We start from the raw sequence: 46,238 nt of genomic DNA on the forward strand, positions 1-46,238 counted from the left end.
CGCTCTTGCCTGGTGCAAATGATCTCCACCCGCCCGCCAGGGCCGGGATGAATCACCAGCCGAAATCCGTGCAGCTTGACAATTGCAGCCACGAGATTGAGCCCCAGGCCGACGCCTGGGGTGTTGCGCATCTTGTCGGAGCGAAAGAAGCGCCGCAGCACGGCTTCTGTCTCCTGTCGCGGAATGCCGGGGCCGGTGTCCGTCACGCGCACCACTGTCCCTTGTTCGCTCTGCGCCAGCTCGATGTCGACCTCGCCGCCTTCGGGAGTGAACTTGACGGCGTTGTCGACGAGATTGACGATCGCCTCGAAAAGCAAGTCGCGATCGCCGCGCACTTCAAGCTTGGCGGCGATACCAACGCTCAGTCTGATCTGCTTGTCTTCGGCAATCGGTTCGTAAATATCGCAGACTTCTCGAATCAAATCAGCCAGGGCAACACTGCCGAAGGCAGAAGAGCGTCGGCTGTTCTCGATGTCGGCGAGCCGCAGCAGCGCCGTGACGATCGCCAGCGACTGATCGATGCCGGCAATAGCCTTGTCGGCCGCTTCCTGAAGCTGCTCGAGGGTACCGGCGTGGGATCGGCCCCGCTCCAGTGTCAGCCGCGCGCGCGTAAGCGGCGTCCGCAGGTCATGTGCAATGTCGTTGCCGACGCCGGAAAGCGCACTGATCATGCTTTCCATTTCATCCAGCATGCCATTGACGATGGCCGCAAGCCTCGAAAAGGGTTCATCGACGTTTCGATGAGGAAGGCGCTCGCGCAGATTGCCGGCGATGATCCGCCGAACCCTCTGATTGACTTCCTCGACCCGACTTTGCGCACGAAGGCTGAGCCACGCTCCCGCCAACAGACAAAGGCAAAAGGCCGGCAACAATCCAAGCGCCAGCGCCTCACCGACGGCGTGCGAGATTTCCCAGGTCTCGTCGACGTTTCTGGCGATCATCAGCGTGTCGCCATCTTCAAGATGCCGCGCTGCAGCCCGGACTTTCGGACTGCCGGGCGCATTCCAATTAAGCGGCGCCACCTGCACATTCTGCACGGATCCGTCGATCCGCAATCCATTGGGCAGGCGCCCGACATTGCCGGCAATCCGGCTTCCGTTGGCATCGAACAAGCCGGCAAACTGAACGCTTCGGGGGTCTTCTGCCAGGTGATCCTCGATCGCGCTGACGCGTCGCTCCAGCGGTAGCGCGGAAAAAAAGCTGACCTGCGCCATGATCACGCGGTCTGATCGCGCGATCAGGTAATCATCGATGTTGAAATAGATGAAGGCGAACAGGACGGTGACGAAAGTCGCGAAAAGGCACGCGACGCCGAAAGCCCAGCGAAAAGTATTCGAGCGTATGAATCTGACATCAAGCATCGGATTTTGCCGCTCGGCTCCCTCCGTCGCAACCGGCCGACGCGGACATCTAGGCAAGCGTGCGGAGAATGAATCCCGCTCCGCGAACGTTGTGAATCATCTGGGCTTCGCCAGGCCAGTCGACCTTGTGGCGCAGGCGGCCCATGTGAACGTCGACCAGGTTCGTTGTCGGAACAAACTTGTAGTTCCAGACCTCCTCAAGCAGCATTGCCCGCGTCAGCAACTGATCGCTCCGCCGCATCATGTATTCGAGAAGACGAAATTCGCGCGGCAGCAGATCGATCTTCCGCTCACCGCGCCTCACCGTTCGCTCGATAAGGTCAAGTTCGAGCGATCCCGCCCGCAACGTTGTCTCCCGCGTTTCGACCGGTCGGCGCAGCAACGCCTCAATTCGGGCGATGAGTTCGACGACCGCAAACGGCTTGGTGAGATAGTCGTCGCCCCCCATTCGCAGTCCGCGCACGCGATCGTCTACCGCACCGAGCGCACTCAAGACCAGAACCGGCGTGCGTACCTGATCCCTGCGCAGGGTGTCGATGATGGTGAGGCCATCCATCCCCGGCAAAAGGCGGTCGACGATCATGGCGTCCGGCCGCAGGGAGCGCGCCTTTCCGAGACCGTCGATACCGTCGGAGGACCACTCGACCTCAAAGCCACGATCGGTCAGCTCGGCCGATATTTCTTGTGCCGTCTCACCGTCGTCCTCGATCAAAAGAACTTTCGTCATCAGCATGGTCCGGATCGATCAACATCTACCAACAACGAGCGCGTCGCTTCTGACAAACCGAGTTTGCCCCTGGCCGCAACGCTCATGCCAGGGAAAGTCCGGCGTCATCCAGCGCCAACAAGCGCTGCGGTGACGTACGGTGGCGATCAGCTGCAGCTCGACGCCCAAAGCGCTTTCGGCTCCCAGTCATCGTCGCAGCTTGCGTCATAGTCGCGATTGAACGTGGGATACGCCCTTTCGAAGCGGCGCATCGCGTTCTGGCTGGTCCCGTCGAACTGCACATGTTCATTGCCGATGCGAGCGCCGCCGACAGCACCGCCGCCTCGCGCCTCGGCCGCCACCGTCAGCAGGCTCGAAGCCAGCACCGCGGTTGCAACAAATGTTATCACTTGCCTCATGGCTTTCTCCGTTCAGTTTCGCGATCCGCGCTGGCCTCAAAAAGGCCGCGTGGCCGAAGGTTTCGTTGACTCGGAGATAGAGAGACGAGCTTTGCTTGCCCATTAAAATCACGTTCAGGAACGACGGCTCTCGCTTTCCCCGCAGCTTCGCGCGGAGGGACCCGACAGGAGCCCTCCGCGCGAGCGACACGACAGCATTGGCACTCAAGCTATGGCACCTATCGCCGCTCCCTTAGCCGCAATACGGCACCGAGGTGTCGTAGGGATGCAAAAGGTACCAGTCGTAACAGCTCAGGTCGTAGCCGTAGCCGGGATAGAGCCGATCGAAGCGATGCATCGAGTGACGAACGCCGTCAAAATGCCCACGGTCGCCAAGTCCGGTGCGGCCGCGATCAACGCGGCCGATGACGCCGCCACCGATGCCTCCGGTCCCCATATGCTCACCGGCTCGGATGCCTTCAATGTGCGTGCCGCCGAGCCCGCCGATATGACCGATCCCTGCACCGATGTGAGCGGCGCCAAGACCTCCGACAGGGCCAACGCCGCCGATATGCGCACCGCCGCCAAAGCCACCCATGTGACCGCCGCCAAAGCCACCGCCTATACCGCCGCCGTGGCCGCCACCGCCGAATCCGCCGCCGCCGCCGCCGCGCGCTTCTGCCTGTACCGTAAGCAGGCTCGTCGCCAACAACGCGGTCGCCAAAATGGTCATCACTTGTCTCATCATTGTCTCCATCGGTTATGGAATGGTGCGCGCCGCCCGCAAGCGCTGCGACATCGAAGATTCCGATGAGCCCAAGATAGGTCTGCGGCAGCGGATACCCATTAAAATCGGTTTCATGAAATCCGGTGCCTTGCTCGGATTTTTTGGCGGAAGCCGCATGGCGCTTTCCGGCTTTTGCCAAAAAGAACGATTTGGGGAACCGCGGCCGTTCGATTGCTCGAAGGCCACTCCCTCTTAAAAGCCAATTTAGTGGCACCTCGTCCGGGATCACCTACTTGCCACGGCGAAGGTCCCACCGGCGTCTCGCCTCCCCTCGAGACCAGGCCAGTAGATGCGATCGTCAATCAGCGGCGCGACCCGCCGGCTGACATCGCTGCACCGAACGGAGTATCAAAATGAATCCCCTTCAAACCAATCAAGCCGACATCGAGTTCGTCGAGATTCCCGGCACCTCAATCCGTGCCTCGCGCATCGCATTGGGAACATGGGCCATCGGCGGCTGGATGTGGGGCGGCAGCGACGAACGCGAGGCCATCAACACGATTCACGCGGCTTTGGACCGCGGCATCAATCTGATCGACACGGCTCCCGTCTACGGGTTCGGACGTTCGGAGGAGATTGTTGGAAAGGCCCTGGCAACCGACGGTCGGCGCAAACGAGCCGTCATCGCCACCAAGACCGGCCTCGACTGGAAGGATGGCAAGCCCTTTCGCAACGCGAAAAAAGCTCGCATTGTCGAGGAAGTCGAGAATTCGCTGCGCCGACTGAAGACCGACGTCATCGATCTCTACCAGGTTCATTGGCCCGATCCGAACACGCCGATCGCGGAAGTTGCGGAAGCCATGGATTCCTTGTTCCGAGCCGGAAAAATCCGCGCGATTGGCGTCAGCAACTTCAGCCCCGCCCAAATGGACGAATTTCGGAAGCTGGCGCCGTTGCACGCGGCACAGCCGCCGTACAATCTGTTTGAGCGCGGGATTGAGCAGGACGTGCTGCCCTATTGTCGAGAGCGCGGCATCGCCGTCCTCGCCTACGGCTCGCTATGCCGCGGCCTTTTGTCCGGCCGCATGTCGGAGTCCAGCGCCTTCGCCGGCGACGACCTTCGCAAAAGCGATCCGAAATTTGTGGCCCCGCGCTTCGGGCAATATCTCGCAGCGGTCGAGCGACTTGATCGTCTCGCGAAAGAGCACTTCGGCCGACGCGTGATTCATCTTGCGGTACGATGGGTTCTTGATCGCAACAAGATGAATATCGCGTTGTGGGGCGCGCGCCGCGCCGATCAGCTTTCCCCGATTGCCGGTGCTTTTGGCTGGCAGATCGACAGCGAGGTCATGGCGAAAATCGATACGATCCTGGACGAGACTGTCAAGGACCCGGTCGGGCCGGAATTCATGGCACCCCCGGACCGCGTCGCCGCATAACAGCAAAGCGGATCCATGCCTGCGGTCTGCAATACGCGAAGTTAAGACTCTGAACGCCAATTTAATGGCCTGGCAATCGGCACGCTCTTAACTTCGCAAGCATCCGCTTCAAATGCTCGGAGGTGCCATGACCAAGTTCGAGGCGATCCGCGTCGTCAGCCCAGAGCAGTTCGACCTCGGCACCGCACAGACGCCGGGTTCGGAACGCCGCGCCGCTATTGCGCCGGAACTTTCCGTCAATTCTGCCTTGTGGGGCGGCACTTTCGAAGTCGAGCCCGGTTCCCGCACGGGAATCCACCATCACGGAAGCCAGGAGACGATTGCGTACGTACTCATCGGCAACTGCGACATTCGGTGGGGAGCCAAGGGCGAATTCATCGCGCATGCAAAGCCCGGCGACTTCATTCATGTCCCTGCTTTTCTCCCGCACATGGAGATCAATCCGTCGAAGGTACAAGCATTCCGTTGGGTCGTCGTTCGAAGCACGCCTAAGCCTATCGTCGTGAACCTTCCCGACGTTGTCTGGCCATGAGCCGGATACTCGTGCGCTTGATGGTGTTTCGAATTGAACTCTCAGCGAGACCCTTGCGGATAGCCGCAGTCCTGCTGACCGCCCTGTGTTTCTGCAGCCCGGCATTCGCCCAACAGCTCGACTACGTGCCCGAGGTCAACGACATGTCCACGGTTCCGATCGGCCCCACTTCGCCGCTTGGATTCGACTCCAGTTCGTCTGCAGGCGGAACCGGAATCCCACTCGGCGCGACCGAAATTTTGTCCGCTGGCGTCAGCCCGCTGGCCACCTACTCGACAGGCACAATCGCATTGCCAGGCTCCGGCACGACGTGCGCGACGTCGGGCACTTCGCAATCGGGGCTTACGGGATCGACCTATACCTATGACGGCGGTGGAATGGCGATGGGATCCGCGACCACCGCGACTGCAGCATCTGCCGGTACTGCGACGATGAGTACGATGGCGACGTCAGGCAGCGGGCAAACGGCCGGAATTTCCGCGCCAATGACAGCTTCGACAGACCCGGGAACGTTGCCGATCTCCGGTATGTCGACAACCTACGCAATGGGAACGGTGGGAGTGTCCGGAATGTGCAGCCCTGACTCGAGCGGCCTGGCGACGTCAGCATCCACTCCAGCGTCGACGACTCCGACAACGCCTGGTGGCAGCCCCAGAACCGGAATTCCACTGGGTTCCTGGGAGATTGCCAATCTCGGCGTCAGTCCCTGGGCTACGATACCGACGCCGAATGTGTCGCCATTTGCGGCCACAACAACAGGTACCAGTCTGCCGACGATTCCCATCGTCACTGCACCGCTGTCAACTTCGACGAGCACCACGACGGCGTCGACGAGCCCCACGGGGTCGTTGCTCAATGTTTCGGGAATCCCTGCCAATGTTTCAGGAATCCCTGCTCTCGTGCCAGGCACGGCAGGCCACCGCTAATCCAATGTTCGAATTCGGGAACACACCTCCGCACATTCGCGGCATAACTCATAATTTAATCGAAGTGCGGGCGCGCCACGCCATCTTGAGAGGAATGAATGCAATGACGCGTTCGAAGCGACGCATGGCAGGTCTGACCTGTCACCAGGAGGAAGCATTCTCCGGCGCGATCGGGTCGTGTTGCTGCTTGATCTGCTTATCTCGGGAGCTCTCATGAGACGGCTGTTCATCATCGCGGTGGTTTCAGCCTCCTATTGCTGCAGCCCCGCATTCGCCCAGGTCGGCATGGGCACCACTATGCCTCCGCTCAGCGCCACCTCGCCGCTGGGAACCAATCCCGGTACGCCGATCGCCGGAACCGGAATCCCAATGGGGGCTTCGCTCCCCTCCGCACCTGTAGTCAGTTCGCTGCCCAACTACCCGACAGGCGCAAGCAGCACGACGTGCTCGACGTTGGGGACCTCGCCGACGGCAACGTTCGGGTCACCCTCCAGTTATGATGGGGGCGGCGTCACGCTGAACGGGACTGCACCCCCCGCGACCGCATCCATGACCTCCGCAGTCCAGGCGACAATGTCGTCGGCAATATCCGCGACCTCTGGATTGTCATCGACCTCTGGAACGGCGACGACGGCGGGCTTGTCGGGAATGTGCGGTTCGGGGGCAACCAGCGTTGCCTCATCATCGGCTCCGACTTCAGCGTCGTCCGCGACACCGAGCGCACGAGCCGGAATTCCACTGGACTCCACGGAGATCGCCAATCGCGGTGTTGGTGCCTGGGCAGCAGTACCCGCGCCGAGCGTCTCGCCGATTGCTAGCACCGTGGGGCCGAACGGGACGGTACCAACGATCCCCGCGGTTTCCTCTACGGCGACAAGCATGGTGCCGTGAAACAATTCCTGATTAGCAAGCGAGAGCGACCATGAAAAAGAAGGTCTTCATTCCCGCTGCCTTGGTGACGTGTATCGTCGCGGCCAGCGGTCTTTTTTATCTGCTGCACGTTCGACCACTGGACGAGGCCGCAGCCAAGCCCGTACCGCCGGCTCCTGTGCCGGTCGTCGCTGCGACCGTCGCCCAACGTGATGTCCCGGTCTATCTTGTCGGCGTCGGAACGGTGATCGCGTACAACACCGACGTCGTGCGCGCCCAGATCCAGGGGCAGATCATCAGCATCAATTTTACCGAGGGCCAGAAGGTACACGCGGGCGACTTGCTCGCGCAAATCGATCCGCGTCCCTATCAGGCAATGATCGACCAGTACACGGGACAACTGGAACGCGATCAGGCGCAGCTGGTGAACGCAAAGGCAAACCAGAAGCGCTACAGTCAGTTGGGAACACAGGGCTGGGCTACGCCACAGTTGATCGAAACACAGACAGCGCAGGTGGGTGAGCTGCAGGGAGCAATCAAGACCGACCAAGCTCTGATCGACGCCTCGAAGGTACAGCTCAGCTACACACGGCTGACAGCACCGATCGATGGCGTAGTCGGCATTCGTCAGATCGACGTTGGCAACATCATCAGCCCGTCGACGGCGAGCGGTCTGTGCGTCGTCACGCAGCTCGATCCGATTTCGCTGATCTTTACGCTTCCCGAGACGGTGCTGCCGCAGATTCAGCAGCAACAGGAAAAAGCCAACGCACCGCTCAAGGTTATCGCCTACAGCCAGGACAATACAATCAAGCTGGATGAGGGCGAGCTCGGCCTTGTCAATAACGAAATCCTGCAAACCACCGGCTCGATCCAGCTCAAGGCAAATTTTTCCAACAAGGACAATCGAATGTGGCCGGGCGAGCTTGTCAACGCGCGGTTACTTCTCGATACGCGGCACAACGGTCTGACGATTCCGGCTGCGGTCGTGCAACAGGGCCCGAAGGGACCCTACGTGTGGGTCATCAAGCCTGACAACACCGTGGCCATCAATCAAATCAAGGTCGCGCAAATCAGTGACGGCCAGGCACTCATCGATTCCGGCCTCAGTGCAAACGAGCAGGTTGTCGTCGACGGACAATACAAGCTGCAGCCGGGCGCTCATGTCACGATATTGCACGGCAAGGCGGCTGAAGAAGCTGCCGCCCAAGACGCGATGCAGGCGCCGATCCCATGAATATTTCAGCGCCTTTTATCCAACGGCCGATCGCCACCGTTCTGGTCATGGTCGGATTGCTTGTGGCCGGCCTGGTCGCCTACCCGCTGCTGCCGGTAGCGGCGCTGCCGAACATCAACTATCCGACAGTTACGGTGACGGCCCAGTTGCCAGGTGCCGACCCGCAGACCATGGGAGCAACCGTGGCATCGCCGCTGGAGCTGCAGTTTGGCGAGATTCCCGGCCTGACGCAGATGACGTCCTCGAGCGCGCTCGGCTACACTCAGATTACGCTGCAGTTCGAATTGGGCCGCAATATTGATGGCGCGGTCAGCGATACGCTGTCGGCAATCCAGACGGCGACCGCGTACCTGCCCAAGAACATGCCGTATCCTCCCATGATCCGGAAAGTCAATCCCGCTGACACGCCGATCCTGGTGCTCGGGCTCTCATCGGACAGCCTGCCGATCACCACAGTCGATGCGTATGCGCAGAATATCCTGATGCAAAAGATCTCGCAGATCTCAGGGGTCGGTCTTGTCGGTATCGGGGGTCAGCAGCAGCCGGCCGTCCGCGTGCAGGTCGATCCAACGGCGCTGGCAGCCCGCGGCATCAACCTCGAGGACGTCCGTACGGTCCTTGGCCAGGCCAATGTCGACCTTCCGAAAGGTCAGCTTAACAGCCCGCGCCAGACCTTCACTCTCAATACCAACGATCAACTCTTCGAGCCCGAAAAATACGCCGACCTGATCATCGCCTATCGCAACGGGTCGCCGGTCCGCATTCGCGACGTTGGCCGCGCCATCAGTGCGGGCCAGAATGAACTGATCGCCGGCTGGGAGAATAACAAGCGTGCCATCATCATGGCGATACAGCGCCAGCCTGGCGCCAACGTCATCGAAACGGTTCAGCGGATCAAGGACATGATGCCTGTGCTGCAGGCGTCGATTCCAGCCGCCGTCAAGATCGACGTCATCTCCGATCGGACCCAGACCATCCGCGCGTCGGTCGCCGACGTCCAGTTTACCTTGCTGTTGACGGTCGCACTGGTCGTCATGGTGATTTTCATTTTCCTGCGCAGTTTCTGGGCAACCGTTATCCCGGCCGTGACGGTGCCGCTGTCGTTGATCGGCACTTTCGCGATTCTTTACGAAATGGGTTATAGTCTTGACAATCTCTCGCTGATGGCGCTGTCGATCGCCGTTGGATTCGTGGTCGATGATGCTGTCGTCGAGATCGAGAACATCCAAAGACATATTGAAGAGGGCCTCTCGCCGTATGACGCTGCGATGAAGGGATCGGGCGAGATCGGTTTCACGGTCGTGGCCATCACCTTCTCGCTGATCGCCGTCTTCATTCCGCTCTTCCTCATGAGCGGCTATGTCGGACTTTTGTTCCGCGAATTCGCCATGACGGTGAGCGTGGCGCTGCTTCTTTCGCTGGTAATCTCGCGGACGCTAACCCCGATGATGTGCGCCTACCTGCTCAAGCCGGAGAGCAAGGAGCACGGCTGGCTCTACCGTGTGTCGGAGCGCGGCTTCGATGCCTTGCTCTATGCCTACGAAGCCGGCCTGAAGATCGCGTTGCGGCACAGCTTTGTGACCCTGATGATGATGATCGGTACGGTCGTTATGACCGGATATCTCTACGTCATCATTCCCAAGGGCTTTTTTCCCCAGCAGGATACCGGATTGATTATCGGCCAGTCCGAGGCGGCGCAGGATATCTCGTATCAGGCCATGACCCAGCGCCAGCAAGCCATGCTTGATGCCATCATGAAGGATCCGGCCGTGGACTCGGTGGCTGCCGCGACTGGCGCCGGCGGTGGGCTCTACACGCTCAACGATGGCCGTGTGTTCATCCAGCTCAAGCCGAAAGCGGAGCGCGGCCCGATCGATCAGGTGATCAAGCGGCTGCAGACGAACCTCGCGAAAATCCAGGGCATCACACTCTATATGCAGGCCGCGCAGGACATTACGATCGGCGCCCGGTTGAACAAGACCCAGTTCCAGTACACGCTGAACGATGCCGACCCCGGCGAGCTCAGCCATTGGACGGACCGGTTCCTGGAGAAGATCAAGGCGCTCCACACCGTCACCGACGTCGCCACCGACCAGCTCAATGCCGGGCCACTGCTCGACATCACCATCAAGCGCGACGTCGCATCGAGCTATGGCATCCTGCCCTACACTATCGACAATACGCTGGACGATGCCTTTGGCCAGCGCATCGTCTCGACCATCTACACCACTCTGCAGCAATACCACGTCGTTCTGGAGGTCACTCCGAACTTCCAGTATTCGCCCGATGCGCTGAACAACATCTATGTAAAATCCTCGAGCGGGCAGCAGGTGCCGATATCGACGCTTGTTGATTCGGTGATCAAGGCGGCGCCACTTGTGGTCAACCACACGGGTCAATTCCCGTCAGTGACCATCTCGTTCAACCTTGCGCCCGGCGCCGCCATCGGCCAGGCAGTCAGCGATATTCAAGCGATCGCCAAGGAGCTGCACGCGCCGCTGTCGCTGCAGACGAGCTTCCAGGGTAACGCGCAGGCCTTCGGGGCATCGCTCAAGAGCACACCGATCCTGATCCTCGCGGCGCTGTTCGTCATCTATCTGATCCTGGGCGTACTCTATGAGAGCATGATCCACCCGATCACGATCATCTCGACCCTGCCTTCCGCCGGCGTCGGTGCGCTCTTGCTGTTGATGGCCGCCCATTTCGACCTCAGCGTGATAGCGATCGTCGGCATCATTTTGCTGATCGGCATCGTCAAGAAGAACGGCATCATGCTGGTCGATTTCGCGTTGCAGGCCGAGCAGAACGAAGGGCTGAATACGAAAGAAGCGATCTACCAGGCTTGCATCATCCGCTTCCGCCCCATTCTGATGACCACAATGGCGGCATTGCTGGGAGCCGTGCCGATGATGGTCGGTACTGGTGTCGGCTCCGAGATCCGCCAGCCGCTCGGCTACGCCATTGTCGGCGGCCTCGCTCTTTCACAGGTCCTTACGCTCTATACAACGCCGGTCGTGTATCTCTATCTCGACCGACTGCAGACCCGGCTTTTCGGGGCACGGCATCCAGTGAGCCCCGCGATTGCGGAGGCTGCGCCGGCAGAATGATGGAACAGGCAATACTTTCAGCCCCAGTAACCCGGGCGCACGCCGAGATGCCATCAGATGCAGAATAGGGCTTAGAGCCTTCTCGGTTCTGATTGAATCAGAACCGAGGCTCTAATCTTTTGTTTTGACGCGTTTTCTTCACGCGAACCGGTATCCACTTCGCTCGAAAACGCTATGACGGGAAATTTAGTAGATTGGCGAAGTTGAATTGCTATCTCTGGTTCCAAGGCAAAACGGAGTTTCTCGCATGCTTCTGATGAAGGAATTCACGACTGCGGCGGCACTCGCGATCGCGCTCTGTCTGGGCTTTCCCCTCGCCGCATCGTCGGCTGAAACCGCGTCAAGCGCGCCGATCGCAGATCCCATCGCTCCTCGACTGCAACAGGGCGATCTGGTTCGGCTCCATTCCGGTGGACCCTTGATGACGGTCTTCGGGATCAAGGGGGATCAGGTCGAATGCATCTGGACCGACTGGAACGGCCAGACTGCTGATGCGACGTTCCCGGCCAAAGTGCTGCAAAAGTTTTGAAGCGCATTTCACACCGCGCGCCCCAGGCAAATGCGGCAGATGATCGCCTTCTTGCGAGTGAGGGCCTCTAGAACCCTGGCCGCCGGCGCAGGCCAATTCAATCGCAATCTTTATTTCTGTTGGGCGGGTGTAAATCCGTCCGTCAATGTCTGCATGAATGCGACCAATGCGTCCTCCTCCGCGTCAGACAGGCCGAGATTCCCTACCTTGCTCTTGTTCATATTCTCGGCTGTTTCCGGCACCGGCCAGCAGCCCGTGCCCTCGCGCGGGTCGTTTGCCGCGCAAGGCGGCAGTAGGTCGCGGGTATTGTAGAAATGCACGATCTCCTTGAGGCTCTTGAAATAGCCGTTGTGGGCGTATGCCTTGATAAAATCGGGACTCGGCCGCTTGTCGACGTTCCGCAACGTCGGAACCTTGAAGCGGCCGCGATTGCCTGACGCCAACGGTTTCCAGCGCGCATCTACCGCGGAAGGCTGACTGAGCGGATGGCCGTCGGCGAGGAAGCCGCCAACACCGAGATCGACGAATGACGGCCCTCTCTTGTTGGCAACATAGCCCATGGCATCGGGTTCGACTTCGGCATAATAGGGCAGCGTTGGGTTTGCAGGTGTCCCGATATTGCTCGCTGTGAAATCCGTGAACAGCGGTTCCTCGCCTGGCCCGCCATCACGGTGACAGCCGTTGCATTTGGCCTTGTCGCGAAACAAATCGTAGCCCTGTTGTTCCTGCGCCGAGAACTGGGCCTTGCCGGCCTGGACGGCATCGTATTTTGAGGAGAAGGCTGTCACCTCGTGCGAAGACTCATAGCCTGCAATCGATTGCGCCATCTGGTCGAACGTGGCAGCTGCCCTGCCGCGGTCAACGGGCGTGAGATGGACCGGCGATGGATTGTCGGCCGACGGCGGACCAGGGCGGTTGCACACGCCCTCGGTGTCAGCCGGCCAAATGATCGCGAACGCCTGGGCGCCCCAGACGCTTTCAAACAGAGCCCGATAGGGCCGCCTGGACGCTCGGTAAACGGCGCAGGCAAAATCGATCAATCCCATTTCGACCGGGTTCGTCGGCGGCCCCTCGGCCTGCTCGGCGGCTGGATTGCCGAGCCGGCGGCCGGTCGCGCGCATGTCCCAGAAATTACCCCCGACCAGATCACCCTGCCCTTCATTGTAGTGAAGCACCGGAGACAGCGGGGCATAAGTATGGGTCTGCGGCTTGCGTTCACTGAATCGGGTTCGGACTGACCCAGGATACGATCCCGTGGTGCGATTGAATTCCGCTATCGGCCCCGTGAATCCGGCTTCCGGCATGTGACAGAAGGCGCAGGCTTCGTTTCGATTCACCGACAGCTCCTTGTCATAAAGCAAAAGCTTGCCGAGCAATTCGATCTGCTGCACCTGATTGTCGGGAGGCGACGCCAGGCGGGCCATCGTCTCCCCTTCTATTCGATCGATTTCGTTCTCGACCCTGGCGATCTCTTCCAGAGTAGCTGCAGAAAAAGATGAGGCGCTATTTCGGGCCGAAAGCATCGCCGATGCGGCGATCAAGATTGCGGGAGCGATAAGAATGGGAAGCGCGCGCATCGTTTGCTATCCTGCTAGCCTCGACTGGTTGGAATCGGGAAGAGTCCGAATTCCTGCCGAGCTGCGGTCTCCTTCTGTTGGTCCAACTCGCCACACGGGGTTGAAGCCGCGCGATGCTTTGAGCGACGACCTACGTCATGCTTCCGGGCATGAAGCAGCGAATTGATACGCCTTTGTGGGTGTAGGATGGCCACACCATGGTGTGCCCTGCCTTGTTAGGTTCGGTGATCAAGGCTTCATCCGGTACATCGACCCAGACCCCGTCGTCGGAATCGGCGGCCTTTGGTACGCGCACACGATAGTGCCCGTCGCGGGATTCCCAGTCGGCGTCCTGGACGACGTAACCGTCGGCGAACGAGCAGCAGAGGCCCTTGCCGCTTGCCAGATGCTCAAACCAGTCGCGCAATGGAGAGTCCTTGTAGCGCCCGTCCAAATCGCGCCCGAATGCAGGCAGCGTCACGGCTGCGATAACGACAGCAACGCTGATCGCTCGCAACATGCCCAATACTGGTGGGAGTCGATACTTCCCCATTTCTGCGTCTTCCGGCAACTTCGCGCGACGGCGACGAGCGTCATCGGCAAGAAGCACGAGAACCCGCCGATAGTTTGACCGAAACTACCTTCAGCTGGACCTTGCTGCCCTCGGCCGGGATTCCGCGCCGCGACGGTCGAGCGAGGTCAGGGCCTTTGCCGATTCCGAATGACCAGCCTTCCGGCCTCGGCGCTCGTAGTCATCAGCAAGGGCCTTGAGCCGATCCGCCATCGCCTGGTCCGTCATGTTCTTGGCGATCCGGAGCAGAGTCCGCGCCGTGCCCATATATTCCTTGCTCACCATGAAGCGTTCCAGCGCCATCTATTACGATATAGATGTAAGTACGATAGGCCTGCTTCGCGTTCACAACATTGCGAGATAAGGAAAACAGAAGGCCCTCGCCGTCGTCGGTGCGCTCGGCTATCTGCCTGCAGGTATTTTCATCGGGCTCCCCCACTCGCGATCAATCTATGAGATGATCGCCACCGTCGTCGCAGACGTTCCCTGGATAGTAACCATCCCCGTACAGGCCGCCGTAACCCGAATGATAGCCACACCAACCCGAGCCGCGCCCGAAATGTGTGGAGTCAATAACCGACAACTCACGACCGCCGCGGTAGTGATACGGCTGATGCTTGGCCATTGCCGGCCCCGCCAACATGAGCGCAAGCATGGCCGTCCCAATCAATCTCAACTTCGTCATGGCACTTTGTCCTTTCCGCGTTCCGACCAAGCCGCACCACCATTCGTGGCTGAACGAGATTCTGTGCGATCGGTGGTTAGTTCAGTTTCCCTGTTTCATCTGCAGGGAGAGGTAAGACTTCGCTGCGGTGACGCCATTAAACATCGATTTAGACAGGACAATTGCCATCGAGCGGGCCGCTCGACTCATCGGCGACGCAACATCAGGATTGGACATCACTCCGCACCGGTTGCCTCTTTTGGTCGCCCAAGTGTGATCAAGGGATGAGATCAAACAGATCTTGTGAGAGCTCAACAGCCAGGGTCGAACTCGTCGCGGCGAGATAAGCCATCGTAAACAAGGTCCCAGCCAAGACCGCCAACTTGAGGGCAACACCGTCGATCTTGTCGAGAAAGGCAAGGCGCGTCTTATCCTTTTCGCGCGCGCCTTGCCAGAAACAGCAGGATTCCAAGCATCATGGCGTAAAAACTCCCTGAGTTGGTCGTGCACGGCCGGTCGGAGTTTGAAAAGCGCCACCACGACCTGCGTTCGGGATGGGAATCCGGTCCGGCGCACAGACGCCGATCAGCTCCGGGCCGACCTCATCGGCTAGTTTTGCGAGAGCGGATTGGCATTGAGAACGAAGCCCGCGCCGCGAACGCTGCGAATCATCGCCGGCTCGTTCGGGCCATCGACCTTGCGCCGCAGCCGGCCCATGTGAACGTCGACGAGGTTCGTTTGAGGAACGAATTTGTAGTTCCAGACCTCCTGCAGAAGTTTTGCCCGCGTCAGCAGCTTGTCGCTGCGCTCCATCATGTATCGCAGCAGCCGAAATTCCCGTGGCCTCAGATCGATGTTGCGGTCGCCACGTTTGGCGGTTCGATCGAGCAGATTGAGCTCGAGCGGCCCCACGCGCAGGACCGTCTGCGCGTCGGATGGAGCGGCGGCGGTCTCGGCCTCCGGACTCATCGTCGCGTCCGTCAGCGTCGGACCTGATGACGGGCCGATTCTCCGCGTGGTCGACCCGCGAATCTGGTCGGCGATTTTTCCCAGTGCGCTGCGAAGCAGCGAATGGCTGGTATCCGTGGCAATGGCGCCAAGCAGCGTTTTTGTCGAAGCCTCATCGAGGCTGAACCGGATCTGGATCGGCAGGCCGTCGAGATGAATTTTCAGCTCGGCCACATTATCCCATTCCAGTGGAATCCCCGCGCTGCCATAAGTCGGCTGGTAGTTTTTCGGATGGACCGAGGAAGCGTGGAATTTCACGGGCGCCAGCGCAAGAGTCCCTACCGTGTCGGGCCGTTCGGCCATATCGCGGGCGATGCGTTGATTTCTCATTTTACGTTCCTTCTTCCTGCGGTTCTTTTTTGACGGTAAGGCCGATCGAGCTTCGGCCTCACGTCGTGAGCATCAATTCGGCTTCGGAAGTTTTCTTCGCGCGCTTCGGAGCAAGCGCAATCAAGGATTCTCTCGTATGATTTGAAAGATCCATCACTCTCTTGCAATGATCCGCATAGCAGACTTGATCGCAGTAATAGAGCTGCGTTCCCATTTCGCGCAGATAGGAGTTCCCGATTGATTCAGCGCACAGCGCACAGGCGGAATTTCTACAGGGGGTCCTGCCGTTCACCAGAATGAATTTCATATGGCACCTCGCGACACTCGTAACGCTTGTGTGATCGGGAATGTCGAGTGCTTCACGGTCTGTTGGATCTCGTTGACCGGAGCCGCTGACATCGCCTGCTAACGCGCTTGCGAATGCCACTACGATTAATAGTACGGAGGCTTCCGGCTCAATTGTACGCGGGGTGAGCGTGCGCATCGAAAGGGTTCAGCGGACTATACGAACGTTTGTACTGGCTGGCTCCCTGCTCAAACGCGCCTGTCGCCGCCGGCGGCTGCCACAACCCCCTATCGGGCCATAGGCGGAACGAATTGCTGATCCTGCGCCAAAGTGCTTTAATCGGCTGCCCCGGGGGAACAGGAACGCTCAGGAAGCGTGACCAGGCCATGACTCTCCTGAAAGTGGCATTTCATTTCTCTTCCGGACTTGCTCTCGGCATCCGACAATTCGGAGCTGAATGTGACCTTGCTTGCCGGGTCGGCCGAAGGGCACTTGCCATCACAATGCCGGCGCCGGCGCCATCTGCAGCTTCGCCGGGCGCAGCTCAACCACGCGGGCGAATAGAATGACCGAGTCCAGTAAACCGTGGCTGGCGAAGCACAGGGTGGTCGCCTATGCCGTTCCGGTCCTGGCGGTCGCCGTTGCCGTCATCATAACTGCACTCATGGCTCGCTTCTTCACGCCCGAGCCTATCGGATTGCTCATGCTCAGCGCCGTGATCGTGACGGCGTGGCTTGCCGACCTTGGTCCGGCATTGTTGGCGATCGTGCTTGCGCTTCTTGCCTTCCAATACAATATCGCGCCGCCGACCAACTTGTTTGTCTGGAAGCAGAACTTTCTCGCAGTGGATCCCTCGGAGACGCCGCGACTGGTGTTGTTTGCCGTTGTTTCCTTGTTTGTTTCTTTCGTAATCGCCGCAAAGAGCAAGGCTACAGAAGCCCTGCGGCATTCGCGCGACGAGTTGCAGGCGGCAATCGAGGGTCTGAAGCGGACTGAATCGACACTGCTGCATACCGAAATGTATCTGACTGAGGCGCAGAGATTGACCCGAACCGGGAGTTTTGGATGGGATGTCTCGACCGGAACGAACTTCTTCTGGTCAGACCAGACCTTTCGGATTTTCGAATTTGATCGAGCGACCAAACCGACCGTCGAACTTGTGCTTCAGCGCGTGCATCCCGAGGATCGCGCCGCCGTGCAGGCGATGGTTGACCGGGTGTCCAACGAAGACAAGGATTTCGAGCATCAATATCGATTGCTGATGCCGGACGGTTCGGTGAAGCATGTCCATGCGATGGCACGCGCTACGAAAGATGAATATGGTCGCGTCGAATTTATCGGCGCGATAACGGATGTGACCGCCACGAAGGAGACCGAGCGCAAATTGCGGCTTAGCGAAGCCTATTTGGCCGAGACACAACATCTTAGTCACACGAGCAGTTGGGCCTGGGATGAGTGCCTGAAGAAATACGCGTACCTGTCTGATGAACTTTATCACCTGTTCGGGGTCGAGCAAGGAAGAGAGTCCGAGTTGGTAAAGACTTATCACAATCGAATACTCCCCGAAGACAAGCTCAGAGTCATCGAGGCGGCTCGACAGGCAATCCGTGACAAGACGGATCTCGAAATCGATTTTCGGATCAGGCTTCCGGATGGAACAACGAAACATGTTCATTCGGTCGGACATCCCGTCCTCAATAGCGAGGGGAATTTGATCCAGCTGGTCGGCACAAATGTCGACGTCACCGAACAATACGAAGCAAAGGAAAAGCTGCAAAAGGCTTTTGACGAGATCAAGAGATCCCAGGACCACCTCCGGCTGGTCATCAATACAATTCCAACCCTGGTCTGGCGCGCCAAACCCAACGGCGTCCCGGATTTCCTCAACCAGCCCGCGCTCGACTATACAGGTCTTTCGTTGGATCAGGCCGAGTTCGGGTGGCCCCGCGCTTTTCATCCCGAGGACAAGAAGGCCATGTTGTTAAAGTGGAGCGCCATACGGGAGTCGGGAAAGCGAGGCGGACTCGAAGCGCGGCTGCGGCGCTGCGACGGCGAATATCGGTGGTTTCTGTTCGAGGCAAAGCCGCTGCGCGATCAATCGGGCAACATTGTCAATTGGTATGGGTCCGCGACCGACATACAGGACCGCAAGCTAGCCGAGTTCGCGCTCCGGGACAGCGAACAGCGCTTTCGCGATTACGCCGAAACAGCCTCCGACTGGCTCTGGGAAACTGGGCCGGATCATCGGATCACCAACATATCGGAGCACATCAATGCAATTGGCCTTCGGTTTGCTCCTGTGTCCGGTCGGACCCGATGGGAAGTCGCGTCGGATTACGAGACTGAATCCGAAAAATGGCGGCTGCATCGACAGACGCTCGATTCCCATCGCCCATTCCGTGACTTCGTCTATAGCCTCATCAACGAAAACGGGTCCCAAGTTTACGTCCGATCCAGCGGCAAGCCGGTCTTTGACGTCGAAGGTCGTTTCTTCGGCTATCGCGGCACCGCCACCGATGTCACCGCCTTGATACGCGCGGAGCAAGCCGAGCAGGCTTTGCGCAAGGCGCAGGCGGAGCTCGCTCACGTGACGCGCGTAACCATGCTGGGCGAGTTGACGGCGTCCATCGCCCATGAAGTAAACCAGCCGCTTGCTGCCGTTGTTGCCAATGCAGAGGCCTCGCTGCGCTGGCTCAACCGCGAACAGCCCGATCTTGCCGCTGCGCGCCGGTCGGTGGAATGGGTGATCAACGACGGCTGTCGCGCCAGTGACGTGATCAGGCGTGTTCGGGCGCTCGCAAAGAAATCCGACATGGAAACCGCGCGGCTCGACCTAAATCACGTCGTCAACGAGGCTATTACCCTGGTCGAGCGCGAGTTAATCAAGCATCGGGTCTCGCTGCGAACCGAGCTGGCGCCCGCATTGCCCGAGATTCTTGGCGACCGGGTTCAGCTGCAGCAGGTGATCATCAACCTGCTGATCAACGGTATCGAGGCCATGGCGCCGGCCACCGATCGTCGGCGTGAGCTCCTGATTCGATCCGGCAAGAACGATACGGACCAGCTGATCCTGAGTATCACCGATAGCGGAATAGGCATTTCCGCCGATAATGCCAATCGGCTGTTCAACGCGTTTTTTACCACCAAATCGAGTGGACTTGGCATGGGGCTGTCGATCTGCCGTTCAATCGTGGAGGCTCACGGCGGACGCATGTCTGCGTCAAACAATGAGGGCCCCGGGGCAACGTTTCAACTTGTCCTGCCCCTGCACAGGGAGGATGTCTAAATGACCCAGCGTCTGAAATCGACGTCTGCGACGACGGACACCGGTGGACCGACCGTGCTGGTCGTGGAAGACGATGAGTCGGTGCGCCGGGCGCTCAGCAACCTCTTCCAGTCGGTCGGCATGGACGTAAAACTGTTCGGGTCGGCGTCCGAAATGCTGCAAAGCAAGCTTCCTGCGACCGCCAGCTGCCTGGTACTTGACGTCAGACTGCCCGGCCTGAGCGGCCTGGATTTTCAAACCGAGCTTGCCAAGGCCAACATCAACATTCCGATCATCTTCATGAGCGGTCATGGCGATATTCCGATGACTGTGAGAGCCATGAAGGGAGGCGCCGTGGATTTTCTGACCAAGCCGTTCCGCGATCAGGACATGCTCGATGCGGTGGGCGCGGCGATCGAACGCGACCGCAAGCGCCGCGAGACGGACAGAGTCATGTCGGATTTGCAGACGCGCTTTGAGACCTTAACGCCGCGCGAACGAGAGATCTTTGCTTTTGTCTCGTCCGGACTGATGAACAAGCAGATAGCCGGCGAACTCGGTCTTGCCGAAATCACCGTGAAGATCCATCGTGGACACATCACGAGAAAAATGGGCGCGAAGTCCCTGGCCGAGTTGGTGAGGCAGGCCGAAGCGCTTGGCATTTCCCGTACCAAGGCCTGACCCATGGTTCCGGGCCGGTGCCCGCCGAGGCAATCGGGGAGCGAGCCAGCGTTGCAATGTCTGCGGCCAATAAACCAAGGTTTGCTACGGCAAAAACCAAAATCGCATCTCGATCAACTTGGGAATATCAAGCCTTCGACCGCGAGTCTGGCTAGAATGCTGCAATACCGATCCGGCAAGCCTTTGAAACACCGAGGCCGGACGAAAGCCCTGCATGACCGCTTGGGCGTTTCGCGACCTCTTCGGGTACTGCGATCACGCCAGCGGCTTTGCGCAAAATACCTGGGAGGTCGAAATATGAGGCCACGCGGCGCCTTTTCCGATTTGATCACACGGCGGCGACTGCTTGCCACAGCCGCAACAGGCGCGCTTTGGTCGTCAATGGCCAAAGCAGAGCAACTCGCCAACCTGCCGCTGCCTGGAGGTCCTGATGCACGGTCGATCACGACCGCATTCCCGCAGAAGGGGTCGATGATCCTGCAGCGGACGCGTCCTCCGCTTCTGGAAACGCCGTTCGAGGTGTTCGACAGGGGCACATTGACCCCGAACGACCAATTCTATGTGCGCTGGCACTGGGCGGATATCCCGACCCACATCGAGACCGACAAGTTCTCGCTCGTCGTGCGCGGTCACGTCAATCAGCCTTTGTCGCTGTCGCTGCAAGATATTCTTGCATTGCCGCGCGTCGAACTGGTCGCCGTGAACCAGTGTTCCGGCAATTCGCGCGGTTTCTTTCAGCCTCGCGTTAGCGGCGGGCAATGGGCAAACGGCGCCATGGGTAATGCACTTTGGACGGGCGTTCGTCTCAAGGACGTGCTCGACAAGGCGGGCGTAAAGCCCGGCGCCGTCCAGGTGAGATTCAAGGGAATGGAACAGCCCGTGGTGGAGGACGGCCCGCACTTCATGAAGTCGCTCGAGATCGATCATGCCCGCGACGGCGAGGTGATGATCGCCTATGCCATGAATGGCGAACAGCTGCCGCTGCTGAATGGATTTCCGCTGCGTTTGGTCGTGCCTGGCTGGTATGCGACCTATTGGGTCAAGATGCTGAATGATATCGAGGTGTTGGATCAGCCGGATACAAACTACTGGACGAAGGTCGCCTATACCATTCCCGATACGCCGCACGCCAGCATCGAACCTGGTCAAACAAATGTCAGGACGATTCCGATCAACCGGATGGTCCCCAGATCTTTTGTCACAAATCCCGCGTCCGGCAACACCGTGAAGGCAGCAACACCAGTGACGTTCCGGGGTATCGCATTCGGTGGCGATTGTGGCGTGGAAAAAGTCGACATTTCGATCGACCACGGTCAGACCTGGCGCCAAACCCAACTCGGCAAGGATGAAGGCAAGTACGGATTTCGCAAATGGGAGACGCAGCTGATATTCCCGGCACAAGGCGAGTACGGTTTTCAGGTCCGCTGCACCAACAGCAACGGAGTATCGCAACCTGACGCGCCAAATTGGAATCCGGCCGGGTTCATGCGCAACGTCGTTGAATCGATTCGTATCGTTGCGATTTGAAGGGGTTTTCAGATGTTTCGCAGCTTGCTTCCGTTGGTCATTGTCTTCGGTGTCGCCGCAACGCCCTCCATCGCAGATGGCGCCAGGCCGATCGAACTTAAGACCACGCAATTCGACTTGCCTGATAGCGACAGGATGTTCCCCGACGGACCAGGTTCGGATGCGATCAACAACAACTGTCTCGCCTGCCACTCCGCCGACATGGTCTTAAACCAGCCGGCGATGTCGAGAAACGCGTGGACGGCCGAAGTCAAGAAGATGATCAACAACTACAAGGCTCCGGTTGCCCCGGAGGATGTCGGGACAATCGTTGAGTATCTCGTGGCCCTCAAGGGCGCAAAATAGGCCTCTGCTTCGGCGCAATTTCCGATCGTCGAAGCGGCGAATCCCACTATCGAGGCAGGATCAGCGCTGTCCAAACCTACGTATTATTTCAAAAACCTGATTTACGGCCCACTCTTAAGTCAGGGGAGCGAGGAAGGTCGCCTTGGAAGTACATGTCATTTCAGTCGTTGACGACGACGCCTCGGTCCGGGCAGCAGCCGATAACCTTCTCAGCTCGCATGGATATATGGTCCATACTTTTGCGTCAGCGGAAGATTTCCTTCGGTCGGCTCGACTGGAAGACACCTCTTTCGTCGTTGCGGATGTGCAAATGCCCGGCATAAGCGGCCTGGACCTTCTGACGGAGGTTCGGAGACGCGGCAATCACACGCCGTTCATTTTTATCACGGCGTTCCCTGATCAGAGCGTCCGAGCCAGGGCCTTGAAGGCGGGAGCCGTCGGTTTGCTTGAAAAGCCGTTTGCGTGTTCGACCCTGATTGACAACATCGAAGCCGTCTTGAATCGCAAGTAAAGAGAATCTAGTTGGGTCGGCAACGGCAGGCGATCTTTCGATCGCGCCTGTATTCACTTGGCGTGACGCCGGCATACTTGCGATATGCCCTCGTGAATGAACTTGTTTCGCGGAAGCCGATCCGGGCGCCGATCTGTGTCACCGGAAGCGCCGACTGCAGCAGCAGGTCTCGCGCTTGGTTCATCCTACGGACCATGTGGTAGCGATGAGGGGGAATCCCGAAAGAATGCCTGAAGGCGCGTGCAAAATGATACGGACTGAGCTTGGCCAACCTTGCGAGCGCGAGCAGGGAAATTTCTTCGGCGAGATGCTGTTCGATATACGCCACGACCAGTTTCTGCTTTCGCGCGGACAGGCCGCCGCGAATTGGCGTCGTGCCACCACGATTCGTTGTTTCCGGTGACATGATTTCGCTTGGTATGATCAAGGCCATCACAAATGGCGCTGATATGAGCGGCAGTCCTGGCGAGGAATGGGTGACATATACTGGATGCCACCCATCGTCCTTGCGATTTGCATCAGCTTCCAGAGGGACGAAGCGAAGGATCTTCGCCGCCAACTCTCGACGAATCCCTGCCACTGAAGCCGAAGTCTTCGAGGTTTCGGCCTTCCTCAGTGGTAAGGGAGGGCGCAGTCACCTGATTATAGGCACCGCGGAAGGATTGACTGTGGTAGTTCATGCCTTTCGCGAACACCGGCGTCGCAACGGCGGTGGAAAGAATTATCATGGCAGTCAGTGTCTTGATCTTGGTCATCGGTTCTCTCCATACGGATTTGTCGGCGCCATCGCGCCTGATGCCGATGTAAGTCCGCCAGTTCTCATCACCATTAAATTGGAGTTCATGCGATCTGGCCCGGCTCACGCGGGCGTGTGTTCGGCCCGCGCCAATTGCGCGGATCAAGCCTTGTTTCCGTGAGCTTCCGCGATCCGCCAGGAAGATTTCGAACGCAGCAAGCCGGGACAAGCGGGAATTCGGTCGCGTCACCATCTTTGCAAGCATATCGATTGCAAACGAATGCAGCGCATGCGCTGCTCATCAGGTGTTGTCATGTCCAATTCCGAATCAAGCAAGCGGGACGACCAACCCGCTCCTCTTTCCGCCTCGGCCACCGAGCCTCAAGTCGACTCCCCTTCCCTTCTCCCACCGATCATGGGCGAAATAGGTTTCATTGGGCTTGGCCGCATGGGCACTGCGATGGCCGCAAACCTCGCGGCAGCCAGGCGGCCGGTGATCGCCTATGTCCGTCGCAAAGATCAGATCGCCGAACTCAAGTCGCTCGGCATCGGGGCTACGACAGATATGGGTGACCTGCTCGACTGCCAGCTCGTCATCAGCATGTTGCCCGACGACGACGCGGTGCGCCAAGTCGTGCTTGGCAGCAGGGACGGTCGACTTGACGGACTTGCCGACGGCCTGATGCCCGGAGCGATCCATCTGTCCATGAGCACGATCAGCACTGCATGCGCCTCGCAGCTGTCGGCAGAACACGCGCGGCATCAGCAAGGCTACGTCGCAGCGCCGGTCTTCGGTAACCCCGACGCCGCCAAGGCGCGGCAACTGTTCATTGTCACGGCCGGGGCCCCAGCCGATTTAGTGCGGTGCCAGCCGATCTTCGACTGTCTTGGGCAGAGGACTTTTGTAGTCGGGGCCGATCCGCAGGAAGCAAATCTGATCAAGCTGCTCGGCAACATGATGACCGCAACCGCGCTCGAGATGCTCGCGGAAGCCATCGCGGTAATACGAAAGCGCGGACTGGATCCGCGACCCTTCATCGAGATCATGACGAGCACGATGTTCAGCGGCAGGGCGCACAGGATCTACGGCGACAAGATCGTGCGGCAGGCTTATGCGCCCGGTTTCATGTTGCCCCTCGTGCTCAAGGACGTTCGCCTGGCGCTTGCGGAAGCCGAGAAGGCAGGTACGCCGATGCCATCGGTGGGCGTGGTGCGAGATCGGCTGATCACCGCGATTGCACGCGGTTACGGCGATCTCGACTGGGCCGTCCTCGGCCAAATCGCGGCGGAGGAAGCTGGCCTTCTCCCGCTGGCACAACCGCTGCCCAAGTGAGGCTGGGGGTTCTGAAGATCTCCCAAAGACAGAATTCCGCCATCAGCGATCGCGTCACTCTTGCCGACAGGATTGTTCGATCAAATCCGGCTAGGTCGCCGCGAGCGCTGCCGGCACCTTGGCGGCAAAGTTCCTTGTCGCCTTCCTCACCTTCTCAAACGCGCGCACTTCAATTTGCCGGATGCGCTCGCGCGACACGTTGAATTTCTCCGCGAGTTGTTCGAGCGTCTCGGGTACGTCGGCCAGGTGCCGCGCCTCGAAAATCTGCCGTTCACGCCCGTTCAGCACCTCGATTGCGTTTGTCAGTGCGCTGAGCCGGCGTTCCTTTTCGTCCTGTTCGACCACGATGGTCTCAGGCGACGGCGAGTCATCGACGAGCCGATCCTGCCATTCGCCGGTCTCGCCGTCCTCGTGAAGCGGCACGTTAATCGATCTGTCTCCCACGATGCGGCGGTTCATCTCGACGACCTCCTGATCCGCAACGTCGAGGTCTTTCGCTATCAAGGCGACGTGTTCGGGATGCAGGTCGCCGCTTTCCAGCGCGGCAATCCTGTTCTTGGCCGAGCGCAGCTTGAAAAAGAGCTTTCTCTGGGCTGCCGTGGTTCCAATCTTCACCAGCGACCAGGAACGCAGGACGTAATCCTGGATGGATGCCTTGATCCACCACATCGCATAGGTGGAAAACCGAACACCCCTCTCGGGCTCAAAGCGGTTCAACGCATGCATCAATCCTACATTGCCTTCGGAGATAATCTCCGCCATCGGAAGGCCATAGCCGCGGTAACCCATCGCTATTTTGGCGGCAAGCCGCAAATGGCTTGTAACGAGCCGATCGGCCGCTTGACGGTCACCTTGCTCGCGCCAGCGCTTGGCGAGCGCATACTCCTGGTCCCTCCCGAGGACCGGGAAGCGGCGAATATCGGTGAGATAATCCTTGCTGGCTCGGCCATTAGCGGCAAACGCCAGCTGGCGCCCGCTTCGAATTGTGATCTCCCGGAATTGTCCCTCGATACCCATGTCAATCGCTCCGACCTGCAAGAATCTGGTTTTCGCTTCAAACGGTGAATGCATCTCTAGAGATAAGAGATTTGATCCCGGCGCCATTAAATTGAGGGTTATGAAGCTAACTTCGAATTCGACCGGCAGGCCCCCCGAAAATCACGGATCAGCGATCGAACTCTTTTCCTTGAGCCAAACGGCGACGACCGGAAGGCGCATGGCTGCGCTCGACATCACGCGCTGTCCCACACCGGACCGCGCGCGTGATGTCTGAAGCTTTATTTAGTGGTTCGCCCAGCGCCTCTGCTTAGGTAGCGCCTGTCCACTCTGAACACCGCGCAATCGGGCGCGACGTTGCCCCCCCGCAGCGCATCAAATCAACGGAGACAGAGAATGCGAAAGACAATTCTGTCGGCTCTCGGCGTTTTGCTGATTGCCGGATCGGCGGCCCAAATTACCCCAGCGTTCGCGCGTCATGTTGGCCATGCACCGACAGCTTCAAACGAAACGATCCGCAATGCCTATGATTCTGCCAATGGCGCCGCGGGCTGGTGCAGCCAGGAGCCCGGAAACCCCTATAACCCGAACACCGATTACCAGGCATGGTCCGCCTGGCGTGCGCTCGGGGCCTGGGATAGTCGCAACGACTGCCAGTGAGGCGATTGCTCTGCAAAGGCAGCGCTTGATCGAGCTACGAGAAAGGGCGGCCGCAAGCCGCCCTTTTGTTTTGCCTCGGATAGAGGCAATCATCTGAATTCACGACACCTCATTTTTCCGGAACGGAGCCAGTGTCACTTGGACGCCGTCTCATCTCCGGCGAGCTTCAAAGCTCGATCGAGATGGTCAACGATCTTTGGCAAGGTCGCCCGCGCAAATTGCTTCAGGTCCGGATCGCTGCCATTCAGGATCTCGTTCCGGAACAACGCCTCGTTCCCCTTTTGATAGTCGACCTGGCCCTGGATGTAGTCGCGGTCGAGCGAGCCGGCGCGATCTGCCTTGAGCGAGGCAACCATGGTGTCGTAGGCGCCGTGCAAAAGCGTATTGGCAGGCGCCTCGATGTTCTTGCGCGCCAGAATCCTGTTCAGCGCGTCGACGACGGGAATGTGAGTAACCACCATGAGGTGGGCGTAATCCCGAATGGCAGCCGTCGTGGCTCCTTTTTCGGCAACGCGGCCGGAATGGATTTGAAAGGGAGCCCCGAGATTGGCCTGCGCCACGAAGTTGTAATCTTCGGGGCTCAATTTCGCAGAAGCTGATGTGACTAGCGCATCGTTAGTCTGCGCCCACGAGATATGGGGACCGGCGGCGAGCAGCAGCGCCGTGACGGCTGCGCATGAGATTGCAACGACATTTGCCGAACTTCGGAAGAAAGTTCGACGACGCGTTGTTTTGCTTCGAATTCTTTGGGCGCTGGTCAGCATTGCGGACTCCTGTTCGGCTGGACCGTGAAAGCACCTGACGTAGTTCGTTGCGCGGCAGCACATTTCAAATTCACCCGACCCCTTCCGTGAGCCTGGATCGGGTGGCCCGCAGCCACCGATCGATGCACAAGACGCCTCATTTCAGATTCGCCCGATCGCCTTGTGCGGTGGCAATCATCACTCGTTGCCAGTCCGACGCAGCGGCCAGATATCAGTTGCGAGTTTGACCCGAAAGGCAGGGAAAAGGAAATGACTGGAGCGTTCGATTTCAGCGAGACGTTTGCGCAACTGATTGCCGAGATGAAGCGGGATGGCCGCTACCGCTCGTTCATACAGCTGGAGCGGATCGCCGGAGAATTTCCTATGGCTTTATGGCACCACCCCGATGGTTCGAGCAGTCGCGTGACGGTGTGGTGCAGCAATGACTATCTCGGCATGGGTCAGCACCCGGACGTGCTGGCGGCCATGCATCGAACGATCGAACGCTCGGGTGCGGGCACCGGCGGGACTCGCAATATTTCCGGAACCAACCTGGCGCACGTGCAACTCGAGACCGAGCTTGCCGATCTGCACTGCAAGGAAGCTGCGCTGATCTTCACATCGGGGTGGGTATCGAACCTCGCCGCCCTCGGTACGCTCGGGCGCCTGCTGCCACGCTGCGCGGTCTTTTCCGACGCCCTCAACCACAATTCCATGATCGAAGGCATCCGCCGTTCCGGCGCGGAGCGCTTCATATTCCGCCATAACGATGTCGCGCATCTCGACGAGATGATGAGTTCGGTCGACCCCGCGCGCCCGAAGATCGTTGCGTTCGAAAGCGTCTACAGCATGGACGGGGACATCGCGCCGATAGCGGCAATCTGCGATGTTGCGGAAAAACACGGCGCAATCACCTACCTCGACGAGGTCCACGCAGTCGGCCTGTACGGCCCGCGCGGCGGCGGCATTGCCGAACGCGATGGCGTGACCCATCGCGTGACCTTGATCGAGGGAACACTTGCGAAGGCTTTTGGCGTCATGGGCGGCTATGTCACCGGCCCCGCTCTCCTAATGGACGTCATTCGCAGCTTTGCCGAAAGCTTCATCTTCACGACCTCTCTTTCCCCTCACCTCGCCGCCGGCGCACTGGCCGCCGTGCGCTACCTCAAGGACCATCCGGAGCGACGGATCACGCAGCAGCGCAACGTTGCAAAACTAAAATCGATGCTGGCGGCGGCCGGGATGCCGGTGCTCGATAGCGCCAGCCACATACTCCCCGTGATGATCGGCGATGCGCACCAGTGCAGGCTTACGAGCGAGCTGCTTCTTTCGGAGCACGGCATCTACATCCAGCCGATCAACTATCCCACGGTGCCGCGCGGCCTGGAGCGGCTGCGCATCACGCCCTCGCCCTTCCACACCGACGAGCACATGGCGCATCTGGTCGATGCCTTGCGCGACGTTCGTGTGCGGTTGAGCTGGCCGATTGCGAAGGCTGCGTAAATCGGGGACACCTGCTGAACAATGTGAGGATTTATGTTTGGGCTGACAGCACTTGAACTTGCGCGAATCCAGTTCGGATTCACGATATCGTTTCACATCATTTTCCCGGCGATCACGATCGGGCTTGCGAGCTATCTGGCGGTACTCGAGGGCCTGTGGCTCTTGAAGAAGGACGCCGTCTACGTCGAACTCTATCACTTCTGGTCGCACATTTTTGCCGTGACTTTCGCCATGGGCGTCGTGTCTGGCCTGGTCATGGCCTATCAATTCGGCACCAACTGGAGCCACTACTCCAATTTTGCGGGAAGCATTACCGGCCCACTCCTCAGCTATGAGGTGCTGACCGCGTTCTTTCTGGAAGCAGGCTTTCTGGGCGTCATGCTGTTTGGATGGAACAAGGTCGGCCCGGGCCTGCATTTCTTTTCCACGGTGATGGTCGCGGCCGGCACGCTCATCTCGGCGACCTGGATTCTGGCCTCCAACAGCTGGATGCAGACACCGCAGGGTTTCGAAGTCATCAACGGACGCGTGGTGCCCGTGGACTGGCTGAAAGTGATCTTCAATCCTTCGTTTCCCTATCGCCTGGCACATATGACGGTGGCCGCCTATCTCGCCACCGCATTATTTGTCGGAGCGTCCGGCGCATGGCACCTGCTCAAGGGTCGCAACACACCTGCCGTGCGCACGATGTTCTCGATGGCGATGTGGCTTGTCCTTATCGTCGCGCCACTGCAAATCGCAATTGGCGACGCCCATGGACTGGTGACGCGCGAGCATCAGCCAGCAAAGATCGCCGCGATCGAAGGTCACTGGGCGAACAAACCCGGCGAGAATGTGCCGCTGATCCTGTTCGGCTGGCCCGACATGGCCGCCGAGAAGACGCGCTATGCGGTCGAAGTGCCGCATCTGGGCAGCCTGATCCTGACCCATAGCTGGAACGGCCAGATCGCCGGATTGAAGGATTTTGCGCCCCAGGATCGGCCGGACTCCACGATCGTGTTCTGGACTTTCCGGATCATGGTGGGACTTGGTTTCCTGATTGCCCTGCTTGGGGTCTTAAGCGCTTGGGCGCGATGGCGAGGAGTTCTGTTCGAATCCAGGAACTTTCAGCGTTTCGCCTTGATGATGGGACCGGCAGGCCTGATCGCGATCCTCGCCGGCTGGCTCACGACCGAGATTGGCCGCCAGCCCTGGGTCGTCTACGGCGTGATGCGGACAAAGGACGCGGTGTCCAATCATTCCGCGCTCGAGCTGTCAGCGACGCTGGTCCTGTTCATGGTTCTGTATACGGCCGTCTTCGGAACCGGGATCCGCTACCTCATGAAGCTGGCAGCAAGAGGCCCGGAACAATTCGGTGGGCATTTTCCTGCGCCACCCCCGGAGACCGGCCGACCAGCGCGTCCGCTGTCGGCGGTTGCCGACCCCCTGGACGCCTAGGCAACAACAGGAGATAGCAACGATGGGAATCGATCTTCCGGTCATCTGGGCGCTTATCATTGCGTTCGGCCTGATGATGTATGTCGTGATGGACGGCTTCGATCTGGGGATTGGCATCCTGTTCCCGTTCATTCGCGATCGCGTCGATCGCGATACGATGGTGAACACGGTCGCGCCGGTCTGGGATGGCAATGAGACCTGGCTGGTGCTCGGCGGTGCGGCCCTGATGGGCGCTTTCCCGCTCGCCTATTCGGTCCTGCTAAGCGCCCTCTACATCCCCCTGTTTTTCATGCTGGTGGGCTTGATCCTGCGCGGCGTCGCTTTTGAATTCCGCTTCAAGGCGGACGAGACCCACAGGCCGCTTTGGGACAAGGCGTTTGCCTCAGGGTCCTACCTCGCGACGTTTTCGCAAGGCGTTGCGCTGGGCGCTTTCATCAATGGCTTCACGGTGTCGGCCAATGCCTACGACGGCGGCAGCCTCGATTGGCTCACGCCATTCAGTCTCTTTACCGGCGCCGGTCTCATCGCGGCATATGCCCTGCTTGGCAGCACCTGGCTGATCATGAAGACCGAGGGTGCGCTTCAGCATCGTTTCAAATCGATAACGCGTCCGATAACGCTTGTCGTCCTGGCCGCGATTGCCGTCGTGAGCCTTTGGACGCCGGCCGACCATCCGGAGGTTTCGGCGCGATGGTTTTCATTTCCCAACATACTCCTGTTCTCGCCGGTGCCCGTTCTCGTGGTGGTCACGACCATTGCCATTCAACGCGTCATCAGACAGGAAACCCACGCTGCGCCGTTTGGCCTCGCGTTGTTTCTGCTGTTCCTGGGCTACACCGGCCTTGCGATCAGTCTGTGGCCGAACATCATTCCGCCGGCGATCTCGATCCGCGAAGCCGCGGGGCCCCCGCAAAGCATGGGTTTCACACTGGTCGGCGCACTCTTCGTCATACCATTCATACTCGGCTACACCGCGATGTCCTATTACGTGTTCCGCGGGAAAGTCAAAGCAGGCGAGGGTTATCATTGATGTCCAAGAAGGGCACATTGCAGCTGCAGCTTCGCCGCTCCGGCTGGCTCGTTCTCATCTGGGCGATGAGCGTTCTCACTCTGGGCGTCGTGGCAAGCCTGTTTCGCGGCTTGATGACGCTTGCGGGCCTGACCGTGTGATTGATTGAGCTGACGCGATGACGGAACAGCGAAGGCGATAGCGAAACCAAAGGATAGTCTGTCCCACCATATGGCTGCATCGGCAACACTTCCGTGTAATTGAGACACTCCCTGTCCGCGCTTAGGCTAAGTGTAGTGATTTTGAAAGCGCCGGTGTTTGGTTCGAAGGCACCGCAAACGAAAGTCCTCCCTCGGCGAGGTACGAGGCGGCTTCGACCAGGAAGAGGAAATAATCAGGTCTCAAGCGACAGCGAGAGGAGCCAGAGATGCAGAGCAATTCACAGGTCGTCCAACGTGCCCAGCGTTGCACCGTTTGTGACGGAAGGTTCGGTCTTGTTCGACACTACTCCTGGCGAACGGCTCTCTGTTCGAGGAAATGCGTTGATCGCTTCAAAGGTCGTCAGGAGAGCAATCGTAAATGGCTGATGTTTGCTATCCCGGTGCTGCCGGACAGCGCCACCCGCCCCTACCTCTGACGTGCGACGGCCGGCGAGCCATACCTGGGTATAGTTTCGCTCAACCCATGAAGTAATTGGGCTAATCTCTGTTGCATTGAGAAATACGGACACGAACGCCAAATTTCTGTCATCGAACTTCCGGGGTCGATTTTCCCCTCCTCCCCCGCGATCGACTTGGGCGCGGCCGGCCGCCGCCAATCGATGGTCGGCCGCTAGTTTGACAATTCCGGTCGAGTTGCCGCCGATGAACAACTGGGGCCGGCTTGCTGAAGCTCCGTTGGTGCCGCATACACTATCTCGGAGAAGCGCATGGCGATTGACAAGTTGAGGCGCTCCACTCTTTTCGGTTTTGGATCACTGATGGCCGGTGTCGCCGCGTCGGCTGCTGGCCGCTCAGCTGCAGCCACCAGCAAGCCAATGATCGCGCCGGGAGCCCGGAAGCTTTCCGAGCTCTCAGATCGCCTGCGTGCGCCTCGCCGGCGCGATTTCAGGACAGTACCGATGGTTCTCCAGCATCCCGATTTCTGGGACGATGAAGCGCTCAAGGATATCATCGCCTACCGGGGCGATCGCAGGCAGGTATGGGACAGTACCGACATCGCAGGCCCTTGGCTCAACCTGATGCGCAACGCGCTCAACGCCCAGATCTTCTCGTTCGGGCATCAGGATTTTCTCGCGGTTTCCGCGACCCACGGCACGGCCCATCTTGCCCTGTTCGACCAGCCAATGTGGGACAAGTACGAACTTGCAGCATTTGCACGCGCCAAGTTCACGACCAATACTTGATCGTGCCCAAGGCAGCGCCCGCTGATTTTGCGCAACATGAGAATCCCGGGAGCATGTTCGAGCCGGCCGGAAACACGATCCCCGCGTTGCAGGAGCGCGGCGCGGTCTTCCTCGCCTGCCATAATGCGATCTGGGAGCTGACTGCAAAACTCATCGAAGCAGACAAAAACCCGGATCACAAATCGCACGAGGCGATAGCCGCCGAGCTGACCAACCACCTTATCGACGGAGCGGTGCTTACCCCTGGCGTCGCGGCGACGATCCTGGAGCTGCAGCAGGCCGGATTCCATTATGCAACGTGAGGCACGCGCCCAAGAGAAACGGCCCCAACTCGAAGATGTGGCCATATGCTCGCAACACACGCTCAGCGCAAGCTCTCATCCTCGATTGTCGTGCTCGCAGACGCCGGTGGGCCCCCAGCAGGGAGCCTTGCACACCGCCGTACACGGTCTACATCAATTGAGGCCGATCATGGTCTCCCAAACGCCCGCTTCGGCGTCGCAGGCAGATCCCGGGTCCGGCAATCAGCGCTGCGCCGACAAGAAACACGCTGGTCCAGAGCTGCCGTGAAATTGCCAAACCGCAGACCGATCCTCAATCGCTTAGCGGCATGGTTCCATGATGATAAAAGGCCTTTCAACCTGTCTCTTGCTGGTGATAGCCGCGCTCTCAGGGCGTGGCATCCAGCCCGAACGGCCGCATGGCGCTCCAGACCTGATGGAGGCCGGATTGGTCGAGGATACCAGTGCCTCGAGCAACCCCGGCGAAGATCCTTGCTCCGGCTTGTCGCTGTCGCGGGGCCTGAAATACACCGACAGCAGCCAGAATCTGCTCGATGTCGCAACTCGCGGCGACCGGGGTGCGGCGTCACTCCCCGTGCTGCTGTTCATCGCCGGAGAAAGTTTCACGAACGAGGGAACATCGACCGATTGGGCGGTGCGGGACCAGGCGATGTGCCTTGCCGCGCGCAACGGCATGGTTGGCGTCAGCATGAGCTATCGACGTGCGCCCGCCTATCCATGGCCGTCGGGCGCCAAGGACGTTGCCGCGGCGGTGTCATGGATCCATCAGAACATCGACCTGTTCGGCGGGGACGCGCGCGAGATCATTGCCATCGGCTATTCCGTCGGGGCATTCCACCTTGCGAGTTTTCTTGCGCACAAGGAATTGCAGGTGGCCGATTCCGATGTCGCCGCTGCGGTACTGCTGTCGGGAATTTATCACCCTGGCAAGGAGGGCAACGATGACGAGCGATCCTATTTCGGTGCGGATGTCAGCAAATATGGCGACCGCTCGGCCTTCCCCGGCATCCTCGAGGTAGACGCGCCGATCGTGCTCGCCTGGTCGGCTGCAGATCCACCGCGCCTGATCGCGGAAGCCGAGCAGCTCAGGCAGCGACTTTGCGCCACCGGACATTGCCCGCGCATTGCAGAGCTGATGGATCGCGAGACTCCCGCCGCGGTGTTTGACCTCCACGGCTCGGGCAAGAGCCTCGCCGAACGAACCTATCAACTCATCAGCCAAATAGAGGCGCGCGGCTTGCCGTAAAGTGCCATGGAATTTGCTTGAGCCGGACAGGCATTGAGAGTCGGCCCGCGGGTTGACCAGCTGCGCCGGCCCGGTCGGCGCCATCGAGAAAGCTTCATCAACTCATCGCAACCACGACTTTGCCTTTGGCGTGTCCACCTTCGAGGTAGGCCAGAGCCTCGGGAATTCTCGCAAACGGATATGTCCTGTCGAGGATAACCTTCAGTTTTCCCTGTTCGATGAGTCCGGCAAGCAGAGCGAGGTCGCTGCCGCTTGGATGCATGAAGAGGTATCGATAGCCGATCCCGGCACGTCGAGCCCGCGATCTGATGCCGTAGCTGATAGTCCAGAACAGGGCGGCAAGAGCCCGGCTGCCGCCGAGGTCGATCGCCGTTTGCGGCTCCGGAAGTGCGGCTACCGAGACGATCTTCGTTCCCGGCTTCATTAGCTCAAACATTTGGTTCAGGGTTTGGCCGCCGATCAGGTCAAACCCTGCATCAAATCCGCCGTCCGTTTTGGATATGTCCTGAGCCGTATAATCTATCACCTCATCGCAGCCGAGCGAGCGCACCAACGCGTCACCGCGCTTCGAAGCCGTTGTTGTGACATGGGCGCCCAGCCATTTGGCAATCTGAATTGCAAAGGTGCCGACCCCTCCGGCGCCGCCTGAAATGAACACCTTCTGCCCTGGTTTGACATCGAGTTCGTCCCTCAATGCCTGCAGGGCCGTCAGCCCCGCCAGCGGTACCGCCGCGGCCGCCGGGAAATCCAGATCGCCGTGCATATGCGCGGCGAGATCCTCATCGACGCAGGCCTGCTCGGCGAATGCGCCTGCACGATCCTTCGCAACCCGGGCGAACACACGGTCACCGACGTGGAACCGTTTGACTTCGCTGCCAACGGCAATGACTTTGCCCGCGAGTTCGTTGCCAAGCACAAACGGAAGCTTTGGCCGCATGATTGCACGCAGCTTCCCCTGTCGGAACTTGAAATCTACCGGGTTCAGGCCCGCCGCCCGTACTTCAACGAGAAGATCGCGCGGCCTCGGCACCGATACCGGGACATCCATCAACACCGAGCCTTCTGGACCGCCATAATGCTGCAGAACGTAGGCGCGCATGGGTCTCTGCGCTCAGCAAGGGATATCGAATGGCATCATGCCGACGATTCATAGACGGTCCGGTCCTCCGAAACAACTTTGGTGCGGATGCCTGTGGAGCGGCGCGTGACGCAACGGCTCATGGCTGCACCCGTCGAAATCCCCCACGCCATTCGCCTTGCCCTGCGCGTTCAAACTCGGCCATGGCCCTTCGAGCCGGAAGGTTCCGATGGCGTAGGCCCTGTCGAGGGCCGCTGTCGAAAGCCAGATGCTGATCGCAGCGCACATGATCAAAGGCTTACTCATGACGAAACTCTCCTCGTAAATCATTTGGCCGAATCGGATTCGCCCATGGCGCGTTGGTAAAGCTGCGCACGCGCGGGGCCGGAATGCCTACACTATAGTGCTCTGCGGTATCCGCGCTCTGACAGGCTTCGGGCTTGGGATAGTGAACGACGTCACTCCCGGCCGCCAGCGCCGGCGCCGCAACCGCGCTGGCAACCGCTGCAATCCATGCTTTCATCAGCAGGCGATGGTACATTCGCGTGTGCCTTTCTGAGGTGCTTGACGGAGCCGTTTCAGCCGAACGGCGGAATGAGATCGTGCTGGGTAAGGCTTGACATCGCGCCGTCCGAATTTTTCGCAGTGGCTCAGCGTATCAATTCGGATTCCGGTTTGCCCATCGCCCGATAGACCTCGGCAGTCAAATGAGGCATCGACGCCGGCGTGAGCACCCGCTCGACGGCCGAACTATGCGGATAGTGTGCCAGAAATTCGTGGGCCAGCCGCAGCGACTTCGAATCCTCACTGAAAATGCTGGACCGGATGATCGGTACCTTGTTCGTAGGCGGCTCCTTTCGTTGCCCGTTAAATGGACCTGCAGGGGGCGCGCCGATAAGATGGAATAATCCGAACGCACTATGTCGAATGATCGAATAATAGGTAACGTCATGCCGAGTCCCGGTTTTGCCGAAACGAACGTTTTTCTCGCGGTGCTGGAGCAGAAGAGCTTCAGCAAGGCTGCCAAGCTGCTCGGGCTCTCACCGGCACGGGTAAGTGAACTGGTGCGCCAGATGGAGGATTCGTTGGGTGTTCGCCTGATCGAGCGTACGACGCGCTCGGTGGCGCCTACGACCGCCGGAGAGCGTCTGTTCGAGCGGCTGCGTGTGGTCGTTGCCGACTACGAATCCGCGCTTAACTCGACCAAGGAACTCCGCGGCAAACCCGCTGGCGTACTGCGCCTTAACGTGGCGCCTCCGGCCGCCGATCTGTTGCTTGCGCCGGCAATCTCGCGCTTTCTGGCGCTTTACCCGGAAATTTCCCTGGAGATAAATGAAGACAGCGGTTTGACCGACATTGTCGCCGCTCGTTTCGATGCCGGAATTAGGCCCGGAGAACGTCTCGCGCGCGACATGATTGCCGTGCGGATCAGCGATGAAATGCCCGTCGTGGTCGTCGGTTCTCCCGCTTACTTCGCAACCAAGGGAAAGCCACAGACTCCTCGCGACCTCGTTGCGCACGATTGCATTCGATTTCGCTTCCCCAGCGGAGCGCTCTTTCCGTGGACATTTCGACACAAGCAAAGGCCGATGGAGGTTCAGGTCGAGGGGCGGCTGATCCTGAACGGGATGCGCATCGCGCATGAGGCGGTTCGCGATGGAGCCGGAATCGTGCAGCTACCAATTCCGTACGTGGCGCGGGATCTTGCAGCCGGACGGCTGGTTACCGTCCTGGATGATTGGGCGCCACCGCCGATTGACGGCTTTTTTCTTTATTAGCCGGGCAGCCGTCAGCCGCGTCCCGCGCTGAATGCACTCGTCGATTTTCTGCGGCATCCGCCAAAGCGACGTAAAGGCGCTGCAAATTGACCTGGCCTTGCCGCTCAACTGATATCGACAGCATCCCCTTCAATCGACTTTTGCGTAGCCGGCCATCGCCGATGGCCGCTTCAATCGCGACCATCGTGAACGAGGTCGAAGGTGCGTACGCCTTCCCCGTCCGGACGCTCCAGAACCTCGGGGTGACGCAATGTGCGCCGCGCGTCGTGGTAGCCGGCGCGCCAATGCTCCTTCATGCTCAGCCGCGAGAACTCGTAGTCCTTGGAATGGCCCTCGTAATTCCTGGCGCGATAGATCAGATGAACGATGCTGTAGACCTTGCGATGCGCGACCGTGCTCAACAGCTTCGCCTCGGCGCTGTTCTTCAATTCGTCCGGCAGTTTGTCGATGAGCCCCGCCACGGCGTGCTGCAACCGCTGCACATGCTTGAACTGATCGGTGCCGGCGCGGGTGCGGCTCGAATAGCGGATCTCTTTTTCGCGAGTCATGACTTCGAGCATGTGGCGCGGCAACTCGCCGCGCGCACTCCACAGGTCGACCTGGAAGGCCAGGGTGTCGCGGCGCGGCCGGCTCTCGACCACCCATTGCAGCGGCGTGTTCGACACCAGCGCGCCGTCCCAGTAGTGCTCGCCGTCGATCTCGACGGCCGCAAAGCCCGGTGGCAACGCGCCGCTCGCCATCACGTGCTCGGGCCGGATGGTATCGTCGGCGCTGTCGAAATAGACGAAATTGCCCGTCCTTACATTGACCGCCCCGACGCTCAATCGGGTCATGCCGGCATTGAGGCGATCGAAATCGACCAGCCGCTCCAGCGTGCGCTTGAGCGCGGCGGTATCGTAGAAGCTCGTGGCCTCGATGGTTCCGGCCGGATGCAGCCAGGGCACGAGCGGCCGCACAGCGAAGAAGCCGCTTGCTCCGCTCGCCACCGCCAGGCCGGCGCTCATCTGATTGAGAAGGTTGCGCATGGCGTCGCCCCGCGGAAGAGCGAATGGGTCGTTGAACAAGGGCCATGGTCCGCCGGACGTGATGTCGGCCCAAAACGTGCGCAGCCGATCGACCCGGTCATTCGGCGCATTGCCGGCGATGATGGCGGCGTTGATCGCCCCGATGGATACGCCGGAGACCCAATCGGGTTGAATGCCCGCCTCGGCAAGCGCTTCATAGACGCCCGCCTGATACGCGCCGAGCGCACCGCCACCCTGCAAGACCAAGGCCACGGATTCGAAGGGAAGATGACGTTGTGCCGCGCCGACATTCGGCTTGCTCTGAACATTCATTTTAGTTTTCCTTATCGATGCTCTGACTGGTGCCTCGCGTTCATGGATCGTCTTTCAATGCCAGTGCCCTTCGCCCACGGTCACGCCGGACCGTCTCGCCTGCGGCCGTATGATCGCGAGGAACTTTGACATCAAACACCTCCATCTCTCGATGGCGCCGGCAAAATCGATACTTCGGCAACGCCGGCCTGCAATGCCAATGCAAATAGGCCTCCTGTAGAAGCCCGATAATCCCGCTTTCTTTTGCATGATCTTTGCGTTTTTCGAGGAAATCGATGCTCCGATAGTCACGCTCGATCAATTTGGCGTGCATCGCCATCGTCACGCCGCACCAAGCCGGGCGGGCTTACAGACGGCACTCCCGCCTCCTGGATCGACCCCGCCAGCGAAACGGACTCCTGCTCGGACGTTGCCGCAGAATTTTTTCCATTGCTGATCGTTCACGCCCCCTTGAAGAGCAACGGCTCTTCTAACACCAAATTTAGTCGTGTCAGCGAAATGCATCCCTATCTCAGCTGCACAAGAAGCAACAATTCGGCAGATGACGCAGGCAATCGCAAAGGAATGCCGTCATCGTCCGTTCGCCCGTTGAAAGGAAAAAGGCCATGAACCTCACATTGATTGCAGCAGCCACCCTCTCGCTGTTGGCCGCAACGCCGGCGCTGGCAATGCAACGCGGCGGTCACCATCGCTACGCCTCCCAGCATGTGAGAAAATTCGACTACAGGTCGGTTTACGGCGCCTACGGTTTCGACCCGGGCGGCGACTTCGCTCCCGGAGACGTTTCCGACGACTTCGCCCGCCGAAACACGTTCAACTGAGCCGGAAGCAATAGCGACCTCCTTCCGTCAATTCAGCGGTTTCGCGACCTCGCGTGGTGAGGGGCTTCATCCAAAGCTTCAGACCTTGTTTGACCGCGCGGCCGCTTCTCCGTTTTCGGTAATCTCGATGCGTCATGATGGCCTGATCCAGGCTGGACCCAATCCAGAGTCGGAAATCGTGCCATCGCGCGTCAACGTCGTTTTGTTCTCGCGATAGCTGGTCTCTGAACAGATTTTTAATGGCGACGGCCTGGTCGTCTCTTATCTCAACAATTGTTCGCACAATGAAGGAGACAACGATGACGACCAGTGCATCAACAATCGCAGTCAATTACGACGTATGGATCAGTTGCTCTCACTGGGGGATGTTTCCGGTGCAGCGAAAAATTCGGAAGGCGTAAGCCGAGACCAGTTGCCTGAGAAAAAGGGGTATCGCTGAGTTTGCGTTCAGGCACTTTCGAGACTGCGCGGTGCCGACGTTTGGCCGTATACGTCGTCCACCGAAAGTGAGGCTTGCCGATTTTACCGGCCCGACGCGCTGGCGAATGTTTTGCGAATTGCCCGAATGAACCAGATCGCCGGCCATGTCACGACTCAAGTTCCTGCCTGACAACTTTACCCTGGCACTGATCGGGACGCTCGTTATGGCAAGCCTCCTGCCATGCCGCGGCGCAGCGGCCGTGATCGTTGATTATCTCACCAATATCGCTATCGCCCTCTTGTTTTTCCTGCATGGGGCAAAGCTGTCGCGCCAAGCAGTGATCGCGGCGGCAGGCAACTGGCGGCTGCACGTTCTGGTGCTGCTGACGACATTCGTCCTGTTTCCGCTGTTCGGCCTGGCGCTCAAACCGCTGCTCTCGCCGCTCGTGACGCCCACGCTCTTCGCCGGCATCTTGTTCCTGTGCACCCTGCCGTCCACGGTTCAATCCTCAATCGCCTTCACGGCGATCGCGAAGGGCAACGTACCGGCGGCGATTTGCAGCGCCTCGGCCTCCAGCATCGTCGGCATCTTCATCACGCCGCTGGCGGCGAGCCTCGTACTTTCAAGCCATATCGCATCGGGGTCGGCCTGGCGCACCGTCGGGGAAATCGTATTGCAGCTTTTCGTGCCCTTTGTTTGCGGGCAACTGCTGCAGCCGCTGACCGGTGGATGGATCGAGCGACATGAGAGCGTCGCAGGCGGGGTCGACCGGGGCTCAATCCTGCTCATCGTCTATTCGGCTTTGAGCGAGGCAGTCGTTGAAGGACTGTGGCATCAGATTCCGCCTTCGGCGCTGGCCGGGCTGTTCGTCGCCGATGGCATCCTTCTCGCCGCTGCGCTGATCACTACCGCCCTGCTGAGCAAATGGCTGGGCTTCGAACGCGCCGACCGGGTGACCATCGTCTTCTGTGGCTCGAAGAAGAGCCTCACTCAGGGCGTCACCATGGCGAAAGTGATGTTTGCTTCGCGCGCCGTGGGCGCGGCGATCCTGCCTCTGATGCTCTTCCATCAGATCCAGCTGATGGTCTGCGCGGCGCTGGCCCAGCGGTGGGGCCGTCGGGCGGAGACCCTCCCTTCCCTGGCTTCAGCGGACACATTTTCTCGATCTTCGCGACACGGCGGTCGAACGAAAATAAGTTGATTCGGTTGAAGAAGGTCAGCGAGAACGATATCGATGACGAGCGATCGCCGGGCTTGGGCTCAGATGCTTGGAGAAGATTTCGCATGAAACCGCACGTCATTTGCCTCATGGCTTGCAGCGTCGATGGCCGGACGCTCCCAAGTCGATGGCGCCCCAAGAGAGCAGCCGGTGACCAGTTCGAACGAGTGCACGACGAACTCGGCGGCGACGCCTGGCTTATCGGCCGCGTGACCGGCCAGGAGTTTGCGAAAGGCAAAGCCTATCCCGTTTCGACGAAGGAGACCTTTCCGCGCGAGCCATGGTTTGCACAGCGCGATGCGAAGGCGTACGGCGTCGTACTCGACACCCGTGGCAAGATCGCCTGGAACCGTTCCGACATCGGCGGCGATCCGATCGTTGTCGTGCTTTCCGAGACGGTGTCGGACGCACATCTGGCGGGCCTGCGCAGCGAGGGCGTGTCTTATTTTTTCGCCGGGAAGTCCGAATTGGATCTCGCGTTGACACTGGAGATCCTCAATCGCGAACTTGGCGTGTGCCGATTGCTGCTCGAAGGCGGGGGTGGCGCGAACGGAGCGTTTCTGCGGGCGGGTCTTGTCGACGAACTATATCTGATCGTTTCCCCGGCCGTGGACGGCGCGAAGGGAGCGCCGAACGTTTTTGACTCAACGGAGGCCGAGGGCGACCACCGCGCCCCCGTCACCGCGATGACGCTGGAGAGCAGCCAAGCGATGGAAGGCGGAGCGATGCTGCTGCGCTATCGGATCGAGAACGCGCCTCGACATCCGACTGCTAGTTGAGCCTCCGCATGGATCGCCCCGATATGGACCACATCCTCGTCGTCGGCGCCGGCGCCGCGGGCCTGATGGCCGCTCGCGATCTCGGACGCGCGGGCAGAAGGGTGACGATCCTGGAAGCGCGTGGCAGATGCGGTGGGCGCATCAATTCGCTCCCGGCCGCGGAGTTCGGATATCCGGCGGCAGGGGGCGCCGAGTTCGTGCATGGTGAAGCGCCTGTCACGCATCGTTTATTGAGCGAGGCGGGACTTTCGCTGCTGCCGATCAAAGGGACGCGGTGGACAGTGGAAAGGGGGAAGTTCTCCAGGGGTACCCTGGCTTCAAATGAGCCGGAGCTTCACAAGGCACTCCGAAAACTTAGGGAGGACCTGCCCGTCGCCGAATTCCTGAGAGAGCATTTCGCGGGTCCCCGCTACGAAAGACTGCGGCAATCCATCGAGCGGATGGTCGAGGGCTACGACGCTGCCGATCCGGAACGGGCCAGCACATTTGCACTTCGCGACGAGTGGATGGGTGGAGAACGGAGCACGCAGGCCCGCATCGCCGGCGGGTACGGCGCCGTCATCGATTTTTTGATTTCGGAATGTCGCAAAACTGGCGTCACGATCCACCTCGACGCAGCTGTGAGCGCCATCGAAACGAGCAATGGAGGCAGCCCTGTCGTCGTCTGCACCAACCGCGATGCTCATACATGCGATGCCGTAATCCTCACGATGCCTGTTCCTCTCCTTAGAGGGATCGTGCTTCCTCCGCCGGAACGCGAAAAGGTCGCGGCAACCGCCGCGAAGATCGGCATCGGCAACGTCATCAAGATCCTGCTGCGCTTCGAGACCCGTTGGTGGCTCGACAAGGTGAAGGATCTTGGCGATCTGACATTCCTGCTTTCGGATGCAAAGATACCGGTCTGGTGGACCCAGCAGCCTGCTGACTTCCCCGTGCTCACGGGTTGGTTTGCGGGTCCGAAAACCGAAGCGATGGCGCATCTTGACGAGCATGGACTGATCGAAGCGGGGCTCGCATCGCTCGCCAAAATTTTCGACCTCGATCGCAAAGAGCTGATGCGCAATCTGGTGGCGGCGCGGGCCATCAACTGGGCTCGCGACCCGTTCGCGCGCGGAGCCTATTCCTACGTCACGCTCGAAACCCGCCGCGCACAATCTGCGCTCGCCAGTTCAGCCGGCCGACCGGTTTTCTTTTCCGGCGAAGCGCTCTACCACGGGCGGGACATGGGTACGGTTGAAGCGGCGCTGGCAAGTGGCCTTCAGACCGCGCGCACCATTCTGGCGCCTGAGCCTCAACGGTCCTAGGGCGGTGCGGCTTTTTCTGCTGCAGGAACCAGCGGGTTTACTTCGGCCACTTACCGGGAACTCATTCTCCTGATGACCTGCGGCACGCGCATGTGGTCCATGCCGGAACGAATCCGACCCCGAACATTAAAGTAGATGCTCCGACTACAGACCTGTGGACTACGGAGCACTCAATGTCGGCCGGCCGCGGCGCAGCACGGGAAGCGCTAATTGCCGAGAGGCGTCGTCGCTGTCTGCAACAGGGGGCAGCTTGTAGAGGAGAAAAGATGTGAAACAGACGACTGTTGGAAAAATTGCGATTGCGACCGCGGCGTTCGCGGGTACGGTACTGCTCTCCGTCGGCTGGTCCGAACAACGCGGCGTCGCGCTGTCGATTGAGAGCGCCCAAGCGCGCGTCGGTCACCCGGCGACCGCAGCGAGTGCTGCGGGTGTCTCGCGTCGACACTACCGGCGCGCCGCATACGGCCCCCGTGGAGGTGTCGTGGGCGCCGGAGTAGCGGCGGGCGTTGGGCTGGCGGCCGGCGCGGTTGGCACCGCTGTGGCCACCGCTACCGCACCTTTTGGCGGCCCTTACGCTTACGCAGGTCCCGGCCCTTACGCAGGTCCCGGCTGGGCTGGCGGCTACTATGCGAGCAGTCCCTGGGGTGACTACGCCTGCAGTCCTTCTGCTGCCGGCTGCCGTCCTTACGCATCCAAGGATTGGTCTCGCTAGCTGATTCCGGCAGGGATGGCTCTCACCCTAATGAGGTGGTCGCCATGCCTGCCGAGATTCCGCCCCGGTCGGCGGCTTGATCCGAACCGGCTTTGGCTTCTCCTTCTTCACCAGTCACCCATGCGCGCTGGTTCGACCGCTGGTCGCCCGCCAGCGCATGTGCTTTGATGAGCCGACGCCAAGCGGCGTGAGAACTGCTGTGCGACCAACGCGGCGACGCGCTGCCATCCGTCGTCGCCGGCAGGAAGGGCAGCCAGGAAATCGCATGACCGACCGCCGCTCGTTGATCAAATCGCTTGCGGGCGCCGCACTCCTCGGCGCGACTGCGGCCAATGCGCAACGAGCGAAATCCGTCACCATTGGTTACCTGGCGCTGCTGCCAGGCGAGGATCGCATGAGCTTCATGGCAAGCTTCATGCGCCGCCTCAATGAGCTTGGTTACGTCGAGGGTAAAAGCTTGCATTTCGAATATCGTTCGGCCGACGGCCGGCCCGAGCTCCTGCCCGCTCTCGCCGCCGAGCTTGTCGGCATGAAGCCCGACGTTCTCGTCACTGGATTTGGCACTGTGGCTGCGAAGGCCGCCAAAGCGGCGGCCGCGGGCGGCATCCCTGTTGTCTTCATGGCTGTCGGCGATCCCGTTGGCGCGGGTGTTGTCGAAAGCCTGGCGCGGCCGGGAGGCAATGTCACGGGATTGTCGGACCTTGCGTCCAATCTGCAGGGCAGCCGTCTTCAATTGTTGCGCGAAGTCGCCCCTTCCGCTTCGGTCGTGGGCGTCGTGTTCAATCCGGGCACGCCCTACGCCGCGCTGGCCTACAAGGAACTCGGGGCAGCGGCCGAGGTCGCTAAAATCGGGCTGCGCCCGTTCGAGGTGCGCTCGGCAAAGGAAATCGAGCCGCAGCTTCTGGCCGCCAAAGCCGCAGGAGTTGGCGCACTTGTGATCTTCGAGGATCCCCTTACGCTCAGCCAGCGTAGTGAGATCGCGATGGTCGTCGCGCGCTTGCGGTTACCTGCCGTCTACGGCTACCGCGAGTTTGCCGAAGCCGGCGGCCTGATGTCCTACGGGACCGATCACGGCACGCAATGGCGGCGCGGCGCAGAATTTGTCGACCTCATCCTCAAGGGCTCCCGGCCCGCCGATATCCCGGTCGAGCAACCGACCAGGTTCGAACTCGTCGTCAATCTGAAAACCGCAAGGGAGTTGGAGCTGCCGGTCCCGCCGACCATCATGATCCGCGTCAACGACACGATCGAATGACGATGGTTTCCGCTATCGACGCCTCATGCCGGGCAAAAAAGGGCTCCGTGCACCTTGCGGTGCACGGAGCTCTTGAATGGTAAGCAGTCGCGGCAAGTCTAGAGCGGCCTGATCTCGACTTTGCGGAATTTCACCACGCCCTTGTCGTTGGCGACGCCCTTGTCGTCCTTGTTGCCAAGGCCATGCTGAAGGCCGATCCGCCCGCTCGCAAGTTTGGGGTCGTTCGCGCCATCCACTGTCTTTTGCCCGTTCAGGACTACCGTGAAGGTCGAACCTTTCGCCGTGATCTCGTAGACGTTCCACTTACCGGCGGCCTTCGGCATCGGATCGACCTTGGCGAGGTTGACGATCGCGCCCGTGCCGTAGCTCGGCTCAGGGCGGGCGTCCCAGATGTTTACCTCATAGCAATTTTCCGCGGTAAGCTTCTCGGGATCGGTGCAGCGAATGTAGATGCCGCTGTTGGAATCCGGCTCGACCCAGAATTCGGCCCTGATCTGAAAATCGGTGTAGCCGTTCTTGCTGACGAGAAAACCGTTGCCCTTGTCGGCAACGATGAGGCCATCCTCGACCCGCCAGTTGGCGTCGCCAATCTTGTTGAAATTGTCGAGGCTCTTGCCGTCGAACAGCGTGACCCATCCGGTCTCGCTTGACGCCTGCGGTGACCAGGAAAGCGCGGCGAGGCCCATGAAGAATAGAGCGATGGCAGACCGGCGTTTCATAAAATTCTCCTCCCGATTTTCTTGATGCGGGCCCCTTTTTAAGGCCCGCTCTGTCTCGAACTCTGTGATGATAGCAGCCGCCGCGTTCTCCGGGAAGCTGGCGGAGCCGTTCTGACCGCGCCAGTCATGGCCTGTAGATCAAGGCTACCTGCCCTTAACCGGCGGCGTGCCGTGGGTATGGAATGACTCGATCGTCTTCAGCCCCCACGCCTGCCCCTTCTTGCGCTCCTCCTCGGTCCACACGATCGGTTTCCAGTCCGGCGCCAGGATCAGGCGCGCGCCGGCATTGGCGACCTCAACCCGGTTGCCGCCAGGTTCATAGACGTAGAGGAAAAAGGTCTGCTGGATCGCGTGCTTGTGCGGGCCGGTCTCGATGAAGACGCCGTTCTCCAGAAAAATATCGGCCGCGCGCAAGACATCCTCGCGGCTGTCGAGCGCGTAGGTGAGGTGATGGAAGCGGCCGGGCGTGCCGGAGTGATCGTGCGAATAGGCGAAATCGTAGCTTTTGTTCGTCATTGTCATCCACATCGCCGCTTCCGTGCCGTCGTTGAGGATGATCTGCTCGGTCAGGCAGCAGCCCAGATATTCCTCGAAGAAAATCCGATTGGCCTTGATGTCGACGGCGAGACAATTGAGGTGATCGAGGCGGCGGACATTGACGCCGCGCGCCGGGAAACGCTGCGCCTGGTTCTTCAATGCCGGCTTCAATTCGGGCGGCGCCTCATACCATTCGGTCTCGTAATAGATCTCGACGAGATGGCCGTCGGGATCGTGGAACTGGTAGGCCGGGCCATGGCCGAGTTCATTCTCGACCCAGCCGACGCCGGAGCCCGCGTCTTTCAGCGCCTTGACGCGCCGCTCGAGTGCCT

At 59.9% G+C, this 46,238-nt stretch carries 50 protein-coding genes; 27 read left to right on the forward strand and 23 right to left on the reverse strand.

The window, feature by feature from the left end:
• From VNX23_RS25955 to VNX23_RS25970, 4 genes are all read right to left on the reverse strand, one after another.
• A partial coding sequence (locus tag VNX23_RS25955; RefSeq protein ID WP_325634422.1) for a sensor histidine kinase occupies window positions 1-1,361 on the reverse strand: 1,361 nt, incomplete at its 3' end.
• A gap of 49 nt (window positions 1,362-1,410) precedes the next feature.
• Entirely contained in the window at window positions 1,411-2,088 is a 678-nt protein-coding gene (locus VNX23_RS25960) for a response regulator transcription factor (protein ID WP_325634423.1), read from the reverse strand.
• Between the two features lie 146 nt (window positions 2,089-2,234).
• Window positions 2,235-2,486, reverse strand: a complete 252-nt coding sequence (locus VNX23_RS25965; protein ID WP_325634424.1) for a hypothetical protein — start codon at window positions 2,484-2,486, stop codon at window positions 2,235-2,237.
• A gap of 232 nt (window positions 2,487-2,718) precedes the next feature.
• Window positions 2,719-3,198 carry a hypothetical protein gene (locus VNX23_RS25970; protein WP_325634425.1) on the reverse strand — a complete coding sequence of 160 codons (480 nt, stop codon included), beginning with the start codon at window positions 3,196-3,198 and terminating at the stop codon, window positions 2,719-2,721.
• On the opposite strand from VNX23_RS25970, the gene VNX23_RS25975 reads away from it, so the two are divergent.
• From VNX23_RS25975 to VNX23_RS25985, 3 genes are all read left to right on the forward strand, one after another.
• A complete protein-coding gene (locus tag VNX23_RS25975; protein ID WP_325634426.1) occupies window positions 3,191-3,448 on the forward strand; it encodes a hypothetical protein in 258 nt (85 codons plus the stop codon). The genes VNX23_RS25970 and VNX23_RS25975 overlap by 8 nt on opposite strands.
• A gap of 157 nt (window positions 3,449-3,605) precedes the next feature.
• Window positions 3,606-4,631, forward strand: a complete 1,026-nt coding sequence (locus tag VNX23_RS25980) for an aldo/keto reductase (RefSeq protein WP_325634427.1) — start codon at window positions 3,606-3,608, stop codon at window positions 4,629-4,631.
• Window positions 4,632-4,758: 127 nt separating this feature from the next.
• Complete coding sequence (locus VNX23_RS25985; RefSeq protein WP_325634428.1) at window positions 4,759-5,163, forward strand: cupin domain-containing protein; 405 nt, start codon at window positions 4,759-4,761, stop codon at window positions 5,161-5,163.
• 538 nt (window positions 5,164-5,701) lie between these two features.
• On the opposite strand, the gene VNX23_RS25990 is transcribed toward VNX23_RS25985, so the two are convergent.
• Window positions 5,702-6,019 (reverse strand): hypothetical protein, encoded by a 318-nt coding sequence (locus tag VNX23_RS25990; protein ID WP_325634429.1) that lies wholly within the window; start codon window positions 6,017-6,019, stop codon window positions 5,702-5,704.
• 564 nt (window positions 6,020-6,583) lie between these two features.
• Window positions 6,584-6,970, reverse strand: a complete 387-nt coding sequence (locus VNX23_RS25995; protein ID WP_325634430.1) for a hypothetical protein — start codon at window positions 6,968-6,970, stop codon at window positions 6,584-6,586.
• 41 nt (window positions 6,971-7,011) lie between these two features.
• Here VNX23_RS25995 and VNX23_RS26000 point away from each other — a divergent pair, with 41 nt between their 5' ends.
• The 3 genes from VNX23_RS26000 to VNX23_RS26010 all read left to right on the forward strand — a co-directional run bounded on the left by VNX23_RS26000 (window position 7,012) and on the right by VNX23_RS26010 (window position 11,832).
• Complete coding sequence (locus tag VNX23_RS26000; protein ID WP_325634431.1) at window positions 7,012-8,196, forward strand: efflux RND transporter periplasmic adaptor subunit; 1,185 nt, start codon at window positions 7,012-7,014, stop codon at window positions 8,194-8,196.
• The gene (locus VNX23_RS26005; RefSeq protein WP_325634432.1) at window positions 8,193-11,303 is read left to right on the forward strand and encodes an efflux RND transporter permease subunit; all 3,111 of its coding nucleotides are present in this window, start codon (window positions 8,193-8,195) and stop codon (window positions 11,301-11,303) included. The genes VNX23_RS26000 and VNX23_RS26005 overlap by 4 nt, the downstream gene beginning before the upstream one ends.
• A gap of 247 nt (window positions 11,304-11,550) precedes the next feature.
• Window positions 11,551-11,832, forward strand: a complete 282-nt coding sequence (locus VNX23_RS26010) for a DUF2158 domain-containing protein (protein WP_325634433.1) — start codon at window positions 11,551-11,553, stop codon at window positions 11,830-11,832.
• Window positions 11,833-11,942: 110 nt separating this feature from the next.
• Here the strand turns inward: VNX23_RS26010 and VNX23_RS26015 are convergent, their stop codons facing one another.
• From VNX23_RS26015 to VNX23_RS26040, 6 genes are all read right to left on the reverse strand, one after another.
• Window positions 11,943-13,256, reverse strand: a complete 1,314-nt coding sequence (locus VNX23_RS26015; RefSeq protein ID WP_325634434.1) for a cytochrome-c peroxidase — start codon at window positions 13,254-13,256, stop codon at window positions 11,943-11,945.
• A 283-nt stretch (window positions 13,257-13,539) separates the two neighbouring features.
• Window positions 13,540-13,908, reverse strand: coding sequence for a hypothetical protein (locus VNX23_RS26020; protein WP_414643083.1), 369 nt, complete (start codon window positions 13,906-13,908; stop codon window positions 13,540-13,542).
• Window positions 13,909-14,031: 123 nt separating this feature from the next.
• Window positions 14,032-14,262 (reverse strand): hypothetical protein, encoded by a 231-nt coding sequence (locus VNX23_RS26025; protein ID WP_325634436.1) that lies wholly within the window; start codon window positions 14,260-14,262, stop codon window positions 14,032-14,034.
• Window positions 14,263-14,404: 142 nt separating this feature from the next.
• Complete coding sequence (locus VNX23_RS26030; protein WP_325634437.1) at window positions 14,405-14,644, reverse strand: hypothetical protein; 240 nt, start codon at window positions 14,642-14,644, stop codon at window positions 14,405-14,407.
• A 588-nt stretch (window positions 14,645-15,232) separates the two neighbouring features.
• Complete coding sequence (locus VNX23_RS26035) at window positions 15,233-15,961, reverse strand: response regulator transcription factor (protein ID WP_325634438.1); 729 nt, start codon at window positions 15,959-15,961, stop codon at window positions 15,233-15,235.
• A 58-nt stretch (window positions 15,962-16,019) separates the two neighbouring features.
• Window positions 16,020-16,445, reverse strand: coding sequence for a hypothetical protein (locus tag VNX23_RS26040; protein ID WP_325634439.1), 426 nt, complete (start codon window positions 16,443-16,445; stop codon window positions 16,020-16,022).
• A gap of 367 nt (window positions 16,446-16,812) precedes the next feature.
• Here VNX23_RS26040 and VNX23_RS26045 point away from each other — a divergent pair, with 367 nt between their 5' ends.
• The 5 genes from VNX23_RS26045 to VNX23_RS26065 all read left to right on the forward strand — a co-directional run bounded on the left by VNX23_RS26045 (window position 16,813) and on the right by VNX23_RS26065 (window position 22,576).
• Window positions 16,813-19,533 (forward strand): PAS domain-containing protein, encoded by a 2,721-nt coding sequence (locus tag VNX23_RS26045; RefSeq protein ID WP_325634440.1) that lies wholly within the window; start codon window positions 16,813-16,815, stop codon window positions 19,531-19,533.
• Window positions 19,534-20,193 carry a response regulator transcription factor gene (locus tag VNX23_RS26050; protein ID WP_325634441.1) on the forward strand — a complete coding sequence of 220 codons (660 nt, stop codon included), beginning with the start codon at window positions 19,534-19,536 and terminating at the stop codon, window positions 20,191-20,193.
• A gap of 297 nt (window positions 20,194-20,490) precedes the next feature.
• Window positions 20,491-21,720 (forward strand): molybdopterin-dependent oxidoreductase, encoded by a 1,230-nt coding sequence (locus VNX23_RS26055; RefSeq protein ID WP_325634442.1) that lies wholly within the window; start codon window positions 20,491-20,493, stop codon window positions 21,718-21,720.
• Between the two features lie 12 nt (window positions 21,721-21,732).
• Window positions 21,733-22,065, forward strand: a complete 333-nt coding sequence (locus tag VNX23_RS26060) for a cytochrome c (protein WP_325634443.1) — start codon at window positions 21,733-21,735, stop codon at window positions 22,063-22,065.
• A 142-nt stretch (window positions 22,066-22,207) separates the two neighbouring features.
• A complete protein-coding gene (locus VNX23_RS26065; RefSeq protein WP_325634444.1) occupies window positions 22,208-22,576 on the forward strand; it encodes a response regulator transcription factor in 369 nt (122 codons plus the stop codon).
• A gap of 7 nt (window positions 22,577-22,583) precedes the next feature.
• Here the strand turns inward: VNX23_RS26065 and VNX23_RS26070 are convergent, their stop codons facing one another.
• A complete protein-coding gene (locus VNX23_RS26070; protein WP_325634445.1) occupies window positions 22,584-23,135 on the reverse strand; it encodes an AraC family transcriptional regulator in 552 nt (183 codons plus the stop codon).
• Window positions 23,095-23,331: a hypothetical protein gene (locus tag VNX23_RS26075; protein WP_325634446.1), complete on the reverse strand. Its 237-nt coding sequence runs from the start codon at window positions 23,329-23,331 to the stop codon at window positions 23,095-23,097. The genes VNX23_RS26070 and VNX23_RS26075 overlap by 41 nt, the downstream gene beginning before the upstream one ends.
• Window positions 23,332-23,727: 396 nt before the next feature.
• Between VNX23_RS26075 and VNX23_RS26080 the strand changes: the two genes are divergently transcribed.
• A complete protein-coding gene (locus tag VNX23_RS26080; RefSeq protein WP_325634447.1) occupies window positions 23,728-24,645 on the forward strand; it encodes an NAD(P)-dependent oxidoreductase in 918 nt (305 codons plus the stop codon).
• Window positions 24,646-24,735: 90 nt separating this feature from the next.
• Here the strand turns inward: VNX23_RS26080 and rpoH are convergent, their stop codons facing one another.
• Window positions 24,736-25,662, reverse strand: a complete 927-nt coding sequence (rpoH, locus tag VNX23_RS26085; protein WP_325634448.1) for an RNA polymerase sigma factor RpoH — start codon at window positions 25,660-25,662, stop codon at window positions 24,736-24,738.
• Window positions 25,663-26,037: 375 nt separating this feature from the next.
• Here rpoH and VNX23_RS26090 point away from each other — a divergent pair, with 375 nt between their 5' ends.
• Window positions 26,038-26,301: a hypothetical protein gene (locus tag VNX23_RS26090; RefSeq protein WP_325634449.1), complete on the forward strand. Its 264-nt coding sequence runs from the start codon at window positions 26,038-26,040 to the stop codon at window positions 26,299-26,301.
• Between the two features lie 134 nt (window positions 26,302-26,435).
• On the opposite strand, the gene VNX23_RS26095 is transcribed toward VNX23_RS26090, so the two are convergent.
• Window positions 26,436-26,885, reverse strand: a complete 450-nt coding sequence (locus VNX23_RS26095; RefSeq protein WP_325634450.1) for a DUF4142 domain-containing protein — start codon at window positions 26,883-26,885, stop codon at window positions 26,436-26,438.
• A 429-nt stretch (window positions 26,886-27,314) separates the two neighbouring features.
• Here VNX23_RS26095 and hemA point away from each other — a divergent pair, with 429 nt between their 5' ends.
• The 7 genes from hemA (at window position 27,315) to VNX23_RS26130 (ending at window position 33,946) form a co-directional block, all read left to right on the forward strand.
• The gene (hemA, locus tag VNX23_RS26100; protein ID WP_325634451.1) at window positions 27,315-28,547 is read left to right on the forward strand and encodes a 5-aminolevulinate synthase; all 1,233 of its coding nucleotides are present in this window, start codon (window positions 27,315-27,317) and stop codon (window positions 28,545-28,547) included.
• A 33-nt stretch (window positions 28,548-28,580) separates the two neighbouring features.
• Window positions 28,581-29,984, forward strand: a complete 1,404-nt coding sequence (locus tag VNX23_RS26105) for a cytochrome ubiquinol oxidase subunit I (protein ID WP_325634452.1) — start codon at window positions 28,581-28,583, stop codon at window positions 29,982-29,984.
• Between the two features lie 22 nt (window positions 29,985-30,006).
• Complete coding sequence (gene cydB / locus VNX23_RS26110) at window positions 30,007-31,014, forward strand: cytochrome d ubiquinol oxidase subunit II (RefSeq protein WP_325634453.1); 1,008 nt, start codon at window positions 30,007-30,009, stop codon at window positions 31,012-31,014.
• Window positions 31,014-31,154 (forward strand): DUF2474 domain-containing protein, encoded by a 141-nt coding sequence (locus VNX23_RS26115; RefSeq protein WP_325634454.1) that lies wholly within the window; start codon window positions 31,014-31,016, stop codon window positions 31,152-31,154. The genes cydB and VNX23_RS26115 overlap by 1 nt, the downstream gene beginning before the upstream one ends.
• A 959-nt stretch (window positions 31,155-32,113) precedes the next feature.
• Window positions 32,114-32,398, forward strand: a complete 285-nt coding sequence (locus VNX23_RS26120) for a hypothetical protein (protein WP_325634455.1) — start codon at window positions 32,114-32,116, stop codon at window positions 32,396-32,398.
• A gap of 2 nt (window positions 32,399-32,400) precedes the next feature.
• Entirely contained in the window at window positions 32,401-32,700 is a 300-nt protein-coding gene (locus tag VNX23_RS26125; protein WP_325634456.1) for a hypothetical protein, read from the forward strand.
• A 316-nt stretch (window positions 32,701-33,016) separates the two neighbouring features.
• Complete coding sequence (locus VNX23_RS26130; RefSeq protein WP_325634457.1) at window positions 33,017-33,946, forward strand: alpha/beta hydrolase; 930 nt, start codon at window positions 33,017-33,019, stop codon at window positions 33,944-33,946.
• A 97-nt stretch (window positions 33,947-34,043) separates the two neighbouring features.
• On the opposite strand, the gene VNX23_RS26135 is transcribed toward VNX23_RS26130, so the two are convergent.
• Together VNX23_RS26135 and VNX23_RS26140 are read right to left on the reverse strand one after the other, a co-directional pair.
• Window positions 34,044-35,045, reverse strand: coding sequence for an NADP-dependent oxidoreductase (locus tag VNX23_RS26135; protein ID WP_325634458.1), 1,002 nt, complete (start codon window positions 35,043-35,045; stop codon window positions 34,044-34,046).
• A 48-nt stretch (window positions 35,046-35,093) separates the two neighbouring features.
• Window positions 35,094-35,330 (reverse strand): hypothetical protein, encoded by a 237-nt coding sequence (locus VNX23_RS26140; protein WP_325634459.1) that lies wholly within the window; start codon window positions 35,328-35,330, stop codon window positions 35,094-35,096.
• 644 nt (window positions 35,331-35,974) lie between these two features.
• On the opposite strand from VNX23_RS26140, the gene VNX23_RS26145 reads away from it, so the two are divergent.
• Window positions 35,975-36,802, forward strand: coding sequence for a LysR family transcriptional regulator (locus VNX23_RS26145; protein WP_325634460.1), 828 nt, complete (start codon window positions 35,975-35,977; stop codon window positions 36,800-36,802).
• Between the two features lie 170 nt (window positions 36,803-36,972).
• Here VNX23_RS26145 and VNX23_RS26150 read toward each other — a convergent pair whose 3' ends face one another.
• Window positions 36,973-38,139, reverse strand: a complete 1,167-nt coding sequence (locus VNX23_RS26150) for a patatin-like phospholipase family protein (protein ID WP_325634461.1) — start codon at window positions 38,137-38,139, stop codon at window positions 36,973-36,975.
• A 40-nt stretch (window positions 38,140-38,179) separates the two neighbouring features.
• Entirely contained in the window at window positions 38,180-38,458 is a 279-nt protein-coding gene (locus tag VNX23_RS26155) for a hypothetical protein (RefSeq protein WP_325634462.1), read from the reverse strand.
• Window positions 38,459-38,744: 286 nt separating this feature from the next.
• Between VNX23_RS26155 and VNX23_RS26160 the strand changes: the two genes are divergently transcribed.
• Window positions 38,745-38,960 (forward strand): hypothetical protein, encoded by a 216-nt coding sequence (locus VNX23_RS26160; protein ID WP_325634463.1) that lies wholly within the window; start codon window positions 38,745-38,747, stop codon window positions 38,958-38,960.
• Here the strand turns inward: VNX23_RS26160 and VNX23_RS26165 are convergent.
• A complete protein-coding gene (locus VNX23_RS26165) occupies window positions 38,953-39,291 on the reverse strand; it encodes a hypothetical protein (RefSeq protein WP_325634464.1) in 339 nt (112 codons plus the stop codon). The genes VNX23_RS26160 and VNX23_RS26165 overlap by 8 nt on opposite strands.
• Before the next feature lie 253 nt (window positions 39,292-39,544).
• Here VNX23_RS26165 and VNX23_RS26170 point away from each other — a divergent pair, with 253 nt between their 5' ends.
• From VNX23_RS26170 to VNX23_RS26190, 5 genes are all read left to right on the forward strand, one after another.
• On the forward strand, window positions 39,545-40,582 hold the full coding sequence (locus tag VNX23_RS26170) for a bile acid:sodium symporter family protein (RefSeq protein WP_325634465.1): 1,038 nt from the start codon (window positions 39,545-39,547) through the stop codon (window positions 40,580-40,582).
• 83 nt (window positions 40,583-40,665) lie between these two features.
• Window positions 40,666-41,379: a dihydrofolate reductase family protein gene (locus VNX23_RS26175; protein WP_325634466.1), complete on the forward strand. Its 714-nt coding sequence runs from the start codon at window positions 40,666-40,668 to the stop codon at window positions 41,377-41,379.
• Between the two features lie 8 nt (window positions 41,380-41,387).
• The gene (locus tag VNX23_RS26180; protein WP_325634467.1) at window positions 41,388-42,683 is read left to right on the forward strand and encodes an NAD(P)/FAD-dependent oxidoreductase; all 1,296 of its coding nucleotides are present in this window, start codon (window positions 41,388-41,390) and stop codon (window positions 42,681-42,683) included.
• 268 nt (window positions 42,684-42,951) lie between these two features.
• Window positions 42,952-43,395 carry a hypothetical protein gene (locus VNX23_RS26185; RefSeq protein WP_325634468.1) on the forward strand — a complete coding sequence of 148 codons (444 nt, stop codon included), beginning with the start codon at window positions 42,952-42,954 and terminating at the stop codon, window positions 43,393-43,395.
• A gap of 265 nt (window positions 43,396-43,660) precedes the next feature.
• The gene (locus tag VNX23_RS26190) at window positions 43,661-44,650 is read left to right on the forward strand and encodes an ABC transporter substrate-binding protein (protein WP_325634469.1); all 990 of its coding nucleotides are present in this window, start codon (window positions 43,661-43,663) and stop codon (window positions 44,648-44,650) included.
• Between the two features lie 98 nt (window positions 44,651-44,748).
• Here the strand turns inward: VNX23_RS26190 and VNX23_RS26195 are convergent, their stop codons facing one another.
• Both VNX23_RS26195 and VNX23_RS26200 read right to left on the reverse strand, forming a co-directional pair.
• Window positions 44,749-45,369 carry a DUF1080 domain-containing protein gene (locus tag VNX23_RS26195; protein WP_325634470.1) on the reverse strand — a complete coding sequence of 207 codons (621 nt, stop codon included), beginning with the start codon at window positions 45,367-45,369 and terminating at the stop codon, window positions 44,749-44,751.
• A gap of 144 nt (window positions 45,370-45,513) precedes the next feature.
• On the reverse strand, window positions 45,514-46,238 hold a 725-nt coding region (locus tag VNX23_RS26200; RefSeq protein ID WP_325634471.1), incomplete at its 5' end, for a VOC family protein.

It is taken from the genome of Bradyrhizobium sp., assembly GCF_035570375.1.
Taxonomy (GTDB): Bacteria; Pseudomonadota; Alphaproteobacteria; order Rhizobiales; family Xanthobacteraceae; genus Bradyrhizobium.

Coding starts and splice junctions, on each gene's coding strand:
- VNX23_RS25960 (WP_325634423.1), bottom strand. CDS start 2,088: ATGACGAAAGTTCTTTTGATCGAGGACGACGGTGAGACGGCACAAGAA.
- VNX23_RS25965 (WP_325634424.1), bottom strand. CDS start 2,486: ATGAGGCAAGTGATAACATTTGTTGCAACCGCGGTGCTGGCTTCGAGC.
- VNX23_RS25975 (WP_325634426.1), top strand. CDS start 3,191: ATGGTCATCACTTGTCTCATCATTGTCTCCATCGGTTATGGAATGGTG.
- VNX23_RS25970 (WP_325634425.1), bottom strand. CDS start 3,198: ATGACCATTTTGGCGACCGCGTTGTTGGCGACGAGCCTGCTTACGGTA.
- VNX23_RS25980 (WP_325634427.1), top strand. CDS start 3,606: ATGAATCCCCTTCAAACCAATCAAGCCGACATCGAGTTCGTCGAGATT.
- VNX23_RS25985 (WP_325634428.1), top strand. CDS start 4,759: ATGACCAAGTTCGAGGCGATCCGCGTCGTCAGCCCAGAGCAGTTCGAC.
- VNX23_RS25995 (WP_325634430.1), bottom strand. CDS start 6,970: ATGCTTGTCGCCGTAGAGGAAACCGCGGGGATCGTTGGTACCGTCCCG.
- VNX23_RS26000 (WP_325634431.1), top strand. CDS start 7,012: ATGAAAAAGAAGGTCTTCATTCCCGCTGCCTTGGTGACGTGTATCGTC.
- VNX23_RS26005 (WP_325634432.1), top strand. CDS start 8,193: ATGAATATTTCAGCGCCTTTTATCCAACGGCCGATCGCCACCGTTCTG.
- VNX23_RS26010 (WP_325634433.1), top strand. CDS start 11,551: ATGCTTCTGATGAAGGAATTCACGACTGCGGCGGCACTCGCGATCGCG.
- VNX23_RS26015 (WP_325634434.1), bottom strand. CDS start 13,256: ATGGCCCGCCTGGCGTCGCCTCCCGACAATCAGGTGCAGCAGATCGAA.
- VNX23_RS26020 (WP_414643083.1), bottom strand. CDS start 13,908: ATGTTGCGAGCGATCAGCGTTGCTGTCGTTATCGCAGCCGTGACGCTG.
- VNX23_RS26025 (WP_325634436.1), bottom strand. CDS start 14,262: ATGGCGCTGGAACGCTTCATGGTGAGCAAGGAATATATGGGCACGGCG.
- VNX23_RS26030 (WP_325634437.1), bottom strand. CDS start 14,644: ATGACGAAGTTGAGATTGATTGGGACGGCCATGCTTGCGCTCATGTTG.
- VNX23_RS26035 (WP_325634438.1), bottom strand. CDS start 15,961: ATGAGAAATCAACGCATCGCCCGCGATATGGCCGAACGGCCCGACACG.
- VNX23_RS26040 (WP_325634439.1), bottom strand. CDS start 16,445: ATGCGCACGCTCACCCCGCGTACAATTGAGCCGGAAGCCTCCGTACTA.
- VNX23_RS26045 (WP_325634440.1), top strand. CDS start 16,813: ATGACCGAGTCCAGTAAACCGTGGCTGGCGAAGCACAGGGTGGTCGCC.
- VNX23_RS26050 (WP_325634441.1), top strand. CDS start 19,534: ATGACCCAGCGTCTGAAATCGACGTCTGCGACGACGGACACCGGTGGA.
- VNX23_RS26055 (WP_325634442.1), top strand. CDS start 20,491: ATGAGGCCACGCGGCGCCTTTTCCGATTTGATCACACGGCGGCGACTG.
- VNX23_RS26060 (WP_325634443.1), top strand. CDS start 21,733: ATGTTTCGCAGCTTGCTTCCGTTGGTCATTGTCTTCGGTGTCGCCGCA.
- VNX23_RS26075 (WP_325634446.1), bottom strand. CDS start 23,331: ATGACCAAGATCAAGACACTGACTGCCATGATAATTCTTTCCACCGCC.
- VNX23_RS26080 (WP_325634447.1), top strand. CDS start 23,728: ATGGGCGAAATAGGTTTCATTGGGCTTGGCCGCATGGGCACTGCGATG.
- rpoH (WP_325634448.1), bottom strand. CDS start 25,662: ATGGGTATCGAGGGACAATTCCGGGAGATCACAATTCGAAGCGGGCGC.
- VNX23_RS26090 (WP_325634449.1), top strand. CDS start 26,038: ATGCGAAAGACAATTCTGTCGGCTCTCGGCGTTTTGCTGATTGCCGGA.
- hemA (WP_325634451.1), top strand. CDS start 27,315: ATGACTGGAGCGTTCGATTTCAGCGAGACGTTTGCGCAACTGATTGCC.
- VNX23_RS26105 (WP_325634452.1), top strand. CDS start 28,581: ATGTTTGGGCTGACAGCACTTGAACTTGCGCGAATCCAGTTCGGATTC.
- cydB (WP_325634453.1), top strand. CDS start 30,007: ATGGGAATCGATCTTCCGGTCATCTGGGCGCTTATCATTGCGTTCGGC.
- VNX23_RS26115 (WP_325634454.1), top strand. CDS start 31,014: ATGTCCAAGAAGGGCACATTGCAGCTGCAGCTTCGCCGCTCCGGCTGG.
- VNX23_RS26120 (WP_325634455.1), top strand. CDS start 32,114: ATGGTTCTCCAGCATCCCGATTTCTGGGACGATGAAGCGCTCAAGGAT.
- VNX23_RS26130 (WP_325634457.1), top strand. CDS start 33,017: ATGATGATAAAAGGCCTTTCAACCTGTCTCTTGCTGGTGATAGCCGCG.
- VNX23_RS26135 (WP_325634458.1), bottom strand. CDS start 35,045: ATGCGCGCCTACGTTCTGCAGCATTATGGCGGTCCAGAAGGCTCGGTG.
- VNX23_RS26140 (WP_325634459.1), bottom strand. CDS start 35,330: ATGAGTAAGCCTTTGATCATGTGCGCTGCGATCAGCATCTGGCTTTCG.
- VNX23_RS26145 (WP_325634460.1), top strand. CDS start 35,975: ATGCCGAGTCCCGGTTTTGCCGAAACGAACGTTTTTCTCGCGGTGCTG.
- VNX23_RS26150 (WP_325634461.1), bottom strand. CDS start 38,139: ATGAATGTTCAGAGCAAGCCGAATGTCGGCGCGGCACAACGTCATCTT.
- VNX23_RS26155 (WP_325634462.1), bottom strand. CDS start 38,458: ATGGCGATGCACGCCAAATTGATCGAGCGTGACTATCGGAGCATCGAT.
- VNX23_RS26160 (WP_325634463.1), top strand. CDS start 38,745: ATGAACCTCACATTGATTGCAGCAGCCACCCTCTCGCTGTTGGCCGCA.
- VNX23_RS26170 (WP_325634465.1), top strand. CDS start 39,545: ATGTCACGACTCAAGTTCCTGCCTGACAACTTTACCCTGGCACTGATC.
- VNX23_RS26175 (WP_325634466.1), top strand. CDS start 40,666: ATGAAACCGCACGTCATTTGCCTCATGGCTTGCAGCGTCGATGGCCGG.
- VNX23_RS26180 (WP_325634467.1), top strand. CDS start 41,388: ATGGATCGCCCCGATATGGACCACATCCTCGTCGTCGGCGCCGGCGCC.
- VNX23_RS26190 (WP_325634469.1), top strand. CDS start 43,661: ATGACCGACCGCCGCTCGTTGATCAAATCGCTTGCGGGCGCCGCACTC.
- VNX23_RS26195 (WP_325634470.1), bottom strand. CDS start 45,369: ATGAAACGCCGGTCTGCCATCGCTCTATTCTTCATGGGCCTCGCCGCG.